This is a genomic window from Cohnella sp. AR92, assembly GCF_003990975.1.
GTDB lineage: Bacteria > Bacillota > Bacilli > Paenibacillales > Paenibacillaceae > Cohnella.
This window is the reverse complement of sequence record NZ_RZJR01000003.1, coordinates 401,129-446,999: the sequence shown is the minus strand read 5'-3', so window position 1 is coordinate 446,999 and position 45,871 is coordinate 401,129. Positions and strand designations below refer to the sequence as shown.

The 45,871-nt window shown below is 55.2% G+C and carries 42 protein-coding genes and 1 pseudogene (1 of these 43 only partly in view); 3 read left to right on the top strand and 40 right to left on the bottom strand.

Annotation, left to right across the window (positions count from 1 at the left end; all coding sequences use genetic code 11):
- The 8 genes from ELR57_RS06970 to ELR57_RS06935 form a co-directional block, all read right to left on the bottom strand.
- On the bottom strand, positions 1-301 hold a 301-nt coding region (locus ELR57_RS06970), incomplete at its 3' end, for a transposase (RefSeq protein ID WP_192896529.1).
- Between the two features lie 99 nt (positions 302-400).
- Entirely contained in the window at positions 401-1,087 is a 687-nt protein-coding gene (locus ELR57_RS06965; protein ID WP_126958290.1) for a hypothetical protein, read from the bottom strand.
- A gap of 732 nt (positions 1,088-1,819) precedes the next feature.
- Complete coding sequence (locus tag ELR57_RS06960) at positions 1,820-2,743, bottom strand: restriction endonuclease (RefSeq protein ID WP_126958289.1); 924 nt, start codon at positions 2,741-2,743, stop codon at positions 1,820-1,822.
- A gap of 252 nt (positions 2,744-2,995) precedes the next feature.
- Positions 2,996-3,451 (bottom strand): hypothetical protein, encoded by a 456-nt coding sequence (locus tag ELR57_RS06955; RefSeq protein WP_126958288.1) that lies wholly within the window; start codon positions 3,449-3,451, stop codon positions 2,996-2,998.
- A gap of 242 nt (positions 3,452-3,693) precedes the next feature.
- A complete protein-coding gene (locus tag ELR57_RS06950; protein WP_126958287.1) occupies positions 3,694-4,146 on the bottom strand; it encodes a DUF4265 domain-containing protein in 453 nt (150 codons plus the stop codon).
- Between the two features lie 142 nt (positions 4,147-4,288).
- Positions 4,289-4,834: a DinB family protein gene (locus tag ELR57_RS06945; RefSeq protein WP_255414928.1), complete on the bottom strand. Its 546-nt coding sequence runs from the start codon at positions 4,832-4,834 to the stop codon at positions 4,289-4,291.
- A gap of 255 nt (positions 4,835-5,089) precedes the next feature.
- Positions 5,090-5,485: a hypothetical protein gene (locus ELR57_RS06940; protein WP_126958285.1), complete on the bottom strand. Its 396-nt coding sequence runs from the start codon at positions 5,483-5,485 to the stop codon at positions 5,090-5,092.
- Positions 5,486-7,049: 1,564 nt separating this feature from the next.
- On the bottom strand, positions 7,050-8,150 hold the full coding sequence (locus tag ELR57_RS06935; protein WP_202866402.1) for a tyrosine-type recombinase/integrase: 1,101 nt from the start codon (positions 8,148-8,150) through the stop codon (positions 7,050-7,052).
- Positions 8,151-8,427: 277 nt separating this feature from the next.
- On the opposite strand from ELR57_RS06935, the gene ELR57_RS06930 reads away from it, so the two are divergent.
- The gene (locus tag ELR57_RS06930) at positions 8,428-9,717 is read left to right on the top strand and encodes an MFS transporter (RefSeq protein WP_126958284.1); all 1,290 of its coding nucleotides are present in this window, start codon (positions 8,428-8,430) and stop codon (positions 9,715-9,717) included.
- Here ELR57_RS06930 and ELR57_RS06925 read toward each other — a convergent pair.
- Both ELR57_RS06925 and ELR57_RS06920 read right to left on the bottom strand, forming a co-directional pair.
- Positions 9,709-11,364 carry an ATP-binding cassette domain-containing protein gene (locus ELR57_RS06925; RefSeq protein WP_126958283.1) on the bottom strand — a complete coding sequence of 552 codons (1,656 nt, stop codon included), beginning with the start codon at positions 11,362-11,364 and terminating at the stop codon, positions 9,709-9,711. The two genes, ELR57_RS06930 and ELR57_RS06925, sit on opposite strands and share 9 nt — an antisense overlap.
- Positions 11,361-12,224: an energy-coupling factor ABC transporter ATP-binding protein gene (locus tag ELR57_RS06920; RefSeq protein ID WP_158629950.1), complete on the bottom strand. Its 864-nt coding sequence runs from the start codon at positions 12,222-12,224 to the stop codon at positions 11,361-11,363. The genes ELR57_RS06925 and ELR57_RS06920 overlap by 4 nt, the downstream gene beginning before the upstream one ends.
- 99 nt (positions 12,225-12,323) lie before the next feature.
- Between ELR57_RS06920 and ELR57_RS06915 the strand changes: the two genes are divergently transcribed.
- Positions 12,324-12,983, top strand: coding sequence for a biotin transporter BioY (locus ELR57_RS06915; RefSeq protein WP_126958281.1), 660 nt, complete (start codon positions 12,324-12,326; stop codon positions 12,981-12,983).
- A gap of 84 nt (positions 12,984-13,067) precedes the next feature.
- Here ELR57_RS06915 and ELR57_RS06910 read toward each other — a convergent pair whose 3' ends face one another.
- Positions 13,068-14,237, bottom strand: coding sequence for an iron-containing alcohol dehydrogenase (locus tag ELR57_RS06910; RefSeq protein ID WP_126958280.1), 1,170 nt, complete (start codon positions 14,235-14,237; stop codon positions 13,068-13,070).
- A gap of 156 nt (positions 14,238-14,393) precedes the next feature.
- Here ELR57_RS06910 and ELR57_RS06905 point away from each other — a divergent pair, with 156 nt between their 5' ends.
- Positions 14,394-15,020, top strand: coding sequence for a hypothetical protein (locus ELR57_RS06905; protein ID WP_126958279.1), 627 nt, complete (start codon positions 14,394-14,396; stop codon positions 15,018-15,020).
- A 90-nt stretch (positions 15,021-15,110) separates the two neighbouring features.
- On the opposite strand, the gene ELR57_RS06900 is transcribed toward ELR57_RS06905, so the two are convergent.
- The 29 genes and pseudogenes from ELR57_RS06900 to ELR57_RS06765 form a co-directional block, all read right to left on the bottom strand.
- The gene (locus tag ELR57_RS06900) at positions 15,111-15,608 is read right to left on the bottom strand and encodes a YlbF/YmcA family competence regulator (protein ID WP_126958278.1); all 498 of its coding nucleotides are present in this window, start codon (positions 15,606-15,608) and stop codon (positions 15,111-15,113) included.
- A 77-nt stretch (positions 15,609-15,685) separates the two neighbouring features.
- On the bottom strand, positions 15,686-17,251 hold the full coding sequence (miaB, locus tag ELR57_RS06895; protein WP_126958277.1) for a tRNA (N6-isopentenyl adenosine(37)-C2)-methylthiotransferase MiaB: 1,566 nt from the start codon (positions 17,249-17,251) through the stop codon (positions 15,686-15,688).
- Positions 17,252-17,446: 195 nt separating this feature from the next.
- Positions 17,447-18,025, bottom strand: a complete 579-nt coding sequence (pduL, locus tag ELR57_RS06890; protein WP_126958276.1) for a phosphate propanoyltransferase — start codon at positions 18,023-18,025, stop codon at positions 17,447-17,449.
- A gap of 72 nt (positions 18,026-18,097) precedes the next feature.
- Positions 18,098-18,964, bottom strand: coding sequence for a 2-oxoacid:ferredoxin oxidoreductase subunit beta (locus tag ELR57_RS06885; RefSeq protein ID WP_126958275.1), 867 nt, complete (start codon positions 18,962-18,964; stop codon positions 18,098-18,100).
- Position 18,965: 1 nt separating this feature from the next.
- Positions 18,966-20,702 carry a 2-oxoacid:acceptor oxidoreductase subunit alpha gene (locus tag ELR57_RS06880; protein ID WP_126958274.1) on the bottom strand — a complete coding sequence of 579 codons (1,737 nt, stop codon included), beginning with the start codon at positions 20,700-20,702 and terminating at the stop codon, positions 18,966-18,968.
- 299 nt (positions 20,703-21,001) lie between these two features.
- Entirely contained in the window at positions 21,002-21,946 is a 945-nt protein-coding gene (locus tag ELR57_RS06875; protein WP_126958273.1) for a dipeptidase, read from the bottom strand.
- 130 nt (positions 21,947-22,076) lie between these two features.
- The gene (locus tag ELR57_RS06870) at positions 22,077-22,337 is read right to left on the bottom strand and encodes a stage V sporulation protein S (protein WP_006211249.1); all 261 of its coding nucleotides are present in this window, start codon (positions 22,335-22,337) and stop codon (positions 22,077-22,079) included.
- A 249-nt stretch (positions 22,338-22,586) separates the two neighbouring features.
- Positions 22,587-23,381 (bottom strand): TIGR00282 family metallophosphoesterase, encoded by a 795-nt coding sequence (locus tag ELR57_RS06865; protein ID WP_126958272.1) that lies wholly within the window; start codon positions 23,379-23,381, stop codon positions 22,587-22,589.
- Positions 23,382-23,462: 81 nt separating this feature from the next.
- Complete coding sequence (gene rny, locus ELR57_RS06860; RefSeq protein ID WP_126958271.1) at positions 23,463-25,004, bottom strand: ribonuclease Y; 1,542 nt, start codon at positions 25,002-25,004, stop codon at positions 23,463-23,465.
- Positions 25,005-25,305: 301 nt separating this feature from the next.
- Positions 25,306-26,103, bottom strand: coding sequence for a regulatory protein RecX (locus ELR57_RS06855; RefSeq protein ID WP_126958270.1), 798 nt, complete (start codon positions 26,101-26,103; stop codon positions 25,306-25,308).
- A gap of 88 nt (positions 26,104-26,191) precedes the next feature.
- Entirely contained in the window at positions 26,192-27,262 is a 1,071-nt protein-coding gene (gene recA, locus ELR57_RS06850) for a recombinase RecA (protein ID WP_126958269.1), read from the bottom strand.
- 282 nt (positions 27,263-27,544) lie between these two features.
- Entirely contained in the window at positions 27,545-28,813 is a 1,269-nt protein-coding gene (locus ELR57_RS06845) for a competence/damage-inducible protein A (RefSeq protein WP_126958268.1), read from the bottom strand.
- The gene (pgsA, locus tag ELR57_RS06840) at positions 28,810-29,433 is read right to left on the bottom strand and encodes a CDP-diacylglycerol--glycerol-3-phosphate 3-phosphatidyltransferase (protein ID WP_126958267.1); all 624 of its coding nucleotides are present in this window, start codon (positions 29,431-29,433) and stop codon (positions 28,810-28,812) included. The genes ELR57_RS06845 and pgsA overlap by 4 nt, the downstream gene beginning before the upstream one ends.
- Positions 29,434-29,645: 212 nt before the next feature.
- Complete coding sequence (locus tag ELR57_RS06835; RefSeq protein WP_126958266.1) at positions 29,646-30,137, bottom strand: YajQ family cyclic di-GMP-binding protein; 492 nt, start codon at positions 30,135-30,137, stop codon at positions 29,646-29,648.
- A 127-nt stretch (positions 30,138-30,264) separates the two neighbouring features.
- Positions 30,265-30,426, bottom strand: coding sequence for a hypothetical protein (locus ELR57_RS28065; protein WP_192896528.1), 162 nt, complete (start codon positions 30,424-30,426; stop codon positions 30,265-30,267).
- A gap of 90 nt (positions 30,427-30,516) precedes the next feature.
- Positions 30,517-31,410 (bottom strand): helix-turn-helix domain-containing protein, encoded by an 894-nt coding sequence (locus ELR57_RS28060; protein WP_192896527.1) that lies wholly within the window; start codon positions 31,408-31,410, stop codon positions 30,517-30,519.
- A gap of 131 nt (positions 31,411-31,541) precedes the next feature.
- Complete coding sequence (locus tag ELR57_RS06825) at positions 31,542-32,312, bottom strand: DUF3388 domain-containing protein (RefSeq protein WP_126958265.1); 771 nt, start codon at positions 32,310-32,312, stop codon at positions 31,542-31,544.
- A 234-nt stretch (positions 32,313-32,546) separates the two neighbouring features.
- Complete coding sequence (locus ELR57_RS06820; RefSeq protein ID WP_126958264.1) at positions 32,547-32,798, bottom strand: DUF3243 domain-containing protein; 252 nt, start codon at positions 32,796-32,798, stop codon at positions 32,547-32,549.
- Positions 32,799-32,922: 124 nt separating this feature from the next.
- Entirely contained in the window at positions 32,923-33,678 is a 756-nt protein-coding gene (gene ymfI / locus ELR57_RS06815) for an elongation factor P 5-aminopentanone reductase (protein ID WP_238162424.1), read from the bottom strand.
- A complete protein-coding gene (gene yfmH, locus ELR57_RS06810) occupies positions 33,675-34,961 on the bottom strand; it encodes an EF-P 5-aminopentanol modification-associated protein YfmH (RefSeq protein ID WP_126958263.1) in 1,287 nt (428 codons plus the stop codon). Before yfmH ends, ymfI begins: the two co-directional genes overlap by 4 nt.
- Positions 34,954-36,246, bottom strand: a complete 1,293-nt coding sequence (yfmF, locus tag ELR57_RS06805) for an EF-P 5-aminopentanol modification-associated protein YfmF (protein WP_238162423.1) — start codon at positions 36,244-36,246, stop codon at positions 34,954-34,956. Before yfmF ends, yfmH begins: the two co-directional genes overlap by 8 nt.
- 105 nt (positions 36,247-36,351) lie before the next feature.
- Positions 36,352-37,146: a spore cortex-lytic enzyme gene (sleB, locus tag ELR57_RS06800; protein WP_126958262.1), complete on the bottom strand. Its 795-nt coding sequence runs from the start codon at positions 37,144-37,146 to the stop codon at positions 36,352-36,354.
- A 361-nt stretch (positions 37,147-37,507) separates the two neighbouring features.
- Positions 37,508-40,195: an FtsK/SpoIIIE family DNA translocase gene (locus ELR57_RS06795; protein WP_483296221.1), complete on the bottom strand. Its 2,688-nt coding sequence runs from the start codon at positions 40,193-40,195 to the stop codon at positions 37,508-37,510.
- Positions 40,196-40,240: 45 nt separating this feature from the next.
- Positions 40,241-40,510: a YlzJ-like family protein gene (locus tag ELR57_RS06790; protein WP_126958260.1), complete on the bottom strand. Its 270-nt coding sequence runs from the start codon at positions 40,508-40,510 to the stop codon at positions 40,241-40,243.
- A 194-nt stretch (positions 40,511-40,704) separates the two neighbouring features.
- Positions 40,705-41,397, bottom strand: a pseudogene (locus tag ELR57_RS06785) (ClpP family protease); the annotation flags it as partial.
- 180 nt (positions 41,398-41,577) lie between these two features.
- The gene (locus ELR57_RS06780; RefSeq protein ID WP_126958258.1) at positions 41,578-43,257 is read right to left on the bottom strand and encodes a ribonuclease J; all 1,680 of its coding nucleotides are present in this window, start codon (positions 43,255-43,257) and stop codon (positions 41,578-41,580) included.
- A gap of 196 nt (positions 43,258-43,453) precedes the next feature.
- Positions 43,454-44,329 (bottom strand): 4-hydroxy-tetrahydrodipicolinate synthase, encoded by an 876-nt coding sequence (dapA, locus tag ELR57_RS06775; protein WP_126958257.1) that lies wholly within the window; start codon positions 44,327-44,329, stop codon positions 43,454-43,456.
- 146 nt (positions 44,330-44,475) lie between these two features.
- On the bottom strand, positions 44,476-45,696 hold the full coding sequence (dapG, locus tag ELR57_RS06770) for an aspartate kinase (protein WP_370452222.1): 1,221 nt from the start codon (positions 45,694-45,696) through the stop codon (positions 44,476-44,478).
- Between the two features lie 148 nt (positions 45,697-45,844).
- Positions 45,845-45,871, bottom strand: partial view of a dipicolinate synthase subunit B gene (locus ELR57_RS06765; protein WP_126958255.1) — the end only. Its footprint extends 570 nt past the window's final position; 27 of the gene's 597 nt are visible here — the last part of the coding sequence; its start codon lies beyond the right edge, outside the window; its stop codon occupies positions 45,845-45,847.

Below are 45,871 nucleotides of genomic sequence, written 5' to 3'. Positions count from 1 at the left end.
ATTGATGCTTCCGAACAACGACTGGATCGAACTCGCCCAGACGGTCTCTAGGGACTGCAATCTCCTGCTCGCCGTACTCGCTCATGATCTTCTTCTTGCTTTTCCCGTTACGGCTGTTGCTCGTCTGCTTGTTCTGCATGTCATGCTTCTCGTAGCCAAGATGGGTGTCCATCTCGGCCTCAAGCATCTCCTGCAGCGTTTCTGCAAACAAGTCCTTCAAGGCATTCTGTGCGTCCTGAGCGGTAACCAGATTATTCTCCTTGATAAACGATCTGAGCTGCTCCTTTGACCATAATCCCATGTGTGCTCCCAACCTTTCTAGTAATTCCATTTTAGTAGGTTTGAGAGTTTACACAAAGTATTTTACAGACTCATGTAGTCGCACCTTCTTGAAATACCTTTATATTTTTAAATCGAAATTATTATCCACCCATTCCCTAAATATCATTTGAGGTTTATCTAATAGATATAAATATTTGTGGTTATATTTTGATTCAATTTCCCTTACCCAAAATATTTCTTTATTTTTCATCTTCTCAAAAATTATAGTAGTTGACTGAAATCTATCACTTGAATCTATTTGTAAATTATCAATCCTTGCAAAATCCTGAAGAAGAGTTGGAACCTTTATTCTAATTTTTTCTTTTTTATTTTCGCGTGCTTTCTGTATCATACTCTCATTAACTTCGAGGTGGCTACGATATATATTCATGAGTAAAGGGTTATAAAAATCTGCTCCATCTAGATATGCAGGGGTAGTACCTTGCATCTTAATAGAAATCCCTAATTTTATTCGTCCTTGTTTTAGCAACGATATATCAATGTTCTGTTTACCGATCTTACCAGGATACTTCGTTTCATCCCGCAAAATTAAATCTCCTATTTTATGTTCCTTATCTATAGGTTCTTTAATCCCCAAATAGTGGGCAAACCATCTATAAATAATTGCTTCTGCAACTCGTGGCTCTTTCTTATATCTTGAATAATACATATCCTTCAAATCAACAATCTGCTTACATGTAATTAATTTATTATTAATTAAATCATCAACTTCTGTAATAAAAGAATTAATAAAAGGATTAGCCACCTCTTAGATTCTCCTTCTGTTCTGAGTTTGTGCGATTTCATCTAACGTTTCCGTATTCACGAACCCGAGAACCTTAAGCCCCAAAGGGGCGGCCGCGACTGCGGTTAGGTTCGCAGGGTTGTTCGCCTGATTCCACGTCCTTGCTGATCGCATCGGGCGAACCAAGGAGCCGCCAGGCTCCTCCGCGTGAATATAGTGTTAACTGATGTCTCCGACTTCTCGAGCTGCATTCACWATCCGCTCTTAAACAAGCTCTTATTTGGAATTGTATCCCATTTCATCTTCTATTTCAYTACTTCTTTCAAACAAAAAACGCTTCTGGTCTCACTCTTTCGACCAAAAGCATTCATTCAATCTCCCTTATCTTCAAAGCTCGTAGTTACTAGATAACCCTATGCATTCAATTCGGATCTAGATTCAGTCTAGCCCCTATTCAAACTAACTATGAATTTAAAAATAATAATGCTTTTACTATTCCTCTTTAAAGGAACATTCTTGTTAACGGTCTTTAAATGCTCTTAAACCCGGAGATTTCAGTTAACGTTACTGTATCCACGACGTCCCACCGACTTAAACGACCAACGGGAGTGGCCGCGATGCGGTTAGTCGGTGCGGATGTGTCCGCCTGATTCCACTTCCCTGCTAATCCCCTTCGGGCGGACCGAGGAGCCGCCAGGCTCCGATGCGTGGATATGATGTTATAGGATGTATCCGCCTTCATCGATTCAACAATCACAATTCATTTATTATTTTCCCTACGTTCAAATATATATCTCCCGTTTGTGAAGCGTGCCTTCTTTTTCTAATAATTAGTGAAACAAAGTCAATTCTATTTTCTAAAACGGCCAACAAATCTATACCATCCATTAACAAAATTGTACTTCTGCCTGCTGAGTGTATTTGAACAGCGTCACCGGAAAAACCGTTTATTGATAGAAATAAACCTAATGTATTATCAAGTTTCCTACTGATCTTCCCAGTAAAAGCATCTAAATCCGCTGCATTTACAGCATGATTTTGCCACTTGGCTTCAAATAGATAATCTGTTCCTTCAAGAGAGAAAGCTCCATCAATTTGCTCTCCAGTATTTCTGAAAGATGCTTTAGGATCCAGATCAAACAACTCAAAAATATCATATAAAACTTTCTCTAACTCAAAACCTCGACCATGAGGATCCTTAGATGTTACGAGTTTTGAGTATTTATCCTTGATTTCATCAAGTCTTGCTATTACAGCTTGGCTAGATCTGATTTTCTCCATGTTTTCTTGTCTTTTCTTTCTAATCTCTTCTTCTTCTTTAATCTTTTGATCATGATTTTCGATCATTTTTCTTAGTTCTAGTACAGATTCTCTCGCACGTTCAGCTTTCCTTTTTCCGTCGTCCAGATGTTCAAGATGACGGAAGTTTTCCATTCTTGAAACCTCGTAGAATATTCTTCGAATGTCACCCAAATGCTTTTCCTGATTTGACATTAAGTCATCAATAACATCTGAAATAATTTGTCTCTTATATAAAGTCCAATTTGAATTATTTATTGCTGATTTGTCGTTTATACATGAAACTAAAAAGCTTTTCAAATCACTCTTGTACCAATAAATATTATTAAGTGCTTCTTTAAGATATTGAATTGCGAGGGCAGAAATTCTGATATCCATTAATATCTCTCCTCTTTGTTTTGCGGATATTTCCAATAACGTTCCCGTATCCACGACGTCCCACCGACTTAAGCCCCGTCAGGGGCGGCCGCGATGCGGTTAGTCGGTGCGGATGTGTCCGCTGAATATGCTCACCCTGCCGATCGCTTCTCGCGGACCGAGGAGCCGTCAGGCTCCGAAGCGTGGATATGATGTTATATGTTGTCGGGGCCATCTACGAATAAACTTGCATTAAAATAGCTGCTTTTTGTCTTATTCTCTTTTTTGGATTAATAATCTTGCAATTTCATCAAAATAATAGAAAAGCAATGCACCAATAACTCCAAAAATATAGAATTTATACACACTCACAAAATCATTAAATTCAACTTCATTCGAATCAAACAATACAAAAATAGTAAATATTAAAAATCCCCCAAAAATATACATGATAGAATTTAATAATATTCTCTTTATTTTATTATCTTCCAAAAATTTGATCCTTGTGGATACGCTGTCGATAAAAAATGAATATGGGATACCTCCAATGATTATTATTAATGTCGAAAATATAAAGTAAACAATCCATAATCCTGGAACAGACCAATACGCGCTCCCTGGCTTTTGTTCTGATAAAGGTACATACATAATTATTGCCATTATAAAACTCAATAATGAACTTGTTATTAACGCCACAATGAGCTTTCTAATGAAATTTTCTCTTCGCACTTAGAATCACTCTTTTATAATTAGTAATTGCCCCGATTACATATAACGTTCCTGTATCCACGACGTCCCACCGACTTAAGCGACCAACGGGAGCGGCCGCAATGCGGTTAGTCGGTGCGGATGTGTCCGCCTGATTAAGCATCCCTGTCAATCCTCCTCGGGCGGACCGAGGAGTCGTCAGGCTCCGAAGCGTGGATATGATGTTATCAGAAGTTCGTCACTTCTTTGAGTTAGCATTCAATTTATATTGTTTTACTTATTCGAACCATCTCTTGTTCTATTTCGTTTTTGAAGTGCTTGGGTATATTAACTACAAAAATCCCCCCAAATACTTGCTCCCATCTACCTTCAACATCGGTTATTCGTTCTTTTAATAATCCAAATTGATTTGATTCCGTTTGTTCTTTTGTCAGTATCCATGAAAGTCTTATCAATTTAGATTTCTCGATTATCTCTTGAAAGAATAATACGTCCTTGATCTTCTTTACTCTAATAATATCTCCATACGATACCTCATCAGTGAATATAGGGTTTTCTTCAATTCTTATAAGATTTCTATCTATTTTTGTGACAGTTAGTGATTCAATTTCTGCTCCAATGCTATCAAAACAAATCTGCATTTGTAATGTTTCCTTAATGGTTTTCACCTGCTTTGACGAATTTCTGATAACGTTTCTGTATCCACGACGTCCCACCGACTTAAGGCTCCGCCAGGAGCCGGCCGCGATGCGGTTAGTCGGTGCGGATGTGTCCGCCTGATGCCGCTTCCCTGCTAATCTCCTCGGGCGGACCGAGGAGCCGTCAGGCTCCGATGCGTGGATATGATGTTATCTGATGCTACTCGGCTTCCTTGAATTTACTATATTCATTCATTACTTTTTGCATTTGTACAATGTGTCTTTTTGCATGCTGACACAAAAAATAGATATATTGATAAACATCAATCTTTCCTAAATTATTTACTGTCATTGTTGTTTTATAAAGTGTTCCTTCTCCATTTTTCATCTCTTTCAAAAGCTCTTTACATTCTTTAATTTGATCATCAAGTAAAGATCTTATTTGTCCTAATTCTTTATCTCCCTTAGGCTCCATATGTTCTGGCCTAATCCAATTAAAAGACTTATGTTTAGCTATTGCGTCAAGAGCTTGTAGGTTGTATTGATAAGATTCTAATACTGATTTCAAATCTTTCTTTGTAGATAGTTCGATTGCCTTCCGCTTTCCTTTTCTAATTAGAATCAATAAGAAGTGATTAGTTAATGTTACATGCTCTAATATTTGTTCAATACTCCATCCAACCTGAGGTTTGAAGGATAGCACTTCAGGCTTCAAAACAAACCAGTTTTGATATTCATTTAATGTTTGAGTTAATTCTTCATCTATAAAAAGAATCGTTTTTTATATATTCATGTTTTCACCAGCTTTCGAGTAGTTTCAGATAACGTTACTGTATCCACGACGTCCCACCGACTTAAGGCTGCGACAGCAGCCGGCCGCGATGCGGTTAGTCGGTGCGGATGTGTACGCCTGACTCCACTTCCCTGCCATCCCCTTCGGGCGGACCGAGGAGCCGTCAGGCTCCGAAGCGTGGATATGATGTTATAAGATGTCGGCGACTTCTTTGAACTACTTCCAAATTCATCTTTCTTCAAACCATGCTCTATCTATTAGTTCGTCCCATTCAATAATCAAACTCTTATACTTGAGGGTACAGTAGCCAAAATCAGCATTATATTTACGAGACAATATTCCATCAAATCTATGGACAAAGTAATTATCGGTCTTCTGTAATTGTTCTTCCTTCAGCACTTCAAAATCAAGTAATAATTCCGAAATTTGAAGTTCTTTCTTCTGTGCGTCTTCTTCAACATCAATTCTACTTTTGCCTTTTATTCCTGTAGTATCATATAAAAATGATTCCACTATTTCATGATCTATAAATGTAATCATTGCCTTTCCTGTATACATAGCTTTACCAGTGCTGTTAAGAGGATGATCAGATAAAACATCTATGTGCTCAAAGCCTAATGACAAGTCCTGTCCATCTATCAAAATGGTTTCAACCACACAATCATGCAATGATATATGGTTTAATGTGTTATCTGAAATGAATTTTATGAGGATATCCTCCTTGCATTGGAAATTACGTCTTGTTTGGTATTCGCCGATTTCTTATAACGTTCCCGTATTCACGAACCCGAGAACCTTAAGCCCCAACGGGGCGGCCGCGACTGCGGTTAGGTTCACAGGGTTGTTCGCCTGATTCCACGTCAATGCTGATCGCATCGGGCGAACCAAGGAGCCGATAGGCTCCGCCGCGTGAATATAGTGTTAACTGATGTCTCCGACTTCTTGAGCTGCTTACACAATTAGCCCTTAAACAAGCTCTTAAACAAGCTCTTAAACAAGCTCTTAAACAAGCTCTTAAACAAGCTCTTAAACAAGCTCTTAAACAAGCTCTTAAACAAGCTCTTATTTGGAATTGTATCCCATTACGTTTCTTATTTCACTAATTCTTTCAAACAAAAAATGCTCTTGATCTTTTTCTTTCGATCAAGGGCATTTATTCAAATCCTTTGAATTCAAAGCTCGTAGCTACTAGATAACCCTATGCATTCAATTCGGATCTAAATACCGTCGAACGCTTATTCAAAACTAACTTCTTTCTTTATAACAATGCTTGAACCAATTATTGTACTTATCGATCTTTAAATGCTCTTATATCCGGAGATTTCAGTTAACGTTTCCGTATTCACGAACCCGAGAACCTTAAGCCCCAAAGGGGCGGCCGCGACTGCGGTTAGGTTCGCAGGGTTGTTCGCCTGATTCCACGTCCTTGCTGATCGCATCGGGCGAACCAAGGAGCCGCCAGGCTCCTCCGCGTGAATATAGTGTTAACTGATGTCTCCGACTTCTCGAGCTGCATTCACTATCCGCTCTTAAACAAGCTCTTATTTGGAATTGTATCCCATTTCATCTTCTATTTCACTACTTCTTTCAAACAAAAAACGCTTCTGGTCTCACTCTTTCGACCAAAAGCATTCATTCAATCTCCCTTATCTTCAAAGCTCGTAGTTACTAGATAACCCTATGCATTCAATTCGGATCTAGATTCAGTCTAGCCCCTATTCAAACTAACTATGAATTTAAAAATAATAATGCTTTTACTATTCCTCTTTAAAGGAACATTCTTGTTAACGGTCTTTAAATGCTCTTAAACCCGGAGATTTCAGTTAACGTCTTTTCTACGAATTTCACAAATAACCCAAAATCACGTTGGATTTACGAAATAGATATTGATGTCCCAAGAAGGGGGTTCATGATATGCATGAAGACATGGTGGATTTACGTACTCCGAGTCCGATATTGCCTCCCCAGTCGCCTCTACATAAATCCTTCCAAGAAGATGACCTAAGTCTACAACCCTCAATACTCTTGGAAACATATGTATATTATATCCAATATAACTCTCTTAATCTACGACATACGCGCGTTTTCACTTTATTATTCTTTCGACTTACAAAAGGCATCCCCTGGCGTAATTCATCTTCCCTTTGCTTCTCCCGCTTCCGCTCCCTCATTCTCCTCCCCTCTTCATTCAATCCAGCGAGCTGCGAATTTGACTGATGTTTTTTACGGAGACGTGGGTATAGCGCTGGGTGGTTCTCATACTCTGGTGTCCGAGGAGCTGTTGGATGTAACGGATGTCGTTGCCGCCTTCCAGGAGGTGGGTGGCGAAGCAGTGGCGGAGGGTATGGACGCTGGCTTTCTTGGCGAGCTTAGCGTTGCGGGCTGCTTGTTCAAACACTTTCTGGACGGTGCGCTCGGAGAGGTGGCCGCGATTGTCCTGACCGGGAAACAGCCAAGGGCTATCATCGGCCATGCCCGATCCCCGGTAGCTTCGCACGACTTCGTACGCCGCATCGGAGAGAACGGTATATCGATCCTTTCTCCCTTTGCTCTGCCGGATATGGAGCGTCTTTCGCTCCGGATCGATATCCTCGTTCCTTAAGCGCACTACCTCTCCGACGTGAAGGCCGGCTGAATAGACCAAAGATAGAATCGCCCGATGCTTGAGGTTCGCAACCGCTTCTAGAAGGCGAAGCACCTCGTTTCTGGACAGAACGACGGGCAGCTTGCTCTCTTTCTTGGGTCGGGCGATCGTCTCGGACACGGAATGCCCTTCTACATGACGTAAGTAGAATAGAATGGCGCTGATCGCCTGATTGACGTAAGCGTGCGACTTGTTCTGCCCTAGCAAATACACGTTATATTGAGATAGGAACGGAAGAGTCGGCTCATGATCCAGGCTCCGACAGTAACGAATAAAGCGATCGACTTGGCTGAGATAGGTACGGATGGTTTGCCTGCTGTACCCTCGCTGCTGGAGCTCGAACAGCAGTCTGCGGTGACTCGAGGTGATCTCATTCCCATCGTCATATACGCTCCTTTCTCTTAGTTCCGGGAATTCGTTCTGAAGCCCTTGGGAGAATCGGATTTCACTGTCTTGAAAAAGGACAACCAAGGCATTCAACACCGACTTCTCCCGCGGCAGAATCCAAGCCCTCCGTTCGCGGTCGAAGCGGCGTAGCTGGAAGCTCCGGAAGCGCGCCAATTGGATGGAGAAGTCCGTTTCCTTCTCCATTCTCACCTCAACGGCGATCTCCCCATCGCCGGCCAGAGTAACGATTAGCTTCACGATGACCCTCTCCTAACCTTCGGCAAAATGACAAAAAGCCTCCCTCTCCCCATCCGGCGTGCGTACCGGCGAGAAGAGGCAAGCTCTCGATGCTTTCGGAGCTGCGGGAAGCGGAAGCAATTGGCTTCGTCCACAAGGCCTTCTATTTACTCCTAACTTATCATGCCGCTTTGGATCCGTCCACCCTCCCGCGCCAACTTTTCCGCCCCTCCATCTTCCCGCTTCCCCGTCCATCCGTTAAAGTAGAGGATAGCGACACGAGACGGAGGACGACACGATGACCACTTATACCCTGTCCCGCAAGAAGCATGCGATCTTTGTTGCGGCGACGCTTCTTTATTGGACGACGATGTACATTTATGTGCCGATCCTGACTCCATTCCTGAAGGACCGGGGCATCTCCCTAAGCCTCATCGGGCTGATCGTAGGCAGCTATGGGCTGACGCAGGTGCTGATCCGCTTCCCGCTTGGCATCTATTCGGACCGGATGCGCCGGCGCAAGCCGTTCATGGTGGTCGGAATGCTGGCCGGGCTGGCCAGCTGCGGGCTGTTCCTGCTGGGGAATTCCTGGGGAACGCCGCTCGCGGGGAGGCTGGTGGCGGGAATCTGCGCGTCCGCGTGGGTGCCGTTCACCGTGCTGTATGCGTCCTACTATCCTCCGGCAAAATCGACCCAGGCGATGGCGACGCTTAGCTTTCTAACGGTACTGGGGCAGTTGTTCGGCATGACCGCGAGCGGCTGGATCGCCGGCTCGGGCGGGTGGGACGCCGCCTTCCTCACGGGGATCGGGCTGGCCGCGCTGGGTACGGTCGCCGCTCTCGGCATCGAGGAGCGCGCTCCCGCCCTTTCCGCTTCCGTTCCTGCGCCAACCGCCAAACCAAGAAAGACCGCTCCCCATGAGCGGTCTTCTACCGGGTCGAACAGAAGGATAAGAGATCTCCTCTCGCTCATCGGCAGTTCGCCGCTTCTGATCGAGGTCTCGATTCTCTCCATGCTAGGGCATTGCATCCTATTCATCACGATGTTCGGCTTCACGCCGCTTCAGGCGGTAGAGCTGGGAGCCAGCGCGTCGGAGCTCACTTGGCTCGTGGTAGCCTTCATGGTCCCGCATGCCTTGATCTCGCTCTGGAATGGACGCTATATCGCTCCGCGTCTCGGAGCGCGACGAACCATCCTTTGCGGTTTCGCGCTGAGCGCCATTTGCACGGCGATCATCCCGCTCTGCCCGTCGCTTCCGTGGCTCTATGCGACGCAAGCCATCAACGGCATCGGCCAAGCGCTGTACATCCCGCTCCTGCTCGGACTTGCGATCCAGGACTTCGCCCCCGAGCATCGGGCAACCGCCATGGGCTTCTACCAATCGGTTTACTCAATCGGCATGTTCCTCGGTCCTTACCTGGCCGGCTGGCTTAACGGAATCGGCGGACTGGAGGCCGGCTTCTTCTTCGGAGCCTCTCTCGGGCTCGTCGCCGCGGCGATCGTTACCATTCGAGGCCAACGGCAGAAGCGAGCGATCGCCAAATCCGCAGTCGCAGCCGACGAGACGCCGAACACACTCTCAACGTAACAGCCACAGTCCCGCGGATATGACGAGAACCGCCGACACAAGCACCGTATCGCGCGTACCCCAGCTTCTGATCCTAAGAAGCGTGGGGTATTTTTGCTTGCCGATTCCCCGGCTCTCCAGCGACACCGCCGCCTGGTCCCCAAGCCGGAAGAGGGCCAGCAGCATAGGGAGGATCGTTCGGCTCAGCCGTTTGATCGACCCGACAACCGACCGCCTGCCCGTCTCCTTCCCCCTCGCAATGGCGTACCTACTGAACCTCTCCCACTCGCTTAGGAAAATCGGGATAAACCGAAGCATCAACGTCACCGTCAGCAGGAACCTCTGCACGGGCGGCGCGATACGGCCCCGGAAGCCGAGCAAGCTGGAGAGCGATCGCCTCAGCCGAAGCGGCGTGATGGCGAGCGACAAGCCCAGTCCGAGCAGGAACACGAGGAAGGTCCGTGCCATCGAATGGAGCGCGTTCAGGAACGCCTCCGCTTGGAAGCCCCAGCCGCCTCCCTCCCCTTGCCCAAGCCCCGCTAAGACCGACAGCGTCACCGTGAACCATAAGAAGCTGTTGATCAGCCCGCTCCACCGCCGAAGCGGAATGCGTCCTCCTCGAATGGCCGCCGCGACGAGCGCGCCGCCTGCCGCCACTCCCCACCACGACGTTTGAGCGAAGATCGCGAGGGACAAGAGAACATAGGACAACCATAAGGCACGCGGGTCAAAAAGAGACACGGAGGGACGCGGCACGAGACTTCGTTCTTTCCTGGCTTCGGCGGTACCCATACGGTAGACGACAGAAGAAGACGCAGACGGAGAGTCTTCCGCCTGACGGCCGGTCTGCCCCCACCCGGCGGCAAACTTGGCAGGATTCCAGACCGCAGAGACCGGAACGCCTCTTCGCAGCAGCGGGGCAATCGCCTCCAGCCAGGCGGGAACCGCCATCCCCGCTTCCTTCCACCACTCGGGATGGCGAACGAGCGACTCCGGCTTGCATTCCCGAAGGCTGGCCCCGTCTTCGGACAACAGAAGCACGCGATCCGCAAGCGGCAGCGCCCATTCCGAGTCGTGCGAGATCAGCAGGATCCCTTGGCCGGCCTGTTTGCGTTCCGTTAGCACGCGCGTCAGACGCTCCTGTCCCGGCGCGTCCAGTCCGGCGGTCGGCTCGTCGAACAGCAGCCAATCGCCGGGCGAGACGAGCTGGCACGCCAGCGCCAACCGGCGTTTCTCCCCGCCGCTAAGATAGAAAGGCGAGCGGCTGAGCCAAGTCTCATCCCAGCCTACCGCTTCCAACGAGGCAGCGATCCTCGCCTTGGTAACCACTGCCGACAGCGAATAAGGCCGCAGCGTCTCCCGCAGCTCGGCTTCGACCGTCCGCGCGACGAGCTGCTCTTCGGGCGACTGGCTGGCGTAGCCGTAGGCCTTCAACGCTTCCGGATTTCTCTGCTTGCGCCCGCCGCGGCGGCTTCGCCACAGTGGCTCGCTGCCATACGAGACCTCCAGCGCGTCGTTCGGCCGCAGGCCCGCAAGGCTCTCCAGTAGATAGGTTTTGCCGGCGCCGTTCTTGCCCAGCAGGACGGTTATGCTTCCCGCTTCCAAGCGAAGCCGGTCCCCCGATCCTGGGAAAAGGCAGATCAGATCGGCATCTCTATGTAAAGTCATTCCTTATTCCCACTCTCCATCGCGGTTGCCCATTCCTCGGTCGTCATCGGAAGAGGGGCGCCGATCGCCCCGAGGGCGGACAATTCTAGAGCGAATGCGGCCAGATAGGGCAGGCGCAGCCCGCACAACTCGCAAGGCGTTGGCTCTCTCCCTGTCTTGGAACCAGACTCCAAATGCCCATAGAGGAACTCGCGCCCCGTCCCATCGAACCGTATCGTTCCTTCGGCTAAAGCCATCGCCCGAGCATCCGGCTCCAGCTCTTCCAGCCGTTGAGTCACCCAGACGATGGCGGTTCCCTGCTCGTGAAGCTGCTTGGCAATCCGCTTCACCTTATGCGAAGCTTCTTCGTCCAGCATGGAAGTCGCTTCATCGAAGACGATCAGCGGCGTCCTGTTCGCCGTCGACGCAACGACCGCGGCGAGCTGCCGCTGGCCGCCGGACAGCTCGTTCCACGGGGAATCGGCTAGCTCCTGAAGCCCCGCCAGCTCCAAGCTGCGGCTCACCTTCCGCGGAATCTCCTCGGCGGGGACGGCTTGCCATTCCAGAGCGAAGGTCACTTCCTCGCGCGGGTTATCCGCGAACAACTGCGCGTCGGGCTGCTGCATCACGTAAGCGGCAGCCCCTTCGCCGGCGAAGCCCCTATCCATATAACCGGAAGCTCCCGCTTCATAGATGCCGGCGAGAATTCGCGCCAGCGTCGATTTGCCGCTTCCGTTGACGCCGACCAGGTACAGCCACTCGCCCGGAGACAGCTCAAGCGAGACATCCTCCAGCCGAACGGCGATATCCCCGCTCTCCTTTTCCGACCGTACCGACAAATGGCGGATGACCAAACTCCGTTCCGCTTGATCTTCGCTCATCTTTTTTCCCCTCTTCCCAATCCGTCCATCCCATGCTACAATCCAAATTGTTAACCAAACGACAATTACAAGGTTAACATTAGCAAAGGGGTTTTGACAATGACGACTTCTCAATCGAATTCCAAAGAACTTCTGCATGCGCAATCGAATGCGAACTCGCTGCCGAACCAGCTGCAGCCGATTCGCCCGAACTCCGCTGCCTGGATACGAGGCATGGTGTTCACCGCTTTGTTCGCGGCTCTCTTCATCGCCTTCAGCTCCATCAAGATCTCGATCGGCATTACGCCGGTTCCCATCACGCTTCAGACGCTGGCCGTCATGCTGGCGGGAGGCTTCCTGGGCGCGGCTTACGGCTTCTGGAGCATAACGATCGTGCTGGCGCTGACGGCAACCGGCCTCCCTCTCATCCACGGCAACGGCGGTCTGTCCCTCTTCTACGGTCCGACAGCCGGCTTCCTGTGGATGTTCCCGGTCTGCGCCCTCTTCATCGGCTGGGCAACCGATCTCCTGCTTCGCAGGACGAGAACCGTCGGGGTCGTTCGCTACGTCTTCCTAGCCGTCCTTATTTATATCGGCGACCTGCTGTCCTACATAGGCGGCGTGCCTTGGCTCGCTCACAAGATTCATTCCTTCGACAAGGCGATCGAGGTAGGGATGACGCCGTTCCTCGCCGGAGACGCGATCAAAGCGGTCGTCGCGACCCTGCTGATCGGAACGCTGCGTCCCGTTCTTAAGCCTCTGCTTCAACGTTCCCGTTAAGATTGGCAAACAGCGCTTCAACTAGCAAAGGCTTCTCCGCCGGCATTCCAGCCGATGGAGAAGCCTTCTTTGCTTATGCCCCTTTTAGAGAGCGCGCTTATAGATATCGAGAACGTCTTCCTTCGAGAGTGACAGGAAGCGTCCTCTCGGCCCGTTCGCCGTCACCTTGTCCGCCATCAGCTCCAGCTTGCTGTCGTCGATTCCGTAATCGCTAAGATGGGTTGGGGCGCCGAGAGAGCTCCAGAACCGGCGAACCTCGGCTATGGCCGCCTGAGCTGCCTCCTGAACCGTCCGTCCCGATTCGCTGCTTTCAAGCCCGAACACGTTGACGCCGAGCTGCGCGAACTTCTCCGGATGCTTCGCGGACGCCACGTCCATCCAATGCGGGAACAGAATCGCCAAGCCGCCGCCGTGCGGAATGTCGTAGACGGCGGATACGGCATGCTCCATGTCGTGATTCGCCCAATCGCCGCGTACCCCCATCGACAGCAGATTGTTCAGGGCCATCGTTCCGCAGTACATGATCGTTCCGCGGTATTCCAGATTGCCGAGATCCTTCGCCAGCTTCGGAGCCGTCTCGACGATAGCCCGCAGGATCGATTCGCAGAAGCCGTCCTGCACGGGCGTATTCGGATCATGGTGAAAATATTGCTCGAACACATGGCTCATCATGTCCACGATGCCGTAGACGGTCTGATCCAGCGGAACCGAAGCGGTGAACGAAGGCACGAGAATGGAGAAAGCCGGGTAGACAAGGGGACTCCCCCAGCCGTGCTTCTCTTGGACTTCTAGATTGGAGATAACCGAACCCGAATTCATCTCGGAACCGGTCGCCGCATGGGTAAGGACCGTACCTAACGGCAGAGCTTCCTTAACGGCGGCCTTCTTGGTGACGACGTCCCAGAAGTCTCCATCGTATTTGGCCGCAGCCGCTATCGCTTTCGCGCAGTCGATGACGCTGCCTCCGCCGACTGCCAGCACCCAGTCGATCCGATGAGTCCGGCACAGCTCGGCTCCCCGATGAACGGTCGCGATGCGTGGATTCGGCTCCACCCCGGACAGCTCGAACACCTCGGCTCCCGCAGTCCGCAGCTCCTTCGTCACCGCGTCATGGACGCCGTTGCGAAGGATGCTGCCTCCGCCGTACACGAGCAGCACTCGGCTGCCGAGGCGCCTGCATTCCTCGCCAAGCTTGCTTAATTGATCCTCGCCGTAATATAGCTTTGTCGGGTTCGCGTAGACGAACGATTGCATGTCGACCGCTCCTTTATTGAGATGATGTCTCCTCGTCCTATGCTCTTTCCCTCGGGGACTTTCGTACAGGCAAGTGATCGTCCACCCGCATAAGGTGAAAGGTACCGAAGGCGGCCTTTCCCCGAAGGGCTTTCGCGAGGAGCGTGAATCGGCTTCATGGCAAGCGGAAGAATAGATCTACTCCACTCCCCCATACCGGAAAATACGATTTATTTGACCTTCAACGGACTCGGCAGCAACGAGAACGGCTTGCGGGGCATCGGCAGCGGCAAGCAGGTCGTCCTTCGGCGCGGCAGCGTGCGGCGCCAGGCGACGGTGCGATTCCGGGAGAACGGCGAGAGCTTCACCAACGATCTGGAGATGAATGCCAAGCTGGCTTCAAGCTTGCGGCTTCGGGCGAATTATCGCTATCTTGTCGATTATGACGCGAAGACGAATATTCTATCCTTCGTTCCTTCGCCAATCAGCTCCGCAACCGCCAAGCTTCAGATCGACTCCAAGATAGGCGCCAATCGATTGCAGATCGGTTACGAGCTGCTGTCGACTCTGGGAATCCCCGAGAGTCGTTCGCTCAGCATCGTCTGCCAATCGCCTGCGGCCTCCAAGAGTCTCCAGGTCAGCACTCCTTCGAACCTTTTCGACAGGAGCTTTAGTCTCGATTCCGCATCTTTGCGCGCACTCCGATTGACTCCAGGCTCTAATGTTGCCATAAGCTACAATCAGAATACGAAAGTGCTGACGCTCAAACCCTCGACGCCGCGCGCCGCGCCGAAGTCTCCGTAGCGATGAGAGCATGCCCATTCAACCGAATCGAGACAGAACAGGCGGAGCTCGCGATCAGCTCCGCCTATCCTCGTCTGCCTATTCCTGCGATTAATCGCAATTCTCCGGAGCTTCTTCCTTCTGCGCGGCTTCCAGATCCAGCTTCTCGGCGACCGAATCGCGAATGATCGACACGATCGATTGCAGCAAGTAATTCACGTCGGTCTGGCTCTGCTGGAACTGCTGCACGACCGGCATCTGGTCCAGCTCGTCCTGAAGGACGGAGATCTCTTGCTCGATCTTGTCCACCATGGATTGATTCTTGAACGTCGTCTGGAAAGCAACGAGCTCCTTCTGCTTCTTCTTGATCTGGGCGATCAGGCCTTGAATCTTCTCATGGCCTTGCACCAGCTTCTCGGACTTCTGATAGAGAGAGACTTCCTCCGTCGTGGTAATCAGCTGGGCCAGCTCGCGCGCGCGCGCCAGAATATCCTCGCGGACGATAAGCTCCCGGTTGTCGAAGCGAGGAATCACGTATTCGTCGTCGTGGTTGCAGTGCTCATGATCATGGTCGTGCGAATGCTCATGCATTGGCTTCGTTGCGGACATGTCAATAAGTCTCCTTGTATCGGCGAATAGCCCAGGCTATTCGGCGTGTGTGATTGGGGTAGCTATCGTCGGCGCCATCAGGCTCCATGAGACAGCATCGCTTGCTGTGGCGGTTCCGCGGCCTCCGCGCTGATGTACCAAGTCATCGGCTTCGTCACGCGCACCTTCATCAAGTGGCCGATCCATTCCTTCGGTCCCTCGAAGTGAATCAGCTTGTTCGAACGGGTCCTTCCGGAGAGGACGTTCGGGTTGTTCTTGCTCTGCCCTTCGACGAGCACCTCGACAACCTGCCCGTCCAGCTCTCTATTGCTCCTCAGGCTCATCTCGGCGATCAGCTCGTTCAGGCGGTTCAGCCGGTCATGCTTGACGGAGGAAGGAACGCTGTCTTCCATCTCCGCGGCCGGTGTCCCTTCCCTTGGCGAGTAGATGAAGGTGTACGCCATCGAGATCCCCGTCTCGCGAACGAGCGAGAGCGTCTCTTCGAACTGCTCCTCCGTCTCGCCGGGGAATCCGACGATGATGTCGGTCGTGAGGACGGCCTGCGGGATCGCAAGGCGGATCTTACGGACAAGCTCCAGGTAATGCTCTCTCGTATACTTGCGGCTCATCCGCTTCAGCACTTCCGAGCTGCCCGATTGGAACGGGAGATGGATCTGCTCCACCAGGTTGCCGCCCTTGGCGAGCACCTCGATCAAGCGATCGTCGAAGTCGCGGGGATGCGAGGTGGTGAACCGGACTCGCGGAATGTCGATGGAACGGATGTCTTCCATCAGATCCGCGAATCGATAGGTTCGGTCGGTGAAGTCCTTGCCGTAAGCGTTCACGTTCTGCCCCAGCAGCGTGATCTCCTTGAAGCCGCGGCGGGCGAGATCCCTCACCTCCGCCAGGACATCCTCGGGAAGTCGGCTTCGCTCCTTGCCTCTCGTATAAGGAACGATGCAGTAGGTGCAGAACTTGTCGCAGCCGTACATGATGTTGACCCAGGCTCTCATGCCGTCTCGCTTCTTCGGAAGGTTCTCGATAATATCGCCTTCCTTCGACCATACCTCGATGACCATCTCCCTGGAGAAGACCGCATCGCGAAGCAGGAACGGCAGCCGGTGGATGTTATGCGTGCCGAAGATCAGATCGACATAGGGGTTCTGGGTCATCAGGCGGTTCACGACAGCCGCTTCCTGGGACATGCAGCCGCACACGCCGAGAATCAGCCCGGGCTTCTCCAGCTTGAGGCTCTTCAGATGGCCGAGCTCGCCGAACACCTTGTCCTCCGCATTCTCGCGGATCGCGCAGGTGTTGAGAAGGATCACGTCCGCCTGCTTGCGGTCGTCCGTCGAGGTGTAGCCCATCTCCTCAAGCAGGCCGCGCATGACCTCCGTATCGTGCTCGTTCATCTGGCAGCCGTATGTATGAATGGCATAGAACTTGCCGGCGCCAAAGCTCTTCATCTCGGGAGGAACCGCGTTATCGTAATGGATCCGGATCTCTTCCTTGCCCCGCTTCTTCTCGTCTTTGTAGCTGGGGGCGGATTGGATCTGGATATTTCGTCCGTTCAAACGGTAAGTCGTCTTGCCGTCTTCTTGCTTGATGACTTTCGCTCCGCCGAAATCAAAATACTTGGAGTAATCCTTCGTCTCCTTGTCCACTCGTTCGCCACTTCCCCTCGTTTGGCGTCCTTCGTTTCTCTAGTCCTTTTTCCTCTCGACAGCAATAAATTATACCATTTGCGAGGGTGTATTGCCATTCGCTTTCGACGGATTTATCTTGAAGAGGCCCTCCCGGCCGCAACCGGCCAAGGGGACCTCCCGAGTGCTTCCAGCTTGCGGCTCCTACGCGGCGATCTACTCGACGATCTCGCCGAAGTCCCCGGTAGATACGCCGGCCGCATTGCCTTCGTCCGTGTCGATATGCATGTCCAAGGCGAAGTCCGGCGACACGCGCGCGATGACGTTCTCGAACACCAGCCCGCGTTCGCCGCCTACTCTGACCTTCAGCAGCTGCTTGTCCGCGATTCCCCAGCGCTCGGCATCCGACGTGTGGAAGTGGATGTGGCGGGCCGCGACGATCACGCCTTGATCGACGGTCACCTCTCCGGCAGGGCCGACGATGCGGATTCCTGGAGTGCCCGAGATATGGCCGGATTCGCGGACGGGAGGCTGAAGGCCGAGCGAGAACGCGTCCGTCTTCGAGACTTCAAGCTGGGTCGCCTTGCGGGCCGGTCCCAGAATGCGCACCTTGGCGAAGGAGCCCTTCGGGCCGTGAACCGCCACCGTCTCGTTCGCGGCGAATTGGCCGGGCTGCGACAGCGGCTTCAAGACGGTCAGTTCCGCCCCTTCCCCGAACAGAATCGAGATATGCTCTTGCGTCAGGTGGATGTGCCTAGCGGAGACGCCTACGGGTACTTGCTTGATGTCGCTCATTGGGTGATACCGCCTTTGCTGAGAGTAGAGTGTGAAGAAGGCACACGGGAGAGCCCGTGCGCCTTCCGAAGCTTACTTGAATTCGGCAACGAGCTTGTCGAAGTCGCTCTTCGCAAGCGTTAGGTCCTGCTTAGCCAGCGCTTCCGGCTTGAAGCCGACCGCGAGGTCCTCGTACGACTTGCGGCTCTTGTCCTGATAGATCAAGCCCGTCAGCATGCCGCCCGTCTCCATGATCTTGTTCATGGCGGCGATGCGGTTGGACGGATCGTAATCCTCGAATTGATCGAGGTTGACGATGTTCTCCTTGAACCAATCGTACGTGTTGATCTTGTTGAAGGTGACGCACGGGCTGAACACGTTGATCAGCGAGAAGCCCTTGTGCTGCATTCCCGCTTCGATCAAGGCCGTAAGCTGCTTCAGATCGCTCGAGAACGATTGGGCGACGAACGTCGCCCCGGCGGACAGAGCGATCTCGAGCGGAGACAGCGTCGTCTCGATGGAGCCTTCCGGCGTCGACTTCGTCTTGAAGCCTTCGGCGCTGCGCGGCGAGGTTTGCCCCTTCGTCAACCCGTAGATTTGGTTATCCATGACGATGTAGGTGATATCGAGGTTGCGCCGGATCGCATGGACCGTGTGGCCCATCCCGATCGCGAAGCCGTCCCCGTCGCCTCCGGACGCGATAACCGTCAGCTCGCGGTTGGCGAGCTTCACGCCCTGCGCGATCGGAAGGGCGCGGCCGTGGATGCCGTGAAGGCCGTAAGCATTGATGTAGCCCGAGATTCGGCCCGAACAGCCGATGCCGGAGATGACCGCGAGCTGCTCCGGCTCGAGGCCGATGTTCGCCGATGCGCGTTGAATGGCCGCTTGCACGGAGAAGTCCCCGCAGCCCGGACACCAGTTGGGCTTGATGTTGTTGCGGAACTCTTTGAACGTCGCCATCTTATCTCAACTCCTTGCAGGCTTTTTCGATCTCGGAAGGCAGGAACGGCGTTCCGTCGTACTTGAGCAGATTCTCGATCTTGTCGTGATAGCCGACATTCGTCTTGATCAGGTTCGCGAGCTGGCCGGTCGCGTTGTTCTCCAGCACGACGACCTTCTTCGCGCTCCGCAGATGCGGCTCCAGCAGCTCCGAAGGGAACGGGTGCATCTGGCGAACCGTTACGTGGTTCGTGGAGATGCCGGCTTCGTTCAGTCGGCTGCGGGCTTCGTCGATCGTTCCGCCCGTCGATCCCATCGCGACGATTAGCAGCTCCGGCGCTTCGTTAGGGCTGTCCGCCTTGATGGCGTTCGTGACGCGCAGGTTCTTGAGCTTGCCTAGACGCTTCTCCATCATCGCCTTGCGATTGACCGCCGACTCGGAAGGACGTCCTTCCTGATCGTGCTCGACCCCGGTGACATGGTGAATGCCATTCTTGGCGCCGGGGAGCACGCGAGGCGATATGCCGTCCTCCGTAAGCTCGTAGCGCTTGAACATCTTATGGTCTTCCAGCGGCGGAAGATCGCCGGTCGCCAGCTTGCCGCGTTCGATCTTGATTCGGTCGTAATCGAGAGGCTCGCAGGATTGCTTGCCGAGGGACAGCTGCAGGTCCGTTGCCACGATGACCGGCACCTGGTACGTCTCCGCTACGTTGAACGCCTCGATCATGTCGTAGAAGCATTCCTCGATCGTGCTCGGCGCGATGACCACCTTGGGAATCTCTCCATGAGTTCCGTAGATCAGCGCATTGATATCCGATTGCTCCTGCTTCGTCGGCAGCCCGGTCGACGGCCCGCCGCGCTGCGTATCGATAATGACGAGCGGCGTCTCGGTCATGCCGGACAGGCCGATCGCTTCCATCATGAGGGACAGGCCCGGACCCGCGGATGCCGTCATCGTGCGCACGCCCGCGTAATTCGCTCCGATCGCCATCGTCACGGCCGCGATCTCGTCCTCCGTCTGCACGACGGTGCCGCCGAACTTCGGCAGCTTCTTGATCAGGTACTCCATGATCTCGGACGCCGGCGTAATCGGATAGGCCGACATCAGCCTGCAGCCCGCCGCGAGCGAACCGAGGCCCATCGCCTCGTTGCCGATCATGAACAGCTTCTGCTTCCCGTCCGCGTCTTCCAGACGGAATTCTTCGAGCGGTCCGCCAGCCTGCTCCAGAACGAATTCGGCGCCGCGCTTGACCGCTTCGATGTTCTTCTCGACCACGGCCGGTCCCTTGCGTCCGAATTCCTCTTCGACCGCCTTATTGAACACTTCAAGCGGCAGGCCTAGGAGCGCCCAGGAAGCGCCCGAAGCAACCATGTTCTTCATCAAGGAGGTTCCCAGCTCTTCCGCGATCGCCGTAATCGGCACCGCGAACAAGCGGGCGTCGCTTCCCTCCGGAATCGTCGGCGAGAACTTCGCGTCCGCCACGATCACGCCTCCGGTTCTCAGCTCCTTGGCATTCAGGTCGATGCTTTCCTGATCGAAAGCGACCAGTATATCCAGATCGTCCGAGATCGCCCGAATGGGCTTCGTGCTGATCCGGATTTTGTTATTGGTATGTCCGCCCTTGATGCGCGAGGAAAAGTGACGGTACCCATAGAGGTAATAGCCAAGACGATTAAGCGCGGTCGAGAAAATACGGTCGGTGCTCTCTACCCCTTCTCCTTGCTGGCCGCCAATCTTCCATGACAATTGACTGATCACAGTGTCATCTCCTCTTAAACTCTGCTTCGACATGGGAATAAACTTCTATTCTAAGCGAAAATTCCATTCGAATCGAAAACTGCATTTTAATCAAAAACTGCATTCTAACGCAAAACTGCATTTTAACGCAAAACTACATTTTAACGCAAAACTACATTCTAATCGAAACTTCTAGCCATTATCAACCACATAAATTTTATGATTCCAACCTGCAAAATGCAAGCGTTTCTATAGAAAAGAAAGCATAGCTCTTTCGCATGATATTCATTGAATTGCGGCATGGGTCAAGCCCGATAGGACTACCGCTTCGGCAGGTTATCGCGCAGGAACCGGCTGGCGTTCCCGCTGAGGAATCCGCTTACGACGGACTCGGGGTAGCGCTTTAGAAGAGCTTCTGCCAGAGCCGGATAGCCGCCGGGATGAGAGAGTCCGCTCACGTGCGAATCCGTGCCGTCGAAGTCGGAGCCGAAAGCCAGATGCCCCGCTCCCCCCAGCTCGCAGATATGCTCGACATGTCGTAGGACGTCATCGATCCGGACCGTATCCGAGCCCGACAGGAAGTACGGCACGAACGTGATCCCGAGGATCCCGTTCACTTGGATCAAGGCGCGAATCTGATCGTCCGTCAGGTTGCGCGGATGGTTTAAGATCGCTCTCGCATTCGAATGAGAGGCGAAGAACGGACGGGACGCCAGCTCTCTCAGCTCCCAGAATCCCTTCTCGGACAGATGCGATACATCTATTAGAATGCCCAATTTCTCGCATTCTCTGACAAGCTTTCTTCCCGCCGCCGTCAACCCTCCGCCTCGCGGCTCCATCGCCCCGTCCGCCGCCCAATTCGCATGGTTCCAGGTCATGCCGAGCAGCCGCACGCCGAGGCGATGGAGAAGCCTCAGGCTCCACCATTGCCCTCTCAGGCTATCTACGCCTTCCAGCGAGAGCAAGGCGCCGAGCGCCCCCGTCCGTTCCGCCTCCTCCAGATCGCCGGCGGTGCGGATCAGCTTCACTCCCGGCTCCGTCAGCACCTTGGACCAGAACAGTTCCGCTTGATGGAGCGCCGTCTGCGGCTCCATAGGCTCGTCCTCCGGCACGTAGATGGCGAACACTTGCGCATTCACGTTTCCTTCCGCCAGCCGTGCCCTCGTGACATCCAGCTTGCCCTCTTCCTCCGTATGCAGAGTCAGCTTCGGGTCCTTTTGCATTTTATACAGAACATCGCAATGCAGATCTATGACTTTCATCATATCCCTTCTTCCTTTGTTATCGAGAGGGGCGCCCTCAACAAAAAACCTGTCGTCATCGATCCGGCCGAGGGGAATCCTCTCCATGGGCCGAATCGTTGAGAACAGGTTGAGATCTCCAATGCTCTGCCTCTTAACGGGGTTCTACGATCAGCTTGATAGCCGTCCTGTCTTCTCCATCGATGACGATGTCTGTAAAAGCGGGGATGCAAATCAGGTCGACTCCGCTAGGAGCGACGAATCCGCGCGCGATTGCGACCGCCTTGATCGCCTGATTAAGCGCACCTGCACCGATGGCCTGCAATTCAGCTCCTCCGCGTTCGCGAAGGACGCCGGCCAGAGCGCCTGCAACAGAGTTTGGATTGGACTTTGCGGAAACCTTAAGAACTTCCATGACGAGTTCCTCCTCAGGCATCAAAGGATGGGCCCACTAACGGATACTTATTCGGTGAAGATGACAATAATTCCTGCTGCTTAAGAACCGCTTTGTCTCGAATAGGCGAATTATTCTGAATGTTCTATCGAAAAGTGGGCGAGAGCCAAGTTACGCCTGCGAATAGTCCCCCGTGCAAAGCAAGAACGCGATCGCTTCCGCGTCGCGTTCCGCCGTCTCGCCGGTTACCGAACCGGATGATCGTATGTCCTATTCGGCTATCCAAGAGTCCTCATCCACCCGAATGGTCTGAATCTTCGTGGCGCGTCCCGTCGCTTCGTCGATCTCGACGCATAAGCCGCTCAGAATCCACTTCGTCTCCGCGACCTGGAATCGGGTCGGAAGGCCCGTCAGGAACTTATGGATCACGCCGTCTTTCTCCATCCCCAGCACGCCGTCGCGCGGCCCCGTCATCCCCGCGTCCGTCAGGTACGCGGTACCGCCAGGCAGGATTCGATCGTCGTTCGTCTGAACGTGGGTATGCGTGCCTACCACCAGCGAAGCGCGGCCGTCGAGGTACCAGCCCATCGCGATCTTCTCGCTTGTCGCCTCGGCATGGAAGTCGACCAGGATGCACTTGTGCTTCGCCCTCAGGCTGTCCACGATCTCGTCCGCCATGCGGAACGGGTCTTCGGAAGGCGGCAGGAACGTGCGCCCGATCAGGTTGACGATCGCCAATTCCCTCGAACCGACCTTGATGACGGTGTAGCCTCGGCCCGGCGTGCCTGGCGCAAGGTTGGCCGGACGCACCATCCGCTTCTCGTCGTCGATGAATTCGAAGATCTCGCGGTTGTCCCACGTGTGGTTGCCCATCGTAATGCCATGGACTCCCCAATCGAACAGGTCGCGCGTGATCGAAGCGTTGATGCCTCTGCCTCCCGCCGCATTCTCGCCGTTCGCGATAATGATATGCGGCTGGTATTTATTTTTAATCCATGGCAGCAGGCGCTTGACCGCGTCGCGGCCGACATTGCCTACGATATCGCCAATGAATACGACTTTCATCGCTTGCTCTCCTCTCGCTCGTACAAAAAGGGAAGAAGTGGCCGCCGAAATCCGCAGCCACTTCTTCATCCTTCCCAGAAATTACTTCGCGTACTCGACCGCGCGCGTCTCGCGAATGACCGTGACCTTGATATGTCCCGGATAATCGAGCTCTCCCTCGATCTTCTTCGTGATGTCGCGAGCCAATCGGAACGCTTCCGCGTCGTCGATCTTCTCCGGCTGAACCATGACGCGAACCTCGCGTCCGGCTTGAATCGCGTAAGACTTGTCTACGCCCTCGAACGACTCGGAGATCTCCTCCAGCTTCTCGAGGCGCTTGATGTAAGTCTCCAGCGTCTCGCGTCTTGCTCCCGGTCGCGCCGCGCTGAGCGCGTCTGCGGCTCCGACGAGCATCGCGATAACGGAGGTCGCTTCCACGTCGCCGTGGTGAGACGCGATACTGTTGATGACAACGGGATGCTCTTTGTACTTCTTCGCCAATTCCACGCCAATCTCGACATGCGAACCTTCCACTTCGTGGTCGAGGGCTTTGCCGATATCATGCAGCAACCCGGCGCGTTTGGCTAGCGTAATGTCTTCTCCGAGCTCCGCCGCCATCAGTCCCGTCAGATACGCTACTTCCATCGAGTGCTTCAGCACGTTCTGGCCATAGCTCGTCCGGAACTTCAGTCTGCCCAGAATCTTGATCAGATCCGGGTGCAAGCCATGCACGCCCACTTCGAACGTCGCCTGCTCCCCGTATTCGCGAATTCTCTCGTCCACTTCCTTGCGGGACTTCTCGACCATCTCCTCGATGCGGGCCGGATGGATACGTCCATCGGCAACCAGCTTCTCGAGGGAGGTGCGGGCAATCTCGCGGCGAATGGGATCGAACCCGGACAAGATAACGGCTTCCGGGGTATCGTCGATGATGAGATCGATCCCTGTCAGCGTCTCGAGCGCGCGGATATTGCGTCCTTCGCGGCCGATGATGCGGCCCTTCATCTCTTCGTTAGGCAGCGACACGACCGATACGGTCGTCTCCGCCACATGATCCGCCGCGCAGCGCTGGATCGCGAGAGAGATAATATCCCGGGCGCGCTTGTCGGCTTCTTCCTTGGCCTGTTGTTCAATATCCTTGATCAACTGTGCGGTCTCATGGCGTACTTCCTGCTCCACCGTCGACAGAATCAGCTGCTTCGCGTCTTCCATCGTCAGGTTCGAGATCCGCTCCAGCTCCGTGATCTGCTGCTTATGAAGCGATTCAATCTGATCTTGGATCTCTTCGACTCGTTTCTCCTTGCTGGCGACTTGCTCCTCCTTACGCTCCAACGCTTCGATCTTGCGATCCAGCGACTCTTCCTTCTGAACCAATCTTCTCTCTTGGCGTTGGATCTCGTTGCGCCGTTCGCGAATATCGCGCTCGGCTTCATTACGGAGCTTGTGCACCTCGTCTTTGGCTTCCAGCACCGTCTCCTTGCGAGCGGCATCCGCTTCCTTCTTCGCATTGTCGACGATCTGGCGGGCTGCCTGCTCAGCGCTGGAAATCTTCGCTTCCGCAATGGATTTGCGTACCGCATAACCGATCCCAAAGAAAAGCGCGCCAACAACGATGACGATCAAGACCCAGATATAAGCTGGCATGGTCTTTCACCTCCTCGTTGCATCACCAAGGCAAACGCTTGGGATACTTATGAAATTGTTGGCCGGTTTCTAAACCGAATTAATCTTCTGTCGGTAAAAAAGTCGAAAATTCGTGTTCCGAATCGTTTTTTGGAAGGAAAAAGGGTTCGGAAAAAGGATATGGAATACAGCTTCATTGTATCTTTTGTGAAAATGGATTGTCAAGCAAACCAAAACTAGCTCTGCCTTATCCTCCCAGCTTCAGGAACCTTCCTTGGCTCGGTCGTTTCGACAGCATGCCTAACGGCCTATTTCGCTTCGTTCAGTCGCTCTCGAACCTGTCCTCCGAATTCTCGAGGGAGTAATCCCATTCGTCCCCTTCTTCGTTCCAGGAAGACGACTCTCCGTTCCGTTCCTCCCATTCGTCCGCCGCCCTGCGTACGGCTTCCACCGCGATCGACGTCGGATAGCCTCTCCGAAGCAGCATGCCCAACAGCTTGTGCTCCCTCTCCCGTCGTTTCTCTCCTTTGACGCTTGGCCACTTCTTCCGGGCCAGCTCGAGAGCGGCGCTTCGTTCGGCATCGGAGTCAAGGGCCGAGATCGCCTCGTCCACGTCCTGTTTCCCGACGCCTCGGGTCCTCAGCTGCTGTCTGACGAGACGGCTTCCTTTGCGCTGATTGCGGATCTTCTGATCGGCGAACCTTATCGCATAGTCGGCGTCGTTGATTAAACGCTGCTTAGCGAGGCGTTCCAGGCAGTTCTCTATGGCTTCTGCCTCGTACCCTTTGCGCTTAAGGGCTTGCTCCAATTCTTTACGTGTCCGTGCTTTGCGGTCCAACAGCAGAAGCGCGGAGCGATAAGCCTGCTCCACCTGCTCCGTGCGCTTCAACCCTTCCCATTCCTCGGAAGTCAGCCTTCTGCCCTTCAGCAGCCTCCAGGCGACCATCGTATCTTCATGCACAAGAAGGAGCTCGCTCTCGCCGCCGTTCTCGAGAACCGCGGCGATCCGGTACATGGATGATCTTCTGGTATCGGCCTCCACGCCGACAACGACGGCATGGACGGCGGAAGACTTCCCCCCAGCTTTCAGGTTACCCTGGTTGGCCGTGTGCTCATCCATTCCTGTTCCCTCCTGGCTGTATAACCTTGGCCTTCTTTATGCGCGAAGGGCACCCGCCGGCAAGCGGATGCCCCTCCTTCCTAACTTCTTACTCCAGTTCGCCGAACTCGCTGTCTTCCTCGTCCTCTTGCGCGGCAAGGGATGCTCCGGCCGCCGCGGACTTGCTGATCGCTTCCGAGCTTAACGTCTGACCGCGGATCTGCTGTTCGATCTGCTCGGCCAGAGCCGGATTGTCCTTCAAGAATTGCTTGGAATTCTCGCGGCCTTGGCCGAGTCGCTCGCCGCCGTAAGAGAACCAGGCTCCGCTCTTCTGAACGATATCCAGTTCCGTTCCGATATCGATGATGCTGCCTTCGCGGGAGATGCCTTCGCCGTACATGATGTCCAGCTCCGCTTGCTTAAACGGAGGCGCGACTTTGTTCTTAACGACCTTGATGCGCGTGCGGTTACCGACCACGTCGTTCCCTTGCTTGATCGATTCGATACGGCGCACGTCGAGCCGAACGCTCGCATAGAACTTCAGGGCGCGTCCGCCTGGCGTCGTCTCCGGATTGCCGAACATGACGCCGACCTTCTCGCGAAGCTGGTTGATGAAGATGGCGATCGACTTCGACTTGCTGATCGCGCCGGAGAGCTTCCGCATCGCCTGCGACATCAGGCGAGCCTGCAAGCCGACGAAGGAATCCCCCATGTCGCCCTCGATCTCGGCCTTCGGCACGAGCGCGGCTACGGAGTCGACAACGATGATGTCGACCGCGCCGCTGCGTACGAGCGCTTCGGCGATCTCCAGCGCCTGTTCGCCGGTGTCCGGCTGGCTGAGCAGGAGCTCGTCGATGTTGACGCCCAGGTTGCGGGCATAGATCGGATCCAGCGCGTGCTCGGCGTCGATGAACGCCGCTTGGCCTCCGGCCTTCTGCACTTCCGCGATCGCGTGCAGCGCAACGGTCGTCTTACCGGAAGATTCCGGTCCGTAAACTTCGATAATGCGTCCCCGAGGGAATCCGCCGATTCCCAAGGCAATATCCAACGCAAGGGCACCGCTCGAGTACGTCTCTACTTGAAGCTGAGCTTGCTCTCCCAATTTCATGATAGAACCCTTGCCGAATTGCTTCTCAATCTGGCGCAAGGCCATTTCTAATGCGGCGCGACGATCGGACAACACACCCACATCCTTATCTCATTTGATAGTGTTATCATACCTTTTTTTGATTCGTTTGCCAAGCTTTTTGCGAACATTCGTTCGATTTATCTCTATAAAAAAACCGCAGCAAAGTAATCTTCGCTACGGTTCTTCCGCAACTTTCTATCTAAACTTATCATAGCGGGCGTTCACTGACAAGCTTTTTTAGCGAAAAATGTCATATCTTCGTTACGTTTCGACATGAATCTGTAACAATCCGCATAGGACTTCGGGAGGAGAGCGGCTCCGGTATCCGAATCGTTACTCTTTGACGAATTCGCCCTGCCCCGTGAGAGTCAGCCACAGCAGGTATAACGCCCGCTTCGTAGCCCGAATGCGGATGCCCTCCCGATCCCCGCTCAGCTGAAGCTTCTCGACCTTGACGCCCTTGCCCTTCTCCGACAGGCCGACATAGACGAGCCCGACCGGCTTGCCTTCGGAGCCGGCCGGCCCCGCTACTCCGGTCACGGACAACGCGAAGTCGCTGTCCGCCGCCCGCCTCATGCCTTCCGCCATCGCGGCGGCCGTCTCGGAGCTGACCGCGCCGGGAGCGTTCGGACCCTCGAGAAGCGTAAGCGGCACTCCGAGCTGCTTATGCTTGACCTCGTTGCTGTAGCTGACGACGCCGCCCAGGAACGCGTCCGCGCTTCCGGGCACCGTCGTCAGCGAGGCGGCGATCATCCCGCCCGTGCAGCTCTCGGCCAGCGTGACCGTCTGCCTGCGGCGCGTCAGCAGCCGGATTACGGCCGCCTCCAGCGGAATGTCCTCTTCCGCGTAGAGATAGCGCTCCGTTCTGGCGCGGATCGCCTGCAGCGTCGGCTCGAGCCGCCTGGCCGCCTCCTCCTCGCTGCTGGCTTTGGTCGACACGCGGATGCAGACCTCCCCTTCCTTCGCGTAAGGCGCGATCGTCGGATCGGTCTGGCCGCGGATCAGATCCATCAGCAGCTCCTCAAGAGCCGACTCGCCGATGCCGGCGAACTTCAGCATGACGGAGCGCAGCGCGGCGGATTCCCCCAGCAGCTTGCGAAGCCAGTCGGATCCGTCGTTGTCGAACATCGGCTTCATCTCGCGCGGCGGCCCCGGAAGCAGCAAGTAATGCTTGCCGTCCGCGGACAAGGCATTGCCCACCGCAAGGCCCGTATCGTTGCGCAGCGGCAGAGCGCCGTCGATCAGCATCGCTTGGCGGCGGTTGCTCTCGATCAGCTCCGCGCTCCGTCCCGCGAACATCTCCTCGATCTTGCGCAGAGACGGCTCGTGCAGGCCGATCCCGCGCCCGAGGTCGGCTGCCAGCGCATCGCGGGTCAGGTCGTCCAGCGTCGGTCCCAGGCCGCCCGTGAAGACAAGCAGATCCGCCCGGCTTCTTGCAATCTGAATGGCTTGGCGCAGACGCGCCTCATTATCGCCCACCACGGTCTGATAATAAACGTCAATGCCCAGCTCTGCCAGGCCTTGCGACAGATACTGGGCGTTGGTGTTGACGATCTGGCCGAGGAGCAGTTCGGTACCGACTGCCAGGATCTCAGCTCTCATACGTTGCGACGCACCTCTTTTTTAGCCGAACCGGGAGGCTGGTTCGAAGATTCGACGATCAAGGTCTTGTTCTTGACGAAGTAATCGATGCCGGAGTACACCGTAATAAGCGCGGCCGCCCAGATGACGATCGTATCGACCGGGACGTGAATGAACTCGAACGGAAGATTGTTCAGCAGGATCACCACGATCATCGCGATCTGAATCGTCGTCTTCCACTTGCCCCACTTGCTCGCGGCCAGAACGACTCCTTCAAGCAGAGCGATCTGCCGCAGGCCGGTTACGGCCCATTCGCGGCTGATAATGACGATGGCGACCCAAGCATCCAGCTTATCCATCTCGACGAGCGAGATCAGAACGGCTCCGATGAGCAGCTTGTCGGCCAGCGGATCCAGCAGCTTGCCGAGATTCGTTACGATCTTGCGTTTGCGGGCGATGTAGCCGTCCAGCCCGTCCGTGCTGGCTGCCAAGATGAATAGCACGAGAGCGAAAATCTGGTTGTACGAGATGGAATAGCTCCCGATCGTCAGCGGTTGAACGTCAAGCTTGACCAGCAGGAAGAAGGCAACGATCGGAACGAGGAAGATCCGCGCCAACGTAATTCGATTCGCAAGATTCACGCCATTCCCCTCCCCGAACCGTCTTGAATTTCCCGCAGGACGTTCCCGCTGGAACGACGCGAACGCGCGCTGCCGTCAGATGGCATAGAGCCGTTAATCAAAATCATGGATGCTTGCCCCCAAAAATGTTCTCCGGATCATCCCCGCATTGCAGACGAGAACGGAACGTAAGTATAGTCGAAGCCCTGAGCTTGGCGCCGAGCGGCGCCGGTTTAGCGATAGTTGACGAATTGCAGCTCCAGCGGGAGTCCCGCTCCGCGCAGCAGATTCATCGCCGCCTGCAGATCGTCTTTGCTCTTGCCGGTAATCCGAAGCTGATCGCCTTGGATCTGGCTCTTGATCTTGAGCTTGGAATCCCGGATCAGGACGTTAATCTTCTTCGCATTCTCCTGGTCGATGCCTTGCTTCATCTTGATCTGCTGCCGGACCGTTCCGCCCGATGCCGACTCCACCTTGCCGTAATCCAGATTCAAGATCGGCACGCCGCGCTTGACCAGCTTCGTCTGAAGAATGTCGATGACGCTCTTCAGCTTGTAATCGTCGTCGGAAGCGACGTTAAGCGCCTCGCCTTCGAGCTTGATGCTGCTCTTGCTGCCTTTGAAGTCGAATCGCGTCTCGATCTCCTTCATGGCCTGAATGACCGCGTTGTTCACTTCTTGCATGTCGACTTTGGATACGATGTCGAAAGAATACTCCGATGCCATATGTAAAAGTCATCCTTTCCAGGCTCATTATCATTACCATTATAATCATTTTCTCGCCGCAAGTAAAAAGCTCCGTACAAAAAAACGAAAGCCCCTTAGCGGGGGCCTTCTGCTTGGTTTGACATTATTACCGGCTGCGAGCCGGACTACGGAACATGTCGAGGATCCCTAGCACGATCCAGGCCAGACCGAATCCGAGTATTCCATAGCCGTAAGCGTGAGGTGTCATGTACCACCCGATCAGGCTGACGATGATGCCGATCGCGCATACAATCCAGCTAGTCGCCATGCGGAGATCCGCCCCTTTGGGAAGTTGAAGTTAGCTTCCTCATTGTTCCCTAGGGGGCTTCTCTTCATACTTCGCCGCATGCGAGGAAGGTTATGGCGCCGTTCCGTCCGTATCGCCCGCGTCTCCGGCTGCGTCGGTTGACGCCGGCGAGAACAAGAACTTCTTGGAACCGGCTTTGTCCCCGTCGTCGACCGGGATTCCGTCGATCGTAATCACGACGTTGCTGGCCATTCCGATATTTACGTAAAGCGGTTTGTCCTGAAGCGTGAATATTAGCGGATCCTGATTCTTAGGGGTTCCATTATACAGCGCTTTGCCTGTTTTATTGTTCTCATTAACCCCGATCCAGCTCTTGTTCGAGACGATCTTAAGCTCGTGCGGCGTACCGCCAGGAGATACCTCATATCTGGCTTCGCCGCGAGGAGTTGTCTCCTTCAAAGTCAATTGCGTCGTCGGGGTCGCGCTAGGTGGAGGCGTCGATTCCGATGGCGGCGGCGTTACGGAAGAAGACGGGGAAGGCGTTGCAGGCGGGGGCGACGTCTCCTGGGTAATCGCCGTATCCCTGTCCGACTTCTCCGGATCGGAGTCCGAGTTCTGAACGAAATAGAAATAGATGACCGCGATAATAAGCAGAGGGAACAGCCACATCAGCATCGTGACGGCCAGCTTGCCCCACTTGTCGTTATGTTGAACCGTACGGCTCTTAGGCTTGATCATGGCTTCCGGCGCGGCGGTCTCCGCGGCGACCGGCTTCGGAAGTTCTTTATGATAAAGGCGCAGAACTTCTTCGGCGTCGAGACCGACCGTTTCCGCGTAGGTTTTGACGAATGCCCGCACATAGAAGGAGCCCGGAAGCACTTTGTAATCCCCAAGCTCGATCGCTTCCAAGTATCGCTTGCGGATCTTGGTCGCTTCCTGGATATCGTCGAGCGTATATCCTCGCTGCTCTCTCGCTTTACGCAGCAGCAATCCCAAATCCGACATCGATCTCACCTCCGTTAAGGGCTTGTTCAACTTGAGTGCCAATCATAAGAAGTCCATTCACCTGTCAACTATCCTTTGCAAGTATTCGTGAATAATTCCGGACAAGCAGCAATGCCTTAGGAAACGATATCTCAGAAGTCCCCGTCAAGTCCCGCGGTCGTGAAATTCTCGTATGTAATTTCCTCGTCGGGCGTATTGCGAAGCTCGATGATGCAGTCGAAGTCGTCATAGTCGAACTCGGATTCCCGGACGAAAATGTCCGGATGCTCGATGACCTTGGTGGACGGCATCGCCATGAGTTCCTGAAGCAGCTGGTGATGCTTCTCGTTGGAACGGATCGTGCTGACGATCCCGTCGATGATGAAGACGTTGTTCGGATTCATCTCGTCTTCGGACAACTGGCTGCGTACCGTCTGGCGGAGCAGCGTGGAAGAGACGAAAGTCCAGCGCTTGTTAGCGCAGACGCTGCCCGCGATAATCGATTCCGTCTTTCCGACCCGAGGCATCCCTCTAAGCCCGATAACCTGATTGCCTTCGGCCTTGAACAATTCGCCCAGAAAGTCGACGAGCAAGCCCAGATCGCTTCTCGTGAAGCGGAACGTCTTGCCGTCGGACGAATCCCTCTCGATATAGGTTCCGTGGCGAATCGCCAAAATATCCGTCAAACGAGGAGGACGCAGGGTAATGATGGAGATATTCTCGACCTTGGCCAGCATCTTGCCCAGAAGCTCGATTTTCTCATCGTCGTCCGTCTGCAGCAGAAGCCCGCGAGTCCGATCCTCGACGCCGTTAATCGTAATGATATTCACTTCGAGCATCCCGAGCAGGGATGCCAAATCTCCTAGAAGACCGGGACGATTCTTGTGAATCTTATATTCCATGTACCATTGTTTCTTCTCCATGAACGCACCTCAACGATCAGACTTCCACCAGGAACGCCCCGATAGAAACAGTCCTTTTATCCATTCTACAAAACTCTTCATTCTCCTGCACTAAAAAGATGACAGATTCCGACAAAAGTCCTATTTTTCTCTGTTACGCCCAAACGGCTCCGCCGCAAAAGGCGGAGCCGCCGACGCTGCGAGAGCGTGTGACTCTACTGGTGAACGAGGCGAATCCGCGATCGCGTCAGCGCCTTATTGTCGGTCTGCAAGCTTAACCATAAGTCCGGCGATCGTTTTGCGTTCATGCTCGTCGCCCGCGTCCCAGAGTTCCTTGAGCACGCGCTCCTCATCGTTCTGAGGATCCACCTTGTTGTCGAGGAATTCCCCGATCTCATAAGCCAGCTTAGCGATGGCATCCTCGCTGATCCCCGCGCCTTTAGCCGCATCGACTCGATCGCCAAGAAATTTTTTCCACGTGTCGAAATTACTCAATACGTTCGACATTGAGCAGCCTCCTGCCATGTTGGGATTGTGCTACGAAGATAATATGTCCCGACGGCAAGGAGGATATTCGGATATTCCCGATGAATCGGCCAGACGAATGGATAATGATGGCATCAATCAATCACTAGGTCTGCCAGCCTCCGGTTAGCGAAATGATCTGTCCGGTTATGTAGCTTGCCCGCTCGGAGGCGAGGAAGGCGACGAGCTCCGCCACCTCTTCCGGTCGGGCGAAGCGGCCCAGGGGGATCTCCCGGAGCAGCTCCATCCTCTCCTCTTCGGAGAGAGCCTTCATCATATCGGTGTCCACTGCCCCGGGAGCAACGGCGTTCACGGTTATTCCGAAGGGAGCCAGCTCTTTGGCCAGCGCCTTGGTGAAGCTGTTCAGCCCGCCCTTGGCGGCCGAATAAGCGACTTCGCCGGCTGCCCCGACGACGCCCCATAGGCTGGAGACGTGAATGATGCGCCCCCAACGCTGCCACGATAAGGAAGGCGAGAACAGCTTCGCCAACCGGTAGGCGGAGGTCAGATGAATCTGCAGCAGGTCGTGCCAATCGTCTTCTTCGGTCTCGTCAAGCAAACCGTAGAAGGCCGTGCCCGCGCTGTGAACGATAACGGACGGCTGCCATCCGCGCCGGTCCAGCTCGTCCTTCAAGGCGCGAAGCGAACCCGCGTCAAGCAGGTTCGCCTGCATGCGGAGGACCTCGGCGGCCCCCGCTTCCAGGCATTGCCGTTCGATCGTTTCGGAAGCCGCTTGGGAGGCGCCATAATGAAGGACAAGCCGATGCCCTTCCGCCGCGAACCGAATCGCCGCGGCTGCCCCTATGCCCCTTGACGCGCCCGTGACGAGCACGGTCCGGGGCTCGGCAATCCTACCGCTCACGGTTCATCGCTCCGCACGATCGATGCCGATAGCCGGGACGGGTCGACATGTTCCCGGAGACGTCCGTTGAGCTCTTGCAGCGTCAGGCTCTCATAGAGCTCGACGAGCTTGAACAGATCGCCGCCCCGGTTGCGGTAACGGGTAAACTCGCTTGCAATGGCTTCCGGGCTGTTCAGCATACGCAAGTAAGAGCCGATCCGCTTGCGCCTCGTTCTCTCGAAGATTCCCTCGTCGATGCCTTGATCCGCGGCTTTGCGAAGAGCATCCGTCACTCTGGCGATGAGCTCGTCGGGATCCCGGGTCTCCCCGCCGATGACGGAGAAGGCATAGCCCGGCCCCGTGTTGTATTCGTAGCCGAAACCATCCGAGATCAGGTTGTCGTCGTAGAGTTCTTGATAGAGCGGCGAGCTCGCGCCTAGCAGCGACTCCAGCATCAGCTTGCTCGCCAGCTCTCGCCGGATCGCTTCATCGCCGTGCTGCGGTCCCGGGTCTTCCTTATAGCCGAACATGCACTTGGGCAGCGATACCGGCAGCTTCGTGACCAATCGTTCGGTCCGCACCGTCTGCGGCTCTTCGTCGAAGAATCGCTTGATCTCTCCGCCCGGCCCGAAGCTTTTGCGCGATTGATTCGCCTTGATCCTCTCCAGCATCGCTTCGGCATCCACTCCTCCGACGAGGAACAGGCTCATGTTCGAAGGATGGTAGAACGTGTGGTAACATTCGTAGAGCATCTCCTTGGTGATCGAACGAACCGATTCGGCCGTTCCGGCGATATCGATATGGACCGGATGTTTGACGTACAGCGCTTCGATCAAGCCGAAGTAGACGCGCCAATCGGCGTTGTCCCGGTACATGTTGATCTCCTGGACGATGATTCCCTTCTCCTTCTCCACGTTCGCGTCGGTGAAGTAAGGGTGCTGAACGAAATCCAGGAGCGTATCGACGTTCTTCTCGATCGACTCGGTTGCCGAGAACAGATACACGGTTCGGTCGAAGCTCGTGAAGGCGTTCGCGGAGGCTCCCTGCGAAGAGAAGGTGGCGAAGATATCTCCCTCCGGCTCTTCGAACATCTTATGCTCGAGAAAATGGGCGATTCCGTCCGGCACTCGGACTTCCTCCTTGCCCGCCGGCTGGAAGCGGTTATCGACGGAACCGTACCTTGTCGCGAAGGTGGCATAGGTTTTCGTAAAGCCTGGCTTAGGCAGGATAAATACCTCGAGCCCGTTGTCCAGCCTCTCGTGCAGGAGCGATTCCTGAAGCTGAGGATACTCTTCCCTAGGCATTGGCGCGAGCCTCCTTCCGGTCCCTCAGGAAATAGATCGTGTCCAGTCCGACTCGTTTGGCCGCGGCTTGCACTTGCTCCGGCGTCACCGAAGCGACCTCGGCAAGCATGCTCTCGCCCGTCCGGTCGGAACCGGCCAGCACGTTGTTGAAGTCGAAGGCAATCCGCTCGTAAGCGGAATCCTGAATCTCCCGAAGCTGATTGGCGAGCATCGCCTTCGTCCGCTCGAGATCCTGCGATTCGAAGCTTCCCGCCCGCATGGCGTCCAGCTGCTCCAAGATAATGCGGAGCGCCTGCTCGTAATTCTCGATCTCGATGCCCGATTGGATCGTCAGCAACCCTTTATGCCCATCCAGTCTGGAAGATGCGTAATAAGCGAGAGACGCCTTCTCGCGGACGTTGATGAACAGCTTGGAATGCGGGAATGCGCCGAGAACTCCATTGTAAACGAGCAGCGACGGATACTCCGCGCCGGCATAGGAGATGTCGGTGCGAAGCCCCATGTTGAGCTTGCCTTGAGCGACGTCAAGACGTTCGACGATCGTCTGGGGCTCCGCGCGGGGAGAACGGAATTCCGGCGCGGTATAGGCCGCCGGGCTTCCGGATGGCAGCTTGAAGCTCTGGCTCGCAAGCGATTGAACCTCTTCGATCGAGGTATCCCCGGAGACGTACAGGTCCAGCACCGCGTTGTTCAGCCAGCTCTCGTATGCGGAAAACAGCGAAGCCGCGTCGATTCCCGCAAGCTCTTCCTTGCGGCCAAGCGCCAGAAGGCGATAAGGCTCATCCTTGCACATCTCCTCGACGCATCTCTCGCTGGCATATCGGATCTTGTCATTGATGATCGCCTCGATGCGTTTGGCGATCGTGCGCTTCTCCGCTTCGACATACTTCTCCCGGAAACGGCCGTTCTCCAGCGCGGGAGACGTGAGAACTTCCCCCAGGAACCGGATGGCTTCCTTCAGAAGCGGTTCGTTCGAAGAAACGAAGCGGTCGTTAATCATATCCAGCCGCAGCTGCACAATCTGATAATCGCCTCTCTTGTACAGATCGAAGCCGAAGCCCGCGCCGTACAAATCGTCCAACCGCTCGCGGAAGGAGATCGTCTCCGGGTAGGAGCTCGTTCCTCTCCGCAGAACGAACGGAGTCAGGGCGACGGGGGTGACCGTTGACTCGGTTAGAGGAATTCCAACGAACAAGGAGATCGAGAATGTTTTGAATCGTTTCGTTGGCAAGACATGCAGCCGCATGCGGCCGATGGAACCTCGCTCGAATTGTTCCGTTATCAAGGCATCAAACCCCTTCGACTCATTTCCAATCCAGCCCCATTCTACCCCATGGCCAAGCATGAAGCAAATGCCTAATCGCTATAGGCTTATCCCCCGCCGTAGAGCTCAGTCGCAGAAGATATGCTTGCCGATCGTCTTGCGCTGCGGGCGAGTCCAGATCCACTTCGAGGTTGCGGTCTCCGGGTTGAAATAATACAGGCAGCCGTCGGTCGGGTCCCATCCGCTAAGCGCGTCTTTCACGGCTTTGTAGGCGGACTCGTTCGGTTCCAGGTAGATCTGTCCGTCCGCTACCGCGGTGAATGCGCCAGGTTGGAAAATGACGCCGTTCACCGTATTCGGGAACTGCGAGTCCTTCACCCGATTCAGGATGACCGCGGCGACCGCCACTTGCCCTTCGTAAGGCTCTCCGCGGGATTCCCCGTATACGGCGTTCGCCATAATCTTCATGTCCGCCGCGGAGATTCCCGCGTGGTTGGAAGCCGGCAGTTCTTCGTTGCCTGAGGTCGTCCCGGTGTTGCCGGCGTTCCCCGAAGTACCTGCGGAAGTTCCCCCGCTCGATGGCGGCAATTCCTCCGCCGTCGGTTTATAATTCTTCGTCGCTTCCCACAGCTTCAGCTTCGTCTTGGCGCCGACGACGCCGTCGGCCTTCATGCCGAACTTCCATTGGAACCACTTGACGGAATTAAGCGTCGTCGACCCGAATTGGCCGTCTACCTTGCCGCTGTAATAGCCTAGAAACTTGAGTCGTCCCTGCAGTTCATAAATATCCTTGCCGGATGCCCCTTGCTTCAGAATGGTATTGCTGAAGGTTGTTTTGGCGGGATGGGCCCTCTCCAGCGAATAGAGTCCAAGCAGCCCCACCACCAGACATACGGATAGAAGAACGAGCCGATATTTCACGCTCCGTCACGCCTTTCCCAGTCGATTAATGACCCTGCCGATCATCGGCAAGGCGCATTCATGAACATTAGTATGAGAAAGGGAATCGAGGCTTATTCAAGGGAACCGAATGGGACTGCCTCGTTAGCCATGTAACAAGGCTAAGTGTAAAGGGGCTATCTGAATCGGGCTCGCGGGGAGAATCCTTATTATTATGGGAAGTGTGACGACCTTGATCGACTCTAACAATTCGAGGATGAGCTAGCTGCTGACCCCTGCTCTCTATCCCGACTTTGTCGGGTTACGGCAGGCAGAAGGAGGCGCGACTCTGTAAACAAAAAGATGTCCCCCGGTCGTTATGACCAAGAGACATCCCATTTCGTCAGGAGGTAATGCGGTTATTCGACTGGTATTGCTCCAGCGAGACAAGGACCTCCCGCGGTTTGCTTCCCTCGTATGGACCGACGATTCCGCGGGCTTCCATGGAATCGATAAGCCTGGCGGCTCTCGTATAGCCGACTCTCATCCGGCGCTGCAGCAGCGAGACGGACGCATGCTTCGCTTCCAGCACGATCTGCACCGCTTGATCGTAGAGCTCGTCGAGCTGCTCGTCCGAACCGGAGTCGGAATCCTCGTCGATCTCCGGCACGAGTTCCTCGTCGTACACGGCTTCCGCCTGGGCTCGAACGTGCCCGACGACCGCTTCGACTTCCGCATCGGAGAGGAAAGCCCCCTGAACGCGAATCGGCTTGGAGGAGCCCATCGGCAGGAAGAGCATATCCCCCCGGCCGAGCAGCTTCTCCGCTCCGACCATGTCCAGAATCGTCCGGGAGTCGACCTGAGAGGACACTCCGAACGCGATGCGGCTTGGGATATTCGCTTTGATGACCCCGGTAATGACGTCGACCGAAGGACGCTGGGTCGCGATGATCAGATGGATGCCGGCTGCGCGAGCCATCTGCGCCAGACGCATGATCGAATCTTCCACGTCTCCGGCGGCGACCATCATGAGGTCGGCGAGCTCGTCCACGATGACAACGTAATAAGGCAGCACGCCGTCCGGGTTATCCCCGCTCAGCATCAGATTGTTGTAGCCTTCGATGTTCCGCGTGCCCGACTTTGAGAATTTCTCGTACCTTTTCTCCATCTCGACGACGACCTTCTTCAAGGCCAGCGCCGCTCGGCGAGGATCGGTCACGACGGGCGACAGCAAGTGCGGAATGCCGTTGTACACGTTAAGCTCAACCATCTTCGGGTCGATCATGAGGAACTTCACTTCGTCAGGCTTCGCTTTGTAGAGAATGCTGGTTATGATGCCGTTGATGCAGACGGACTTGCCGGAACCGGTAGCGCCCGCGACCAGCATATGAGGCATGCGGGCCAGGTTACCGACGATCGGCTGCCCGGAGATATCCCGGCCGAACGCGATCGACAGGCGGGACTGGGCATCATGGAAAGCCTGCGTCTCCAGCACCTCGCGAAGGGTGACGACGCTGACCTCCGAATTCGGAACCTCGATGCCGATCGCCGACTTGCCGGGAATCGGGGCTTCCATCCGGATGTCCTTCGCGGCGAGGGCAAGCGCGATATCGTCGGTCAAGCTGACGATCCGGCTGACCTTCACCCCGACGTCCGGCTGCAGTTCGTAACGGGTAACCGCAGGGCCTCTCGCCACATCCAGCACCTTCGCCCGGACGCCGAAGCTTTCCAGCGTCGCTTCGAGCTTCCGCGCCGTCTCGCGGTTGTCGGCGATCGAGCTGCCTTTGCCGGAGCCTTGCGGCTTGCTGAGCAGGTGCAGAGGCGGCATGCGATAAGGCTTCTTCGGTTTATGTACCGGCTTCGGCGCAGGAGCCGCCGTCGGTTCGTTCGATTCGCCCGGCTTCGAGGAGACGGCTTCAGCGGGCTCTGCTTCTTCCAGGTCCACTTCGCTATCCGAATGGAAAGGATCCGGCTCTCCGCGGAGCTCGTCCAAATCTTCTTCGTCCTGTCCGTAAGGATAATCGAACGGGCCGTTCTCGTCTTGTTCCGAGGAATCCAACGGGATGTTAAGCGGGCTCTCGTCGAATCCATGGTTCTCGGAATGAAGAGGTTCGGCTTCCGGCATAGGCGCCGGAATCTCCTCTCCCATGGAGAACAGGCTCGACAGCTTGCCGCTCGCCTTGGCCTCGCCCTTCTCCGACTTCTTGAGGTTGACCTTCGGCCCCTCGGCGGCGGGATAGAGGATCGGCTCGTCGTCCCAAGCTTCTTCCTCCTCGGGATTCATCGCATGGGATTCCCCTGGCTTGCCATGGAACAGCTGGAAGAAAATCGGCTTCTTCTTCTCCGCGGGAATCAGAGATTCCTCGCCTTCGAAATCGTCGTCATCCGCTACCGCCAGCACCGGCTTGCTCTTCTTGGCCGACTTGACCGGAATCGCCTTCGCCGAGACCGTCTTCTTGCCGTTCGACAGCCTTGCGGCAAGCAGCGGAGCGAATCGCTTGAACAGATTGCGCACGCCCCGCAGCATGTCCACGTAAGACTTGTTCGAGATCAGCATGATGGCAATGGCGAATTCGATGAGAAGGACGAACTTCGAGCCATAAGAGCCGAACAGCCAATAGAAGATCGAATATTGAATCGCGCCGATAAGCCCGCCGCCGATATCCTTCCCCGACATGCGGACCTCCTGCTCGACGGGACCGCCCCAGATCTGGTCGTAAAGCTGATGCAAGGTCTGACTGAAGATCGTTGACGGGGTTACCGCGTCTATCGGGCTTAGCCTCGAATCGATAAAGCTGATCGCGCTCCACAGAGCGAGCGCGCAGCAGAGCAGAACGAAGCCGCTTCTGCGGGAAGTCCACCCCTTCGGCCAGGCCCGCTTGATCATGACGTATAAGCCCAACCATATGCCGGCTAAGGCGATCAGGAAGTAGAATTTCCCCAGCATATAGCCGAACAGCTTGGAAAGAGAACGGCCTCCTGCCGCTTCGCCGTACATGGCGATTACCGAGAAGGTAATCAGGAGAATGCCGTAGATTTCGTATTTAAGGCTTGCTCCCAGCGTGGCCTTCTTGCGTTTGCGCTTGGCCAAGCGTGTCACCCCCTGAACCAACATTATACCACAGTTGGTCAGGCTTTACATGAGAGAGGAAGTCTGCCAATCTCCCGTCGGAGCGGTTCGAACCGGGACTTCCGGCCCATAGCTGACAAGGCTGCCCGGCGAATAGCCCGGGTTCAAATACGCATCCAGCGGGGCCGCCACCAATCGCACCAAGCGGCCGACACCCGGAGCGACCGGAGCGACCAGCATCGTGAGTCCGGCCTGCTCGATCTCAAGCAGCGTTCCGGGGCCGTTCTCCCACCCTTCCAGAACCTTCTCCGTCGGCATGCAGGTGTAGAGTATCATCCGTTCTTCTCTCCTTCCCCCGAGCCGGGCGCCGGAGATGTCGAGGGAGCGGGCGACGTGCTCGGCGCCGCGGTTGTGCCCGATGCTGAAGCGCCGCCTGCGGAGGAAGATCCTGAAGAGTTTCCAGCCGCGGAAGAGGCAGAAGAGCTGCCTGTCGCGGAGGAGGCCGAACCGGAGGACGCTTGCGCTTCCGTCTTTCTTCTTTCGGCGATTCGCTTGTTCAGTTCCTTAAGCGCCGCGCCGATGCCCCCGATCTCGTCAATCAAACCGTTGGACACGGCCTCCTGCCCGATGACCGTCGTTCCGATGTCGCGGGTCAGTTCGCCCGTCTTGAACATCAGCTCTTTGAACTTCTCTTCGGTAATCCGGGAATGGTTCTTGACGAAGCGAACGACCCTCTCCTGCATTTTCTCCAGATAATCGAACGTCTGCGGGACGCTGATAATCAATCCGTTCAGCCGAATCGGATGGATCGTCATCGTCGCGGTCTCCGCGATGAAGGTGTGATTCGCGGATACCGCGATCGGAACGCCGATGGAGTGGCCTCCGCCGAGCACGACCGCGACGGTCGGCTTGGACAAGGAAGCGATCATCTCCGCGATAGCCAATCCCGCTTCCACGTCTCCGCCTACCGTATTAAGAATGATGAGAAGCCCCTCGATCTTCGGATTCTGCTCCGCCGCGACCAACTGGGGAATGACATGCTCGTACTTGGTCGTCTTGTTCTGGGGAGGAAGCATCATATGCCCTTCGATCTGGCCGATAATCGTCAGGCAGAAGACGTTCGATTCCGCCGCCGGCACGGACACCTGACCCAGCTGCACCACGCTCTCCGTGTTAGCCGCTGTCTTCCTTGCTTCGTCTCCCGGGTCCGGCTGCTCCGCCATCGGCTCTTTTTCTTTGTCGCTCATCCATGTGCCTCCTCGTAAACGCCGCAATGGCGCGGCCAAGATTGACATAGTATGGGCGGAGGGACGGCAAATATGCGAAAAAAAGAAAGACAGCCGCTTCCCTCCTTGCGAAGGGAAACGACTGCCTCTATGAGTGTGGGGTGTTGCGTCTGTCGATTATACTTCCATAATGATCGGCAGGATCATCGGTCTTCTTCTTGTTTGTTCGAATAAGAAACGACCGAGCGAGTCTTTGACGTTCGTCTTCAGAGACGCCCACTCGTTCACGTTCTCGCTCATTAGCTTCTGGAGCGTGCTTGTTACGATGCGATTCGCTTCTTCAAGCAAGCCTTCGGATTCCCGCACGTAAACGAACCCGCGGGAGATGATATCCGGTCCCGACATAATTGCGCCGTCTTGCTTGCTCAGCGTGACGACGACGACCAGAATTCCGTCCTGGGACAGCAGCTTGCGATCGCGAAGGACGATATTCCCCACGTCGCCTACCCCCAGCCCGTCGATCAAGACGTTGCCGGAAGGAATCTTGCCGGCCTTGCGCGCCACTCCGTTCTGGATCTCGACGGTATCGCCGTTATCGACGAGGAAGATGTTCTCCTTCTCGATGCCGACGGATTCCGCCAACTGGCCGTGCGAACGAAGCATGCGATATTCGCCGTGCACCGGAATAAAGAACTTCGGACGCATCAGGTTGAGCATCAGCTTCAGTTCTTCAGCGCTGCCGTGACCCGACACGTGTACTCCCGTAACGGAGCCCGGACCGTAGATCACGTTAGCGCCAAGTCTCATCAGCTCGTCGACCGTGCGGCCGACGTAACGTTCGTTGCCAGGGATCGTATTCGCCGAGATGACGACCGTGTCCCCTGGAAGAATGTCCACCTTGCGGTGGGTCGATCTTGCCATCCGGGTCAGGGCCGACATCGGCTCGCCTTGGCTGCCGGTCGAGAGAATGGCGACGCGATCGGCCGGAAGCTTGTTCACTTCTTCAGGCTCGATCAGCATGCCTTCCGGTATGTTCAGGTAGCCGAGCTCGGACGCGATGGTCACCATGTTCACCATGCTTCGGCCGATAACGGTCAGCTTGCGGCGCGTCTCCGCCGCAGCGTCGATGATCTGCTGAATGCGGTGAACGTTGGACGCGAACGTCGCCACGACGACGCGCTGTCTCGCATTGCGGAAGATGGAGATCATCTCCGGTCCGATGCTGCTCTCCGAAGGAGTGAAGCCCGGACGCTCCGCGTTCGTGCTATCCGACAAGAGCGCCAATACGCCGCGGGTTCCGATCTCCGCCATCCGTTGAATGTCCGCATGGCGATCGTTGACCGGCGTATGGTCGAATTTGAAGTCGCCCGTATGAACGACTACGCCTTCCGGGGTCTCGAGCGCAATGCCGACGGAATCCGGGATACTGTGGTTCGTGCGGAAGAAGCTGGCTTTGATCGAACCGAATTGAATCTCCGAGTCGGGATCGATCAGCACGCGCTTCGTCTCGCCCAGGAGTCCCGCTTCCTTCAGCTTGTTCTCGATCAAGCCGAGAGTCAGCCTCATCCCGTACACCGGAACGTTTAATTGGCGCAGAACGTATGGCAACCCGCCGATATGGTCTTCGTGACCATGGGTTACCAGAATCGCTCTTACTTTCTCGCGGTTCTCCGTCAAGTAGGTGATGTCAGGAATAACGACATCGATTCCGAGCATCTCTTCTTCCGGGAACTTCAGGCCGGAGTCGACGATGACGATGTCGTTGCCGTACTGAATCATATACATGTTCTTCCCGATCTCGCCGGCGCCGCCTAGCGCTGAAATGATTAATTTGTCTTGGTTGTTCTTCTTGGACAAGTCTAGTACCTCCTACATTAGTTCGACGATCCCGCTCGATATGGAATTGTCAAGTTGCAAAATATGGCCGCACCCAATCACTCAATATTCATTATACATGAAGGGAAAGATCGAATTCAACCGCCGTTTCCGGCAGCAATCTCCCTGAGTTGCCTAAGTTACATGAATCGCTGACGATTCGTTCGAGATGGCTTGATTACGCGAACAGCTTACGGATAAAGGCCGCTTCTTCTTCGTTCACCTCGATGAGAGGGAGGCGTACGCCGCCTACGGAGAGGCCGCGCTCGTTCAGAGCGAACTTGACCGGAGCCGGATTCGGAACCGGATGAGGGCATTGGAACAATCCTCGGAAAATCGGATAAAGACGGTTGTTGATCGTGACAGCTTCCTTCACACGTCCATCGAGATAGGCGTCGATCATCCGTCTCATCTCGGCGCCCACTACGTGGCTAGCTACGCTGATGATTCCATAACCTCCGACGGCTAATGTCGGGAGCGTAATCGCATCGTCGCCCGAGTACACCGTGAATCCTTCAGGCGCGCTGCCGACCAGCTCGGTAATCTGTTCGATCGATGCGCATTCCTTCGTGGCGACGATATTGGGAATCTCCGCCAACCGAAGCGTCGTCGCCGCGGACAGGCTGGCGACTGTTCGTCCAGGAACGTTGTACAGAACGACCGGAAGGCTTGTCGACTCCGCAATCGCCTTGAAGTGCCTGTACATTCCTTCTTGGCTAGGCTTATTGTAGTACGGTACGACCAGCAACGCTCCGTCGGCTCCGGCCCGCTCGGCAATCTTCGTGAGATGAATCGAATGCTCGGTGTCGTTGCTGCCGGTACCCGCGATTATCTTGCAGCGCCCTGCCGCTCGTTCGACGGCGAATCGGAACAGCGCTTCCTTCTCGTCATCCTTCAGAGTAGGAGATTCGCCCGTTGTCCCGCATACGACCAGGCTCTCCGACTTTTGCTCCTCAATCAAATAATCGATCAGGCGTCCCGCTTGCTCCCAATCAATCTTCAACTGGTCATTGAATGGCGTCACCATCGCTGTAATCAGCCGACCAAAGCTCATGTTTCTTCCTCCTCAAGATGATTCCCGCTTAAACATTCCGATAACAATTTTCTTATACGCTTACTATATAGCTTCCGGATAAGCAGCGCTTATTGCCGGTTGTAACCGAATTTAGATAGGCAAAAGCATTCGGCCGTTTCGCCCCTTCAGGAAGGGATGAGATGAAGGCCGAATGCGGTGTGCAGCGCCTTGAGCGCGGGCACCATATCCTCTTCCGCGACCAATACCCAGATCGTCGTATTGGAGTCCGCCGACTGCAGGATGGGGATGTTCGCTTCCGTCAAAGCTTCCACGATCCTCGCCATAACCCCCGGCTCGCCGTTCATCCCGCCTCCGATGACGGAGACTTTGGCGCAGCCCGAGCGGACTCGCACGCGGAAATCCATCTCCTCAAGCAAACGCAGCGCCTGGGGAGCGTCATGATCCGTTACCGTGTAAAGCACGCTTGCCGGGGTCACGTTGATGAAGTCGACGCTGATCCCGCTCATCGCCATCGCCCGGAACACGCGCAGCTGCACGTCGGACGGACCGTCGTTCGTCTCGACGGAGAGCTGCGTTACTCCTTTAACGTGTGCAAGTCCCGTGACGGTCCGATCCGTCCATCCGTTCTGCCCTCTGACGAAGTCGGCATGCGTGACGAGCGTTCCCAACCCTTCGGAGAAGGTGGAACGGACCCGTACGGGCACCCCGGCCCGCATGGCGATCTCGACGGCTCGCGGATGGATGACTTTGGCTCCGTTATAAGCCATATTGCAGATTTCTTCATAGCTGACCATTGCCAGCGGCCGCGCTTCGCTGACCATCCGCGGATCGGCGGTCAGGATGCCGTCGACATCGGTATAGATATCGACGATTCCGGCTTGCAAGGCTGCGCCCAGAGCGGTAGCGGACGTATCGCTTCCCCCTCTTCCGAGCGTCGTGACTTCGCCGTCTTCCGTCATCCCTTGGAACCCGGCGACGACGACGGCTTTGCCTTCGGCGAGATACTCCAGAATCTTCGCGCTATTCACGTTAACGATTCTGGCAAATCCGAATCTGGCATCCGTGCGGATGCCCGCCTGGCCGCCCGTCAGGGCGACGGCCGGGATGCCATCGCGATTCAGCAGGCTGCACAACGTCGCCGCGGAGATCAATTCTCCGCAGCTGAGCAGCAAGTCCTTCTCTCGTTCCGGCAACGAATTGCCGTTGCTTGCGATCCACTCGAGCAGCGTATCGGTCGCGTAAGGCTCGCCTCTTCGTCCCATTGCGGAGACGACGACGACAAGGCCGTTGCCAGCCGCTCTCTCGCGCCGAATATGACGGAGGACGTGCTGTCGACTGTAGTCGTCCGACAGCGACGTCCCTCCGAATTTCTGAACGATGATCATCTCTCTCATCTTCCTTCCGGACAGCCTATGCAAGAGTCAGAGGCGGCGAAGAGAGTCGATAGTTTATCCCGTAACGCTCATAGTTATGTCTGGTTTGATCCGAGAGACTTGGCGCGCGTCATGAAGCCGACCGGCGATCGTTTCCCGCTCAAGCGTATAAGAAACGCTCGATGAT

Coding starts and splice junctions, on each gene's coding strand:
- ELR57_RS06960 (WP_126958289.1), bottom strand. CDS start 2,743: ATGGATATCAGAATTTCTGCCCTCGCAATTCAATATCTTAAAGAAGCA.
- ELR57_RS06930 (WP_126958284.1), top strand. CDS start 8,428: ATGACCACTTATACCCTGTCCCGCAAGAAGCATGCGATCTTTGTTGCG.
- ELR57_RS06925 (WP_126958283.1), bottom strand. CDS start 11,364: ATGACTTTACATAGAGATGCCGATCTGATCTGCCTTTTCCCAGGATCG.
- ELR57_RS06920 (WP_158629950.1), bottom strand. CDS start 12,224: ATGAGCGAAGATCAAGCGGAACGGAGTTTGGTCATCCGCCATTTGTCG.
- ELR57_RS06915 (WP_126958281.1), top strand. CDS start 12,324: ATGACGACTTCTCAATCGAATTCCAAAGAACTTCTGCATGCGCAATCG.
- ELR57_RS06910 (WP_126958280.1), bottom strand. CDS start 14,237: ATGCAATCGTTCGTCTACGCGAACCCGACAAAGCTATATTACGGCGAG.
- ELR57_RS06905 (WP_126958279.1), top strand. CDS start 14,394: ATGGCAAGCGGAAGAATAGATCTACTCCACTCCCCCATACCGGAAAAT.
- ELR57_RS06900 (WP_126958278.1), bottom strand. CDS start 15,608: ATGTCCGCAACGAAGCCAATGCATGAGCATTCGCACGACCATGATCAT.
- pduL (WP_126958276.1), bottom strand. CDS start 18,025: ATGAGCGACATCAAGCAAGTACCCGTAGGCGTCTCCGCTAGGCACATC.
- ELR57_RS06885 (WP_126958275.1), bottom strand. CDS start 18,964: ATGGCGACGTTCAAAGAGTTCCGCAACAACATCAAGCCCAACTGGTGT.
- ELR57_RS06875 (WP_126958273.1), bottom strand. CDS start 21,946: ATGATGAAAGTCATAGATCTGCATTGCGATGTTCTGTATAAAATGCAA.
- ELR57_RS06870 (WP_006211249.1), bottom strand. CDS start 22,337: ATGGAAGTTCTTAAGGTTTCCGCAAAGTCCAATCCAAACTCTGTTGCA.
- ELR57_RS06865 (WP_126958272.1), bottom strand. CDS start 23,381: ATGAAAGTCGTATTCATTGGCGATATCGTAGGCAATGTCGGCCGCGAC.
- rny (WP_126958271.1), bottom strand. CDS start 25,004: ATGCCAGCTTATATCTGGGTCTTGATCGTCATCGTTGTTGGCGCGCTT.
- ELR57_RS06855 (WP_126958270.1), bottom strand. CDS start 26,103: ATGGATGAGCACACGGCCAACCAGGGTAACCTGAAAGCTGGGGGGAAG.
- ELR57_RS06845 (WP_126958268.1), bottom strand. CDS start 28,813: ATGAGAGCTGAGATCCTGGCAGTCGGTACCGAACTGCTCCTCGGCCAG.
- ELR57_RS06835 (WP_126958266.1), bottom strand. CDS start 30,137: ATGGCATCGGAGTATTCTTTCGACATCGTATCCAAAGTCGACATGCAA.
- ELR57_RS28065 (WP_192896528.1), bottom strand. CDS start 30,426: ATGGCGACTAGCTGGATTGTATGCGCGATCGGCATCATCGTCAGCCTG.
- ELR57_RS28060 (WP_192896527.1), bottom strand. CDS start 31,410: ATGTCGGATTTGGGATTGCTGCTGCGTAAAGCGAGAGAGCAGCGAGGA.
- ELR57_RS06825 (WP_126958265.1), bottom strand. CDS start 32,312: ATGGAGAAGAAACAATGGTACATGGAATATAAGATTCACAAGAATCGT.
- ELR57_RS06820 (WP_126958264.1), bottom strand. CDS start 32,798: ATGTCGAACGTATTGAGTAATTTCGACACGTGGAAAAAATTTCTTGGC.
- yfmH (WP_126958263.1), bottom strand. CDS start 34,961: ATGCCTAGGGAAGAGTATCCTCAGCTTCAGGAATCGCTCCTGCACGAG.
- ELR57_RS06790 (WP_126958260.1), bottom strand. CDS start 40,510: ATGATACTCTACACCTGCATGCCGACGGAGAAGGTTCTGGAAGGGTGG.
- dapA (WP_126958257.1), bottom strand. CDS start 44,329: ATGAGCTTTGGTCGGCTGATTACAGCGATGGTGACGCCATTCAATGAC.
- dapG (WP_370452222.1), bottom strand. CDS start 45,696: ATGATCATCGTTCAGAAATTCGGAGGGACGTCGCTGTCGGACGACTAC.